Origin of the sequence: Pseudomonas agarici (assembly GCF_900109755.1) — a bacterium.
Lineage (GTDB): Bacteria > Pseudomonadota > Gammaproteobacteria > Pseudomonadales > Pseudomonadaceae > Aquipseudomonas > Aquipseudomonas agarici.
Map to the genome: position 1 here is coordinate 57,044 of NZ_FOAR01000012.1, position 55,512 is coordinate 112,555.

51 protein-coding genes and 2 pseudogenes (2 of these 53 only partly in view) are annotated in these 55,512 nt (G+C 61.0%); 30 read left to right on the plus strand and 23 right to left on the minus strand.

Translation table 11 applies throughout. The features are described from left to right. The 3 genes from BMX68_RS13000 to BMX68_RS13010 form a co-directional block, all read right to left on the minus strand. On the minus strand, window positions 1-887 hold the 5' portion of the coding sequence (locus BMX68_RS13000) for a S8 family peptidase (protein ID WP_017130535.1). The gene continues 241 nt to the left of window position 1, outside the view; only the first 887 of its 1,128 coding nucleotides appear in the window; its start codon is at window positions 885-887; the stop codon falls past the left edge of the window. A 188-nt stretch (window positions 888-1,075) separates the two neighbouring features. Beyond that, window positions 1,076-1,609, minus strand: a complete 534-nt coding sequence (locus tag BMX68_RS13005) for a GNAT family N-acetyltransferase (RefSeq protein ID WP_017130534.1) — start codon at window positions 1,607-1,609, stop codon at window positions 1,076-1,078. A 195-nt stretch (window positions 1,610-1,804) separates the two neighbouring features. Further along, the gene (locus BMX68_RS13010; RefSeq protein WP_017130533.1) at window positions 1,805-2,563 is read right to left on the minus strand and encodes a DUF2059 domain-containing protein; all 759 of its coding nucleotides are present in this window, start codon (window positions 2,561-2,563) and stop codon (window positions 1,805-1,807) included. Window positions 2,564-2,671: 108 nt separating this feature from the next. Between BMX68_RS13010 and BMX68_RS13015 the strand changes: the two genes are divergently transcribed. Then, a complete protein-coding gene (locus BMX68_RS13015; RefSeq protein WP_017130532.1) occupies window positions 2,672-3,304 on the plus strand; it encodes a 2OG-Fe(II) oxygenase in 633 nt (210 codons plus the stop codon). Beyond that, window positions 3,304-3,798, plus strand: coding sequence for a 2-thiouracil desulfurase family protein (locus BMX68_RS13020; protein ID WP_017130531.1), 495 nt, complete (start codon window positions 3,304-3,306; stop codon window positions 3,796-3,798). Before BMX68_RS13015 ends, BMX68_RS13020 begins: the two co-directional genes overlap by 1 nt. 7 nt (window positions 3,799-3,805) lie before the next feature. Here the strand turns inward: BMX68_RS13020 and BMX68_RS13025 are convergent, their stop codons facing one another. After that, a complete protein-coding gene (locus BMX68_RS13025; protein WP_017130530.1) occupies window positions 3,806-4,579 on the minus strand; it encodes a transporter substrate-binding domain-containing protein in 774 nt (257 codons plus the stop codon). A gap of 141 nt (window positions 4,580-4,720) precedes the next feature. Between BMX68_RS13025 and BMX68_RS13030 the strand changes: the two genes are divergently transcribed. Continuing rightward, window positions 4,721-5,161 (plus strand): DUF4399 domain-containing protein, encoded by a 441-nt coding sequence (locus BMX68_RS13030; RefSeq protein WP_026013023.1) that lies wholly within the window; start codon window positions 4,721-4,723, stop codon window positions 5,159-5,161. A gap of 59 nt (window positions 5,162-5,220) precedes the next feature. On the opposite strand, the gene serA is transcribed toward BMX68_RS13030, so the two are convergent. Then, window positions 5,221-6,450 (minus strand): phosphoglycerate dehydrogenase, encoded by a 1,230-nt coding sequence (serA, locus tag BMX68_RS13035; RefSeq protein ID WP_017130528.1) that lies wholly within the window; start codon window positions 6,448-6,450, stop codon window positions 5,221-5,223. A 203-nt stretch (window positions 6,451-6,653) separates the two neighbouring features. Between serA and BMX68_RS13045 the strand changes: the two genes are divergently transcribed. The 3 genes from BMX68_RS13045 to BMX68_RS13055 all read left to right on the plus strand — a co-directional run bounded on the left by BMX68_RS13045 (window position 6,654) and on the right by BMX68_RS13055 (window position 9,951). Further along, window positions 6,654-8,048 carry a D-2-hydroxyglutarate dehydrogenase gene (locus BMX68_RS13045; protein WP_017130527.1) on the plus strand — a complete coding sequence of 465 codons (1,395 nt, stop codon included), beginning with the start codon at window positions 6,654-6,656 and terminating at the stop codon, window positions 8,046-8,048. A 40-nt stretch (window positions 8,049-8,088) separates the two neighbouring features. Then, entirely contained in the window at window positions 8,089-8,754 is a 666-nt protein-coding gene (locus BMX68_RS13050) for a fumarylacetoacetate hydrolase family protein (RefSeq protein WP_017130526.1), read from the plus strand. A gap of 267 nt (window positions 8,755-9,021) precedes the next feature. Next, window positions 9,022-9,951: an SdiA-regulated domain-containing protein gene (locus BMX68_RS13055; protein WP_017130525.1), complete on the plus strand. Its 930-nt coding sequence runs from the start codon at window positions 9,022-9,024 to the stop codon at window positions 9,949-9,951. Window positions 9,952-9,993: 42 nt separating this feature from the next. On the opposite strand, the gene rpiA is transcribed toward BMX68_RS13055, so the two are convergent. Further along, a complete protein-coding gene (gene rpiA, locus BMX68_RS13060; protein ID WP_017130524.1) occupies window positions 9,994-10,665 on the minus strand; it encodes a ribose-5-phosphate isomerase RpiA in 672 nt (223 codons plus the stop codon). 156 nt (window positions 10,666-10,821) lie between these two features. On the opposite strand from rpiA, the gene ilvA reads away from it, so the two are divergent. Both ilvA and BMX68_RS13070 read left to right on the plus strand, forming a co-directional pair. Next, window positions 10,822-12,336, plus strand: a complete 1,515-nt coding sequence (ilvA, locus tag BMX68_RS13065) for a threonine ammonia-lyase, biosynthetic (protein WP_017130523.1) — start codon at window positions 10,822-10,824, stop codon at window positions 12,334-12,336. A gap of 45 nt (window positions 12,337-12,381) precedes the next feature. Beyond that, window positions 12,382-12,810, plus strand: coding sequence for a DUF2269 family protein (locus tag BMX68_RS13070; RefSeq protein ID WP_074862249.1), 429 nt, complete (start codon window positions 12,382-12,384; stop codon window positions 12,808-12,810). Between the two features lie 32 nt (window positions 12,811-12,842). Here BMX68_RS13070 and BMX68_RS13075 read toward each other — a convergent pair whose 3' ends face one another. After that, a complete protein-coding gene (locus BMX68_RS13075; protein ID WP_017130522.1) occupies window positions 12,843-13,499 on the minus strand; it encodes a histidinol-phosphatase in 657 nt (218 codons plus the stop codon). Between the two features lie 142 nt (window positions 13,500-13,641). Between BMX68_RS13075 and BMX68_RS13080 the strand changes: the two genes are divergently transcribed. Next, a complete protein-coding gene (locus BMX68_RS13080) occupies window positions 13,642-14,121 on the plus strand; it encodes an RNA pyrophosphohydrolase (protein WP_026013022.1) in 480 nt (159 codons plus the stop codon). A 21-nt stretch (window positions 14,122-14,142) separates the two neighbouring features. Beyond that, window positions 14,143-16,416, plus strand: a complete 2,274-nt coding sequence (gene ptsP, locus BMX68_RS13085) for a phosphoenolpyruvate--protein phosphotransferase (protein ID WP_060782014.1) — start codon at window positions 14,143-14,145, stop codon at window positions 16,414-16,416. Window positions 16,417-16,443: 27 nt separating this feature from the next. Here ptsP and BMX68_RS13090 read toward each other — a convergent pair whose 3' ends face one another. Continuing rightward, on the minus strand, window positions 16,444-17,190 hold the full coding sequence (locus BMX68_RS13090) for an NRDE family protein (RefSeq protein ID WP_017130519.1): 747 nt from the start codon (window positions 17,188-17,190) through the stop codon (window positions 16,444-16,446). Between the two features lie 415 nt (window positions 17,191-17,605). On the opposite strand from BMX68_RS13090, the gene lgt reads away from it, so the two are divergent. Both lgt and BMX68_RS13100 read left to right on the plus strand, forming a co-directional pair. Next, the gene (lgt, locus tag BMX68_RS13095; protein WP_017130518.1) at window positions 17,606-18,427 is read left to right on the plus strand and encodes a prolipoprotein diacylglyceryl transferase; all 822 of its coding nucleotides are present in this window, start codon (window positions 17,606-17,608) and stop codon (window positions 18,425-18,427) included. 47 nt (window positions 18,428-18,474) lie between these two features. Beyond that, window positions 18,475-19,446, plus strand: coding sequence for a thymidylate synthase (locus tag BMX68_RS13100; protein ID WP_017130517.1), 972 nt, complete (start codon window positions 18,475-18,477; stop codon window positions 19,444-19,446). A 54-nt stretch (window positions 19,447-19,500) separates the two neighbouring features. On the opposite strand, the gene cadR is transcribed toward BMX68_RS13100, so the two are convergent. Further along, the gene (gene cadR / locus BMX68_RS13105) at window positions 19,501-19,947 is read right to left on the minus strand and encodes a Cd(II)/Pb(II)-responsive transcriptional regulator (RefSeq protein ID WP_017130516.1); all 447 of its coding nucleotides are present in this window, start codon (window positions 19,945-19,947) and stop codon (window positions 19,501-19,503) included. A gap of 83 nt (window positions 19,948-20,030) precedes the next feature. On the opposite strand from cadR, the gene BMX68_RS13110 reads away from it, so the two are divergent. The 7 genes from BMX68_RS13110 (at window position 20,031) to BMX68_RS13135 (ending at window position 28,956) form a co-directional block, all read left to right on the plus strand. Continuing rightward, the gene (locus BMX68_RS13110) at window positions 20,031-22,295 is read left to right on the plus strand and encodes a heavy metal translocating P-type ATPase (protein WP_017130515.1); all 2,265 of its coding nucleotides are present in this window, start codon (window positions 20,031-20,033) and stop codon (window positions 22,293-22,295) included. A 424-nt stretch (window positions 22,296-22,719) separates the two neighbouring features. After that, on the plus strand, window positions 22,720-23,316 hold the full coding sequence (locus BMX68_RS13115) for a phosphonate degradation HD-domain oxygenase (protein ID WP_017130514.1): 597 nt from the start codon (window positions 22,720-22,722) through the stop codon (window positions 23,314-23,316). A 188-nt stretch (window positions 23,317-23,504) separates the two neighbouring features. Further along, window positions 23,505-23,669 carry a hypothetical protein gene (locus BMX68_RS25935; protein ID WP_017130513.1) on the plus strand — a complete coding sequence of 55 codons (165 nt, stop codon included), beginning with the start codon at window positions 23,505-23,507 and terminating at the stop codon, window positions 23,667-23,669. Window positions 23,670-23,862: 193 nt separating this feature from the next. Then, a complete protein-coding gene (locus tag BMX68_RS13120) occupies window positions 23,863-25,068 on the plus strand; it encodes an HlyD family secretion protein (protein ID WP_017130512.1) in 1,206 nt (401 codons plus the stop codon). Next, window positions 25,065-27,227 (plus strand): peptidase domain-containing ABC transporter, encoded by a 2,163-nt coding sequence (locus BMX68_RS13125; RefSeq protein WP_017130511.1) that lies wholly within the window; start codon window positions 25,065-25,067, stop codon window positions 27,225-27,227. The genes BMX68_RS13120 and BMX68_RS13125 overlap by 4 nt, the downstream gene beginning before the upstream one ends. A 23-nt stretch (window positions 27,228-27,250) precedes the next feature. Next, window positions 27,251-28,228 carry a lysophospholipid acyltransferase family protein gene (locus tag BMX68_RS13130; RefSeq protein ID WP_017130510.1) on the plus strand — a complete coding sequence of 326 codons (978 nt, stop codon included), beginning with the start codon at window positions 27,251-27,253 and terminating at the stop codon, window positions 28,226-28,228. 173 nt (window positions 28,229-28,401) lie between these two features. Further along, window positions 28,402-28,956 (plus strand): hypothetical protein, encoded by a 555-nt coding sequence (locus BMX68_RS13135; protein WP_017130509.1) that lies wholly within the window; start codon window positions 28,402-28,404, stop codon window positions 28,954-28,956. 36 nt (window positions 28,957-28,992) lie between these two features. Here BMX68_RS13135 and BMX68_RS13140 read toward each other — a convergent pair whose 3' ends face one another. Together BMX68_RS13140 and BMX68_RS13145 are read right to left on the minus strand one after the other, a co-directional pair. Then, a complete protein-coding gene (locus BMX68_RS13140; protein ID WP_074862252.1) occupies window positions 28,993-30,366 on the minus strand; it encodes a GTPase/DUF3482 domain-containing protein in 1,374 nt (457 codons plus the stop codon). Further along, window positions 30,359-31,738: a DUF2868 domain-containing protein gene (locus tag BMX68_RS13145; protein WP_017130508.1), complete on the minus strand. Its 1,380-nt coding sequence runs from the start codon at window positions 31,736-31,738 to the stop codon at window positions 30,359-30,361. Before BMX68_RS13145 ends, BMX68_RS13140 begins: the two co-directional genes overlap by 8 nt. 73 nt (window positions 31,739-31,811) lie before the next feature. On the opposite strand from BMX68_RS13145, the gene BMX68_RS13150 reads away from it, so the two are divergent. Next, window positions 31,812-32,324, plus strand: a complete 513-nt coding sequence (locus tag BMX68_RS13150; RefSeq protein WP_017130507.1) for a dihydrofolate reductase — start codon at window positions 31,812-31,814, stop codon at window positions 32,322-32,324. Window positions 32,325-32,590: 266 nt separating this feature from the next. Here the strand turns inward: BMX68_RS13150 and BMX68_RS13155 are convergent, their stop codons facing one another. The 4 genes and pseudogenes from BMX68_RS13155 to BMX68_RS13170 form a co-directional block, all read right to left on the minus strand. Continuing rightward, on the minus strand, window positions 32,591-33,982 hold the full coding sequence (locus BMX68_RS13155) for an L-cystine transporter (protein WP_074862255.1): 1,392 nt from the start codon (window positions 33,980-33,982) through the stop codon (window positions 32,591-32,593). Between the two features lie 292 nt (window positions 33,983-34,274). Further along, window positions 34,275-36,122: a dihydroxy-acid dehydratase gene (ilvD, locus tag BMX68_RS13160; protein ID WP_017130506.1), complete on the minus strand. Its 1,848-nt coding sequence runs from the start codon at window positions 36,120-36,122 to the stop codon at window positions 34,275-34,277. 361 nt (window positions 36,123-36,483) lie between these two features. Beyond that, window positions 36,484-36,657 (minus strand): annotated as a pseudogene (locus tag BMX68_RS26750) (multidrug transporter CflA); the annotation flags it as partial. 156 nt (window positions 36,658-36,813) lie between these two features. Beyond that, window positions 36,814-38,010, minus strand: coding sequence for a class I SAM-dependent rRNA methyltransferase (locus BMX68_RS13170; RefSeq protein ID WP_017130505.1), 1,197 nt, complete (start codon window positions 38,008-38,010; stop codon window positions 36,814-36,816). A gap of 144 nt (window positions 38,011-38,154) precedes the next feature. On the opposite strand from BMX68_RS13170, the gene BMX68_RS13175 reads away from it, so the two are divergent. The 3 genes from BMX68_RS13175 (at window position 38,155) to BMX68_RS13185 (ending at window position 40,272) form a co-directional block, all read left to right on the plus strand. Next, complete coding sequence (locus BMX68_RS13175; RefSeq protein ID WP_017130504.1) at window positions 38,155-39,021, plus strand: HDOD domain-containing protein; 867 nt, start codon at window positions 38,155-38,157, stop codon at window positions 39,019-39,021. A gap of 34 nt (window positions 39,022-39,055) precedes the next feature. Beyond that, window positions 39,056-39,868, plus strand: coding sequence for a bifunctional DNA-formamidopyrimidine glycosylase/DNA-(apurinic or apyrimidinic site) lyase (mutM, locus tag BMX68_RS13180; protein ID WP_017130503.1), 813 nt, complete (start codon window positions 39,056-39,058; stop codon window positions 39,866-39,868). Between the two features lie 65 nt (window positions 39,869-39,933). Continuing rightward, window positions 39,934-40,272, plus strand: coding sequence for a hypothetical protein (locus BMX68_RS13185; protein WP_017130502.1), 339 nt, complete (start codon window positions 39,934-39,936; stop codon window positions 40,270-40,272). 12 nt (window positions 40,273-40,284) lie between these two features. Here BMX68_RS13185 and BMX68_RS13190 read toward each other — a convergent pair whose 3' ends face one another. Together BMX68_RS13190 and coaD are read right to left on the minus strand one after the other, a co-directional pair. Beyond that, window positions 40,285-40,536, minus strand: a complete 252-nt coding sequence (locus tag BMX68_RS13190) for a YfhL family 4Fe-4S dicluster ferredoxin (RefSeq protein WP_017124885.1) — start codon at window positions 40,534-40,536, stop codon at window positions 40,285-40,287. Window positions 40,537-40,682: 146 nt separating this feature from the next. Further along, entirely contained in the window at window positions 40,683-41,162 is a 480-nt protein-coding gene (gene coaD / locus BMX68_RS13195; RefSeq protein WP_017130501.1) for a pantetheine-phosphate adenylyltransferase, read from the minus strand. A 339-nt stretch (window positions 41,163-41,501) separates the two neighbouring features. On the opposite strand from coaD, the pseudogene BMX68_RS13200 reads away from it, so the two are divergent. The 3 genes and pseudogenes from BMX68_RS13200 to BMX68_RS13210 form a co-directional block, all read left to right on the plus strand. After that, window positions 41,502-41,744, plus strand: a pseudogene (locus BMX68_RS13200) (TetR/AcrR family transcriptional regulator); the annotation flags it as partial. Between the two features lie 94 nt (window positions 41,745-41,838). Further along, window positions 41,839-42,693 (plus strand): sulfurtransferase, encoded by an 855-nt coding sequence (locus BMX68_RS13205; RefSeq protein WP_017130499.1) that lies wholly within the window; start codon window positions 41,839-41,841, stop codon window positions 42,691-42,693. A gap of 123 nt (window positions 42,694-42,816) precedes the next feature. Then, complete coding sequence (locus BMX68_RS13210) at window positions 42,817-43,803, plus strand: type 1 periplasmic-binding domain-containing protein (RefSeq protein WP_017130498.1); 987 nt, start codon at window positions 42,817-42,819, stop codon at window positions 43,801-43,803. Between the two features lie 27 nt (window positions 43,804-43,830). On the opposite strand, the gene BMX68_RS13215 is transcribed toward BMX68_RS13210, so the two are convergent. The 6 genes from BMX68_RS13215 to BMX68_RS13240 all read right to left on the minus strand — a co-directional run bounded on the left by BMX68_RS13215 (window position 43,831) and on the right by BMX68_RS13240 (window position 51,326). After that, a complete protein-coding gene (locus BMX68_RS13215; protein ID WP_017130497.1) occupies window positions 43,831-44,844 on the minus strand; it encodes a hydrolase in 1,014 nt (337 codons plus the stop codon). Between the two features lie 91 nt (window positions 44,845-44,935). Further along, a complete protein-coding gene (locus BMX68_RS13220) occupies window positions 44,936-46,411 on the minus strand; it encodes a M16 family metallopeptidase (RefSeq protein ID WP_017130496.1) in 1,476 nt (491 codons plus the stop codon). Next, window positions 46,401-47,747, minus strand: coding sequence for a M16 family metallopeptidase (locus BMX68_RS13225; RefSeq protein ID WP_017130495.1), 1,347 nt, complete (start codon window positions 47,745-47,747; stop codon window positions 46,401-46,403). The genes BMX68_RS13220 and BMX68_RS13225 overlap by 11 nt, the downstream gene beginning before the upstream one ends. A gap of 125 nt (window positions 47,748-47,872) precedes the next feature. Next, window positions 47,873-48,487 carry a 16S rRNA (guanine(966)-N(2))-methyltransferase RsmD gene (gene rsmD, locus BMX68_RS13230; RefSeq protein WP_017130494.1) on the minus strand — a complete coding sequence of 205 codons (615 nt, stop codon included), beginning with the start codon at window positions 48,485-48,487 and terminating at the stop codon, window positions 47,873-47,875. Next, complete coding sequence (locus tag BMX68_RS13235; RefSeq protein ID WP_017130493.1) at window positions 48,487-49,977, minus strand: M16 family metallopeptidase; 1,491 nt, start codon at window positions 49,975-49,977, stop codon at window positions 48,487-48,489. Before BMX68_RS13235 ends, rsmD begins: the two co-directional genes overlap by 1 nt. Continuing rightward, a complete protein-coding gene (locus BMX68_RS13240; protein WP_017130492.1) occupies window positions 49,974-51,326 on the minus strand; it encodes a M16 family metallopeptidase in 1,353 nt (450 codons plus the stop codon). Before BMX68_RS13240 ends, BMX68_RS13235 begins: the two co-directional genes overlap by 4 nt. A 173-nt stretch (window positions 51,327-51,499) precedes the next feature. Between BMX68_RS13240 and ftsY the strand changes: the two genes are divergently transcribed. From ftsY to rpoH, 4 genes are all read left to right on the plus strand, one after another. Next, window positions 51,500-52,876 carry a signal recognition particle-docking protein FtsY gene (gene ftsY, locus BMX68_RS13245; protein WP_017130491.1) on the plus strand — a complete coding sequence of 459 codons (1,377 nt, stop codon included), beginning with the start codon at window positions 51,500-51,502 and terminating at the stop codon, window positions 52,874-52,876. Beyond that, window positions 52,873-53,544 carry a cell division ATP-binding protein FtsE gene (gene ftsE / locus BMX68_RS13250; RefSeq protein ID WP_017130490.1) on the plus strand — a complete coding sequence of 224 codons (672 nt, stop codon included), beginning with the start codon at window positions 52,873-52,875 and terminating at the stop codon, window positions 53,542-53,544. The genes ftsY and ftsE overlap by 4 nt, the downstream gene beginning before the upstream one ends. Continuing rightward, on the plus strand, window positions 53,541-54,560 hold the full coding sequence (ftsX, locus tag BMX68_RS13255) for a permease-like cell division protein FtsX (RefSeq protein ID WP_074862262.1): 1,020 nt from the start codon (window positions 53,541-53,543) through the stop codon (window positions 54,558-54,560). The genes ftsE and ftsX overlap by 4 nt, the downstream gene beginning before the upstream one ends. 129 nt (window positions 54,561-54,689) lie before the next feature. Further along, window positions 54,690-55,512, plus strand: partial view of an RNA polymerase sigma factor RpoH gene (rpoH, locus tag BMX68_RS13260; protein ID WP_017124869.1) — the 5' portion only. The gene runs 32 nt beyond the window's last position; 823 of the gene's 855 nt are visible here — the first part of the coding sequence; the start codon lies at window positions 54,690-54,692; the stop codon falls past the right edge of the window.

A 55,512-nucleotide genomic window follows, 5' to 3' on the forward strand; every position in this document is an offset into this window, starting at 1 on the left:
GTGTAGCCGCCCTTGGCGGTGGTGGTGAGTAAACCTTTGCCGACGCCTCCATCCCCGCCCGGCACCGCGATGCACCAGCGTTCGGCCACGCCACAGTAGTTGGACTTCTGATTGATGACTGTGCCGTCATTGCTTAACGCCACCACAGCGATCCAGCCTCTTTCCAGCTCTGGCAAGGCCAGGGGCAGGCCGGGTTCGGCCAAGGGTTCGCGGCGTAGTTCATTGCCGGTGGGAAAAACAAACACGGCGCCGTCGGCCACCAACTGGCGAGCGATCCGCAAGGAATCGCCCATCACCTGTTTGTAACGTGCCTCGGTGATTTGCGTGGCGGGTATAGCGTTGGCCCACGAGTTACTGAGGATTCGCGCCCCGGCGGCGAAGCTGTCTTTCCAGGCGTGGGCGATCTGCTCGTCAAAAAAGAACGGTTCGTTGTTGTCGCCAATGCGCATGGCGATCAGCTTGGCATCGAAGGCGATGCCGTGCATACCTTGGCCATCGCGGTTGGCGGCGACAATGCCGGCCATCTGGGTACCATGGCCGTGGGGATCGATCAGTTCAGGCAGATTGCGCACATAATCGTGGCCGGATGTGTCCAGGCGGCCCTTGAATTCGGCGAGTTCGGTATTGAGGCCTGAGTCGATGATGGCTACGCTGACGCCTCTACCAGTGCCGCCCAGTGCATAAAGTGTCGACGCCTTGACCCGTGCCAGTGCGCGTTGTGCGTGGTATTCCGGGGTTTCGAAGCGGCTGGCAAGTGACTCGATCTTGGCCGCTTGCGGATTGCGCAAGCTAGAGTCCGGTCCAGGCAGGCAGCCGCTCAGCAGCAGAAGCGTGAGGAGCAGGCCGTGACGGGCCGGTAAAGAGACGCTGCGAGGTACCGTGTTCAAGTGAAACTCCTGTGCAAACGACAGTCGTTGAATAGTCCGTTTCAACGACGCAGTGATCGAGAACTGAGCGTCAGTCATCGAGGGTATTTCGATGTCATCGATAATGTCATGGGCGCCCCTCCCTGGATGTGTATCCGGGTATTGGCCGTTGCCCGCCGTCGCGGGTTGGCTGCCGGAGCCGGCGGCGCTCAGCCTGTCGTTGTTGACGAAATTGAAGGCGAGAGCGCTGTCGCCGGTCCGTCACCGAGCACGGCGTACTCGTCACCTTCCAAGATGAAACCGGCAACTTCGCGCATGCCCAGGCGTTCATGGGCTCGCAGCGAGGCGTCGTTGTCCCGGCGGATGAAAAGAATCGCTTCCCGACCCGGATAATGCTGCTGCAGTTGCGCGTAGAGTCGGGGCAGGAGGCCCTGGCCTCTTTCCGTGGTGGCAATACAGGCGGGGCCATACACGTAGGCGTCGGGCGTGCCCGGCCACGCGCGTAGCATGGCCTGGATCGATGGCGGGGCGGGGTGTATGTCCTTCGCCGCGCTGAACAGCACGCCAACGATTGTGTCGTCGCGGGAGGCAACCACCACGGGGGCGGCGCCAAGGGCCATCTGCCTGACCTTGTCGAGCGGGAACTCCCCGGTCAGCGATCCGCCCTGGGAGGGCGAGTTGGCCTGGAGCAGTTGGGCGATGCCTTCGATGTCCGCAGCGGTAGCGAGGTGGATCCTGTACATAAGTAGTCTCCTGAGGGGAGGTGAGCCTACTGCACGGATGGCGCCCAAGCAGTCATATTACGCCCGGATTGTCGAATGGGATAACTCCAGGCATCGGCGTTTGCCCAATAACTGTCTCAAGCGCCGATTATCCAGGGTCAGCACCGCTAAGTGGGTAGTCGCACAGCTCGCGGATCGTCACGGACTTGCCAAATGTCACTGTGCAGGCTGCGTGGGCGCCGGGTTCTGTCCGACCGCCAGTCCGGCGCGGATTGCCGCCAGGGCGGCCTGATAGTAGGCCCTGCCTTCGGCCGATTCGGCAAAGGTCGAGAACTCTTCCAGTTCCGGGTCGGACAGGTCGCGATAGACATAGAGCAGGGTGTTGTCCAAGTCGTTGCCGATCTGCTGTATCAGGCGCTCGCGCTGGCCATTGAGCAGGCCCTGGGCCGCGCCCGCGCCCAACAGGCCGGGAATCATCGAACTCAGGCTGTCGGCGGCGACGCCCGCGATGGCGAGGCTGACTTCGGCACCGGCTTCGCGGGCCGGCAGGGCATTGGCCAGGTGGTTGATCAGCAGTCGGCGGGTCGCGCTGGCTTCGATATGCGGCAGGCCCTGGGCATTCTTCGCCAGTTGGTCAGGGCGGGTGGCCAACAATTCCGCCGCGACGATCTTGCGTCCCAGTGGTGACTGGAAGAACGTCAGGGCTGGCTGAGGATTGTTCAGGTTCTGGCGCAACCGGGCCTCGGCCCGCTGGTCCATGGCCTGTGGCGCAAAGCGCTGGTTGCTGTTGTTGACCAGTGCCTGATAGACGGCTGGTGGCAAACTGTTGCGATACTTTTGCTGGGCGGCGCCCAGAGCATCGTTGAAATGCGCGCGTTGTTCTGGCCAACCGGCGACCTTGTACAACTGGTCGTGGCTGTCTGCCCAGGCAGGCAAGGTGCAGAGCATCAATAGCGAAAAAAGCAAACGGCGCATAGGGACTCCTGTCTACAGCCGGCTATTGTCCCGACGAGCGCGGGACTTGTCGAGAATTCGTATTGTCCCGCCAGGTGGCTCTGTCGGATTTCCAGGCGTGTCGATACTATGCGCGCCATGCAAATACCCTCTGATCATCCGCTGCTGTTACGTATCGTCGACGACCTGGCCGAACGCGGCTGGTCGCAGCAGACGCTGTTCCTGCCTGCTGATCTGACCCGGGAGTTGGCTGCCGAGTGCCGTAAACGTGCGGCCGAAGGTGAGCTGGCGCCAGCGGCGGTCGGTCGCGGGCCGGCGCAACAGGTGCGCGAAGGCATCCGCGGCGACCATATCCAATGGCTGGAGCCCGGCCAGGCAGAGCCTTGCGATCAGTATCTGGGGATAATGGATTGCCTGCGCGAAGCACTGAATCGGGGGCTGTTCCTCGGCCTTGAGGATTTCGAGAGCCATTTTGCGCTGTACCCGCCCGCCGCTTTCTATCTCAAGCATGTGGATCGCTTTCGCGATGACGACCGGCGGATGGTTTCGGCGGTGATCTATCTGAACGAAGCCTGGCTGCCGGAGCAGGGTGGTCAGTTGCGGATGTACCTGGACGGCGGCGTGGAACATGACGTGGACCCGACCGGCGGCAGCCTGGTGGTCTTCTTGTCCGGGGAAGTGCCCCATGAGGTGCTGCCGGCGACACGCGAGCGTTTGTCGCTGACCGGCTGGTTCCGGCGTCGCGGCGATGAGCCGTTCTGATGCGCCGCAAGATCCTGGTCAGTCGCTGCCTGCTGGGGCATCGGGTCCGCTATGACGGTGGTGCCAGCGGTCCTTACGCGCAATTGGTGGCCTGGCAGGCCGAGGGCCGGGTCGTGGCGGTGTGTCCGGAAGTCGCCGGTGGCCTGCCGACTCCGCGCGCGGCGGCGGAGATTCCGGGTGGGCAGGGCGGGCAGGTGCTGGAAGGGTTGGGCCGGGTCATCACTAGCGGGGGCGAGGATGTCAGCACGGCCTTTCTTGACGGCGCCCGGCAGGCACTGGAGCTGGTACGCCAGCATGGGATCTTGATCGCGGTGCTCAAGGCCAACAGCCCGTCCTGCGGCAATCTACTGACCTACGATGGCACCTTTCGCGGTGTGAAAGTACCGGGAGAGGGCGTCACCGCAGCCTTGCTGAAGCAATCCGGCGTCCAGGTATTCAACGAGGGGGAGCTACCCGAGGCGGTAGCTGCGCTGGCGCTGCTGGACGAGAGCTGATCGCGCATCAGAGCTTCGGCGGCTCGCTCGCGTCCATTCCGAACCATTTTTCCGACAATGCCAGCAATCGGCCATCAGCCTTGATCCGTTGCAAGGCCCGGTCGATACTGGCCTGGAACGCCGAGTTGCCTTTCTGGAACGGGATGGATAGGGTCACGGTCGGCCCCACGGACGGACCTTCCTTGACCGGCAGACGACTGTCGCGAATGGCAAAGGGAATCAGCAAGCGGTCGCTGATTGCCGCGTCGATCTGTTTGTCGGCGAGATCCTCGAGCGGCTGCTGGGCGTTCGGATAACTGCGCAGGTCCAGCCCTTCGACTGTCCGCGCTGCCTCGACGAACTGGCTGCCTTGAGCTACACCCACGGCATGGCCCTTCAACTGCTGCAGTGTGGCCGGTGGTCGTTGTTCTTCCTTGCGCACGATCAACTGGGCGCTGGTGTAGCTATAAGGCTCGCTGAAGTCGAAACGCTCCTTGAGTTCCGGGGTCAGTGCTATGTGGTTGATGGCGATGTCGTACTTGCCACTTTCGACACCTTGCAGCAGGTCGGCGGTGTCGGTGGTGATAAACGACGGATTGACCTCCAGTTCCCTGGCCAGTAGTTCGCCCAGTTCGACTTCGAAGCCGGTCAGGCGACCGTCTTCGTTGAAGCTGAAGGGACGCATGTCACCTTCCAGGGCAATGCGCAGCTCGCCTCGGTCGTTGACGTCATCGATCAGCTCAGCTTGGGCGAAAGAGCTTGCCAGGGGCAGTAACAGCAACAGGCCAGGCAAAAAACGCATGGTCACTCCTAAATAGTTTCGAGCGGGCAATGCGCAACCGCTGCTCGTTTTGCTTTATGTTGATTGGCAAATTTGGACAACGATTTGTCCCGAAGTTGTCATAACCACCACGAAATTTTGTGGAAAAAACCGGAGAAGTGAATGAAAACTTTAGTGTCTCGCGTCGCTTTAGCCACTGTTTTGTCGAGTGCTAGCCTGCTCGCCGTCGCCGCCGACGGTATTGCGCGCACCGCCGCCCCGGAGGGGGCCAAAGTCTTTATCGTGTCGCCGAAGGACGGGGCCACCGTCGACAAGACTTTCACGGTGAAATTCGGCATGGAAGGCCTCAAGCTGGCCCCGGCCACCGACCAGACCCCAGGCACCGGCCATCATCATCTTCTGGTCGACCAAAAAGAGCTGCCAGACGCCCGCGTGCCAGTGCCCACCACCGACACGGTGATCCACTATGGCAAGGCCCAGACCGAAACCCAATTGACCCTCACTCCGGGCAAGCACACCTTGCAATTGGTGGCAGGGGACAAGCTGCACATGCAGTTCAACCCGACTGTAGCCTCGAAAGTCATCACGGTTAACGTCAAGTAAGATTTGTTCAGATAAAAAAGGAGACCCGAGGGTCTCCTTTTTTATGAGCGCTTGAGCATTTAGAACAATACGCGGGACCGGATGGTGCCGTTGATGTGTTGCAGCTTCTGTTGCGCCAGGTCCGAGTACTCGGCATCGACGTCGATCACCACGTAACCGACCTTCTCGTTGGTCTGCAGGAACTGGCCGGAAATGTTGATGCCGTTTTCCGCGAAGACCTTGTTGATCTCGCTCATCACTCCCGGAATGTTCTCGTGGATGTGCAACAGGCGATGCTTGCCAGGGTGAGCCGGCAGCGCCACTTCCGGGAAGTTCACGGACGATATCGAGGTACCGTTGTCGCTGTACTTGACCAGCTTTTCCGCCACTTCCAGACCGATATTGGCCTGGGCCTCGGCGGTGGAGCCACCGATGTGCGGCGTCAGGATCACGTTGTCCAGGCCACGCAGCGGGCTTTCGAAGATGTCGTCGTTGGAGCGTGGCTCCACCGGGAAGACGTCGATAGCCGCTCCGATCAGGTGCTGGTCCTTGATCGCGTTCGCCAAGGCGTCCAACTCGACCACGGTACCGCGTGCGGCGTTGATCAGGATGCCGCCCTTCTTGATGGCGCGGATTTCCTTTTCGCCGATCATCCACTGGGTTTCAGCGGTTTCCGGAACGTGTAGCGTGACGATATCGGACATGCCCAGCAGGTCGGTCAGGCTGGCGACCTGGGTCGCGTTGCCCAGCGGCAGCTTGGTCAGGGTGTCGTAGAAGAACACTTGCATGCCCAGGCCTTCGGCCAGGACCGATAGCTGCGTGCCGATCGAGCCGTAACCGATGATCCCCAGCTTCTTGCCGCGGATCTCAAAGGAATTGGCCGCGCTCTTGATCCAGCCACCGCGATGGCAGGAAGCGTTCTTCTCGGGAATGCCGCGCAGCAACAGGATCGCTTCGGCCAGCACCAGCTCGGCAACGGAGCGGGTGTTGGAGTACGGCGCGTTGAACACGGCGATGCCGCGCTCGCGAGCCGCGTCGAGATCGACTTGGTTGGTGCCGATACAGAAGCAGCCCACGGCGACAAGTTTCTTCGCGTGATCGAAGAGCTCCTCGGTCAGTTGGGTGCGCGAGCGAATGCCGATGAAGTGAGCATCGGCGATCTTTTCCTTCAACTCGGCATCCGGCAGGGATTTGGTGTGGTACTCGATATTGACGTACCCGGCGGCCTTGAGGACGTCGACTGCGGATTGGTGGACGCCTTCGAGAAGAAGGAACTTGATCTTGCTCTTATCGAGAGAAGTCTTGCTCATCTGCGTAAACCTGTGTCCCGGAGAAAAAATGGCAGGGAAATGGACAGCTCGAGCTGACCCCACGGCGTAATCGCCGGCACCGCAGATCGGCCTGATAGCACGCTTCTGCGGGGGGCGTATGCTAGCATATGCGACCCGCAAACACTCATTCTGCGACGTGAAGCGTTCTCAGGGTGACCATGAAATGTTCGAGAGTTCTGTCGATGACCAATCCTGCCCTGATTGATGAGCTGAAGACCCTGGTTGAGCCTGGCAAGGTGCTGACCGATGCTGACTCCCTGAATGCTTACGGCAAGGATTGGACCAAGCATTTCGCGCCCGCGCCGACGGCCATTGTGTTTCCGAAGACTATCGAACAAGTCCAGGCCATCGTGCGCTGGGCCAACCGGCACGGTGTCGCACTGGTGCCGTCAGGCGGGCGCACGGGGTTGTCCGCCGCCGCCGTGGCCGCCCATGGCGAAGTGGTCGTGTCGTTCGACTATATGAACCAGATTCTCGACATGAACCTGACCGACCGCACCGCGGTCTGCCAGCCGGGTGTGGTCACCGAACAGTTGCAGAACCAGGCCGAAGAGCACGGCCTGTACTATCCGGTGGACTTCGCCTCGGCGGGCTCCAGCCAGATCGGCGGTAATATCGGTACCAATGCCGGCGGGATCAAGGTGATTCGTTACGGCATGACCCGCAACTGGGTGGCTGGCATGAAGGTCGTCACCGGCAAGGGCGATGTGCTGGAGCTGAACAAGGACCTGATCAAGAACGCTACCGGTTATGATCTGCGCCAACTGTTCATCGGCGCCGAAGGTACCCTGGGTTTCGTGGTCGAGGCGACCATGCGCCTGGACCGTGCGCCGAAGAACTTGACTTGTATGGTCCTCGGCACGCCCGATTTCGATTCGATCATGCCGGTGCTGCACGCTTTCCATAGCAAACTGGATCTGACCGCCTTCGAGTTTTTCTCCGACAAGGCGTTGGCCAAAGTCCTCGCCCGTGGCGATGTGCCGGCGCCGTTCGAAAGCGACTGCCCGTTCTATGCGTTGCTGGAATTCGAAGCGACCAGCGAAGAGGTGGCCAACGATGCCCTGGCGACCTTCGAGCACTGCGTGGAACAGGGCTGGGTAGTCGATGGCGTGATGAGCCAGAGTGAGCAGCAGTTGCACAATCTCTGGAAATTACGCGAATACATCTCCGAAACCATTTCCCACTGGACGCCGTACAAGAACGACATTTCAGTCACCGTGTCGAAAGTGCCGGGATTCCTCAAGGAAATCGAGGCAATTGTCGGCGAACACTATCCGGACTTCGAAATCGTCTGGTTCGGTCACATCGGCGATGGCAATCTGCACCTGAACATCCTCAAGCCGGAAAACCTGAGTAAGGATGAGTTCTTCGCCAAGTGCGCCACCGTCAACAAATGGGTATTCGAAACCGTCGAGAAGTACAATGGCTCGATTTCCGCCGAGCACGGCGTGGGCATGACCAAGCGCGATTACCTGACCTACAGCCGTTCGCCGGCCGAAATCGAATACATGAAGGCGATCAAGGCGGTGTTCGATCCGAACGGAATCATGAATCCGGGTAAGATTTTCGCGGTTTGAACCTCACGTCACGACAATCAAGCAGATCAGGAGTCGGTCAATGAGCTATCAACACCAATATGTCGACGGTACCCGCATTCACTTTCCTCTCGGCAAGGTGGTCTGCATCGGTCGTAACTACGCCGAACACGCCAAGGAACTGGATAATCCGGTGCCTAGCGAGCCGCTGCTGTTCATCAAACCGGGCAGTTGTGTGGTGCCGATCGAGGGCGGTTTCAGCATTCCCGCCGATCGTGGGTCGGTGCACTATGAGGCAGAAATTGCCGTCCTGATCGGCAAGCCGCTGTCGACCCAGCCGAGCGAGGAAGAAGTGCTCGACGCGATTTCCGGTTTTGCCCCGGCGTTGGACCTGACCCTGCGTGACAAACAGGCGGAGCTGAAGTCCAAGGGCCTGCCGTGGGAAATCGCCAAGTCGTTCGACGGCGCCTGCGTGCTCTCGCCTTTCGTGGTCGGCAGCACTTTTGCTGATCTGACCGAGATCGGTATTCGCCTGACCATCAATGGTCAGGTTCGCCAGGACGGGATCAGCAGCGATATGCTCAACCCGATCGTGCCGATGATTCAGCACATGGCTGCGTGCTTCTCGTTGCAGGCCGGTGACGTGATCCTGACGGGCACGCCGGTGGGTGTCGGTGCGCTCCATGTCGGTGATGAACTGGTACTGGAACTGCCGGACGTCAGCAGCTTCAGCAGCAGCGTCCGCTAAACAACGGTACACGCGAGCTTTAGTGTGGGCGCAGACTTCCTGAGTAGTGTTCCCCACAGAGCTGTCAGCGGCTTCGACGCCTTTTTGCTGACAAGCCGAACTCCCGCAGAGGTCTTGATCGTTCCCACGTTCTGCGTGTGACCTGATCTCTCATTTTCTGTCTTTTGCCGTTTTTTTCACATCCAGTCTGGATAATTTCCCGGATGGTCGTTGCGTCTTGCCTACCGCGTGTTATCCAAACGTCAAAGAACAGGAAAAAGCCCTTACATGGCCCCCCCATCGTCTCCCGCCTCGTCTTCCGCCATTCGGTCCCGTTTTGCGTTGCGTTGGTATTACTGGCTGTTGTTGGTGGTCGTGATCGGGGCAGGCGTGGCGGTGCCGATGCACTGGGACGATCGCGGCGTGCTGTGGGTCAAGGAGCGCTTCGAAGCCCCTGCCGAGCGCAGGGACAGTATCTGGCTGCCGGGCTATCACGCGGTGATCGATGCCAAGCTGCTGCCGGGCATGGAGGATGACGAAGCTTCCGATGTCAGCTACAACCCGCGTACTCGGACACTGTTCTCGGTCATGGGCAAGCATCCTTTCCTGGTCGAATTGACCCTGCAAGGCGATGTCCTGCGCAAAATTCCGCTGGTCGGTTGGAACAATCCCGAAGCCGTGACGGTGCTCGAAGGTGAGCGCCTGGCGATCGTTGACGAGCGCATGCATACCCTGACTATTGTCACGGTGGAGGCCAACACCCGTGAACTGAACATCAAGGATTTCCAACCCTACGATCTGGGCCCGTCGAAGAACCAGAACAAGGCCTTCGAGGCGGTGGTCTGGGACTCCCATAACCAGCGGATACTGTTGGGCGAGGAGCGTCCGCCGGCCTTGTTCAGCCTGAAAAGCGACGGCACCCAGGTGTTTGGCGAGAAGCAGAAGCTGACGAGCGATCAACTGGACATGCGCAATCTTTCCGCATTGGCAATCGACCCGCGTACCGGCCATATGCTGGCGTTATCGGCGGATTCGCATCTGCTGTTGGAGCTGGACGAGAAGGGCGAGCAAGTTAGTTTCATGACCTTGCTCGGCGGTTTCAACGGTTTGAAAAACACCATCCCGCGTGCCGAGGGCGTGACCATGGACGAGGACGGGACCTTGTACATGGTCAGCGAGCCGAACCTGTTCTACGTCTTCAAGCGCACGCCGCAGTAAGCTCCCACTGCGCGCCGAGACGCCGGACCACGGCTAAGGTTTTCAGGCCTTCAGGGTTTTCACCCCTTCGTGGGTGCCCAGCAGCAACAGGTCCGCTGGGCGCGCGGCGAACAGACCGTTGGTGACCACGCCGACAATGGCATTGATCTGCGCCTCCAGTTCCACCGGGTGGGTGATCTGCAGGTTGTGTACATCGAGAATGATGTTGCCGTTGTCGGTCAGCACCCCTTCGCGGTACACCGGATCGCCGCCCAGCTTCACCAGTTGGCGGGCCACGTGGCTGCGGGCCATCGGAATCACCTCCACCGGCAACGCGAAGGCGCCGAGCACGGGCACCAGTTTGCTGGCGTCGGCGATGCAGATAAAAGTCTTGGCCACGGCCGCGACGATCTTTTCGCGGGTCAGGGCCGCGCCGCCGCCCTTGATCAGGTTCAAGTGCTCGTCGCTTTCGTCGGCACCGTCGACGTAGAACTCCAAATCGCTGACGGTATTGAGTTCGTACACCGCAATCCCGTGGCTCTTGAGGCGCACGGCGGTAGCTTCGGAGCTGGCGACTGCGCCATCGAAGGCGCCTTTATGCTGGGCCAGGGCGTCGATAAAACAGTTGGCGGTGGAGCCGGTGCCCACGCCGACGATGCTTTTGTCGTCCAGCTTGGGAAGGATGAGGTCGACAGCAGCTTGGGCCACGGCCTGTTTGAGTTGATCCTGGGTCATGCGGGCTCCGAAAACGGGCAGGGTAGGCGAAAGGCCGGCATTATAAGCCTGGGCCTCGCAAAGGGGTGATCAAAACCGTGGGAACTCTGTGGTCGTTGTCGCAAGCGCTGAGTTAGACTCCTCGGTCCCTGCTCAACCCGTCAGCGAAGCTTTCCGATGCTCGAACAGTACGTCAAGAAGATCCTCACCACGCGCGTTTACGACGTTGCCGTGGAAACCCCGTTGCAGACCGCCCGCCAGCTCTCCGAACGGCTGGGCAACCAGGTCTGGCTCAAGCGCGAAGACCTGCAGCCGGTGTTCTCTTTCAAGATTCGCGGGGCCTACAACAAGCTGACCCAGCTCAGTGACCAGGAGCGCGCGCGCGGCGTGGTCACCGCCTCAGCCGGTAATCATGCCCAGGGCCTGGCCCTGGCGGCCAAAGTATTGGGGGTCAAGGCGACGATTGTGATGCCCAAGACCACGCCGGAAATCAAGGTCGAAGGCGTGCGTTCCCGAGGCGCCAAGGTGGTGCTGCACGGTGACTCCTTCCCGGAAGCGCTGGCCTATTCGCTGAAGCTGGTCGAGGAAAAGGGCTACGTTTACATCCACCCTTACGATGATCCGCACACCATTGCTGGGCAGGGAACCGTGGCGATGGAAATCTTGCGCCAGCATCCGGGGCCGCTGGACGCGATCTTCGTTCCGGTCGGCGGCGGCGGTTTGATTGCCGGCATCGCGGCCTATGTGAAGTACCTGCGCCCACAGATCAAGATCATCGGTGTCGAACCGGACGACTCCAATTGCCTGCAACAGGCCATGGCCGCCGGTGAGCGGGTGGTGCTGCCGTCGGTGGGGATTTTTGCCGACGGCGTGGCAGTGGCGCAGATCGGCCAGCACACCTTCGATATTTGCAAGGATTACGTCGACGAAGTGATCACCGTCAACACCGACGAAATCTGCGCGGCGATCAAGGACATCTACGACGACACCCGCTCGATCACCGAGCCGGCCGGGGCCCTGGGCGTGGCCGGGATCAAGAAATACGTCGAGCTGCGCAAGGTGAGCGGGCAGACGCTGGTCGCCATCGACTCCGGGGCCAACGTCAACTTCGACCGACTGCGCCATGTTGCCGAGCGCGCCGAGCTGGGCGAAGGCCGGGAAGCGATCATCGCCGTGACCATCCCCGAGCAGCCGGGCAGTTTCAAGGCTTTCTGCGAAGCCATCGGCAAGCGCCAGATCACCGAATTCAACTACCGCTATCACACCGGGCGCGAAGCGCATATTTTTGTCGGCGTGCAGACTCACCCGGATAACGATCCGCGCAGCGCCCTGATCGAGAGCCTGAGCGGACAGGGCTTCCCCGTACTCGATCTGACCGACAACGAGCTGGCCAAGCTGCATATCCGCCATATGGTCGGCGGCCATGCGATGCGGGTCAGCGATGAAATCGTCCTGCGCTTCGAATTTCCGGAGCGTCCGGGTGCGCTGTTCAACTTCCTCAACAAGCTGGGCGGGCGCTGGAACATCTCGATGTTCCACTACCGTAACCACGGCGCCGCCGATGGGCGGGTGGTCGCGGGCTTGCAGGTGCCGACCGAAGAGCGCCATCTGGTGCCAGCCGCCCTGGCGGAAATCGGCTATCCATACTGGGATGAAAGTGATAATCCGGCCTACCAGTTGTTTCTCGGCTGAAACCCGATGCTACGCTGATGGGCAACGCTTTAAGGAAAAGATGAAATGGAAACCTTCATGGCCCTGAAACTGCTTCACAGTGTGGTCACGGTATTGCTGCTGGGCAGTGCCCTGTTCGTGGCCATCGGGCTATGGCGTGGGCGCCGGACCGGGGATGCGACGATCCTGGGCCGGCAGTTGAGAATGCCCTGGGTCCTGGCATGGGGGTTGATGGCGCTGTGCCTGGTGGTACAGCCGATCAGCGGCTGGTGGTTGGTACACTGGGGAGGCATTCCACTGAGCCAGGCCTGGCTGCTGGGTTCCAGTGTGCTCTACACCGTCGGTTGCCTGGCCTGGGCATGGCTGGTGGTGCGGCTCAACCGCCTGCGTCGGGGCGAGGTGGGCGTCAACGCGACGTTCACCCTGGCGCTGGCGATCTTCAGTGCGCTGTGTTTTGTCGCGATTGCGGCGCTGATGGGCGCCAAACCGATCTGATCGCGGAACACGGCACCGCCGCGAAGCGGCCTTCAGCCGCGCAGACTGATGACCGGCCAGCCGCGCCGCTCGGCTTCGGCCCGCAAGTTCGGATCAGGATCCACCGCCACCGGATGGCTCACCTGCTCCAGCAGCGGCAGGTCATTCATCGAGTCACTGTAGAAGTAACTGTCGCGTAGGTTGTGCCCGGTTTCTTCCAGCCAGCGGTTCAGGCGCGTTACCTTGCCTTCGCGAAAGCATGGTACATCGGTGCTGCGGCCAGTATAACGACCGTCGATCATCTCGCATTCGGTGGCGATCAAGGTCTCGACGGCCAGGCGTGCGGCAATCGGTGCGGTCAGGAAACGGTTGGTTGCGGTGATAATGACCAGCTTGTCACCGGCATCGCGATGCCGGGCCAGCAGCTCCAGGGCCTTGGGCAGCACGATGGGTTCAATGCAGTCGCGCATATAGTCGCGATGCCATTCGTCCAGTTGGGCCATCTCGGTGCGGCCGAGGATTTCCAGGCAGAAGTTCAGATACTCGGCGTTGTCCAGCGTGCCGACCAGGTAATCCTGATAGAACTGGTCGTTGCGTGCCTTGTAGGCCACCGGGTCGAGAATCCCCCGTTCGCACAGGTAATCGCCCCAAGCGTGGTCGCTGTCGCCGCCCAAAAGTGTGTTGTCCAAGTCGAATAAAGCCAGACGCATTGCGGTTACTCGCTGAAAAGCCCGTAAAAGGCCACCAGAATACGGTCTTTTCACAAGAGTGCACATAACGTAGGAAGGCTCGTTGCTGCTTTCACAACCTTTGTGGAACAATGCGACGACATGCGTTTGCGAGGTGGTTGCCGTGATCGACCCCGATGGTTTCCGTCCTAATGTCGGGATAATTCTGACGAATGATGCCGGCCAGGTCCTGTGGGCACGCCGGATCAATCAAGAGGCATGGCAGTTTCCGCAAGGCGGGATCAATCCGGATGAAACGCCTGAAGACGCTTTGTATCGCGAATTGAACGAAGAAGTCGGCCTGGAACGTGAGGATGTGCAAATTCTGGCCTGTACCCGGGGCTGGTTGCGTTATCGTTTGCCGCAACGCCTGGTGCGTACCCACAGCCAACCGCTGTGCATCGGCCAGAAACAGAAATGGTTTCTCCTGCGCCTGCTCTCCAACGAGCAGCGAGTGCGGATGGATTTGACCGGTAAACCGGAGTTCGATGGCTGGCGTTGGGTCAGCTATTGGTACCCGTTGGGCCAGGTGGTGACATTCAAGCGCGAAGTTTATCGTCGCGCGCTCAAAGAGCTTGCCCCGCGCCTTTTAGCGCGCGACTGACACGGAGTTCGACCCCGAGCCATGCTCAATACGCTGCGCAAGATCGTCCAGGAAGTTAACTCCGCCAAGGATCTCAAGGCGGCGTTGGGGATTATTGTATTGCGCGTCAAAGAGGCCATGGGCAGCCAAGTCTGTTCGGTCTACCTGCTGGACCCCGAGACCAATCGCTTTGTGCTGATGGCCACCGAAGGCTTGAACAAGCGCTCGATCGGCAAGGTCAGCATGGCGCCCAACGAGGGCCTGGTCGGTCTGGTCGGGACGCGCGAAGAACCCCTGAACCTGGAAAACGCCGCGGGCCACCCGCGCTACCGCTACTTCGCCGAAACCGGCGAGGAACGCTACGCTTCTTTCCTCGGCGCGCCGATCATTCACCACCGTCGCGTCGTGGGCGTGCTGGTCATCCAGCAGAAAGAGCGTCGCCAGTTCGACGAAGGTGAAGAAGCCTTCCTGGTGACGATGAGCGCTCAACTGGCCGGGGTGATCGCCCATGCCGAGGCCACAGGCTCGATCCGTGGTCTGGGACGCGAAGGCAAGGGCATCCAGGAAGCCAAGTTCATCGGTGTGCCAGGTTCGCCGGGCGCCGCGGTGGGTACGGCGGTGGTCATGCTGCCCCCGGCGGACCTGGATGTGGTGCCGGATAAGGCTATCAGCGATATCGACGCCGAATTGGCGCTGTTCAAGACTGCCATCGAAGGCGTGCGCAGTGACATGCGTACCTTGTCGGCCAAGCTAGCGACCCAGTTACGTCCGGAAGAGCGTGCGTTATTCGATGTTTACCTGATGATGCTTGACGATGCCTCCTTGGGCAGTGAAGTCACCAACATCATCAAGACCGGCCAGTGGGCCCAAGGCGCGTTGCGTCAAGTAGTCACCGACCACGTCAACCGTTTCGAGTTGATGGACGACGCCTACCTGCGCGAGCGAGCTTCGGACGTCAAGGACCTTGGCCGCCGGCTGTTGGCCTACCTACAGTCGGAACGCCAGCAGGCATTGGTTTATCCGGACAACACCATCATGGTCAGCGAAGAACTGACGGCGGCCATGCTGGGTGAGGTGCCGGAAGGCAAGCTCAAGGGCCTGGTGTCGGTTCTCGGTTCTGGCAACTCCCATGTCGCGATCCTGGCCCGAGCCATGGGCATCCCGACGGTGATGGGCTTGGTGGACCTGCCGTATTCCAAGGTCGACGGTATCGAAATGATCGTCGATGGCGCACGCGGCGAGGTGTTTACCAACCCGAGCGAGCTGCTACGCAAGCAGTACGCCAGCGTCGTGGAAGAAGAACGCCAGCTTTCCCGCGGCCTCGACGCCCTGCGCGAACTGCCTTGCGTGACCCTTGATGGTCACCGCATGCCATTGTGGGTCAACACCGGCCTGTTGGCGGACGTGGCCCGTGCGCAACAACGTGGTGCTGAAGGTGTAGGGCTGTACCGCACCGAAGTGCCGTTCATGATCAACCAGCGCTTCCCGAGCGAAAAGGAACAGTTGGCGATCTATCGTGAACAGCTCTCGGCGTTCCATCCCCAGCCGGTGACCATGCGCAGCCTGGACATCGGTGGCGACAAGTCGCTGTCGTATTTCCCGATTGTCGAAGACAACCCGTTCCTTGGCTGGCGCGGTATCCGCGTGACCCTCGACCACCCGGAAATCTTCCTGGTGCAGACCCGGGCGATGCTCAAGGCCAGCGAAGGCCTGAACAACCTGCGGATCCTGCTGCCGATGATTTCCGGCACCCATGAAGTGGAAGAGGCGTTGCACTTGATCCATCGGGCCTGGGGCGAAGTCCGCGATGAAGGCACCGATGTACCGATGCCGCCGGTGGGGGTGATGGTCGAGATTCCGGCGGCGGTGTACCAGACCCGTGAACTGGCCCGGCAGGTCGATTTCCTCTCGGTCGGCTCCAACGACCTGACCCAGTACCTGCTGGCCGTTGACCGTAACAACCCTCGGGTTGCCGATCTGTATGACTATATGCACCCGGCGGTGCTGCAGGCTTTGCAGAACGTGGTGCGTGATGCCCATGCCGAAGGCAAGCCGGTGAGCATTTGCGGCGAAATGGCCGGTGATCCGGCGGCGGCGGTGCTGTTGATGGCGATGGGCTTCGACAGCTTGTCGATGAACGCCACCAACTTGCCGAAAGTGAAGTGGATGCTGCGCCAGATCAGCCTGAGCAAGTCGCAAGAGTTGCTGGCCCAGGTAATGACCATCGACAACCCGCAAGTTATCCACAGTACCTTGCAACTGGCGCTGAAGAACCTCGGCCTGGCGCGGATGGCCAATCCGGTGGTCAAACACTGAGCGTCGTGGGAGCGGCACCGCTCCCATTCAGATCTTCAGTTCCACCTCTCCCAGATGCCCGCCATAGGGCCCGAAACTGCGCTCCAGCAGATGCCGCGTGCCATCGGCATTGACGATCAGCGCGGTACTGGCCCGAGTGCCATAGCTCGGACTGGCGATAAACACACTCGACAGTAGACTCTCTGTCACCACCCCGACGCCGGTGTCCGGCAGTTCGGCAAAGGGCGCTGGTGCCGGATCGCTCAGTAAGGCGAGCAGGTTCTCTGGCCGGGGATCGTGCAAGGTCTGCGACAGCGCCGCCCTGGCTTTGAGCAACTTTGGCCATGGGGTATCGAGCCCCGCATTGGACAAGCCGTAAACGCCTTCAGTCAGTTGGCGTGGCTCAGCCTCATGGGAGTTGAAATGCCACAATTGGTCAGTTGTGCCTAACAACAGGTTAAAACCGGCATACTCCGGCGATTGTGCGGAAATTTCAGCGAGATAATCCTCAGCCGCCGTTTCCTCCATCAAGAACCGAGCCACCAGTTCGCCCCGAGAGCGGTGGGCCGGCGATTGATGGGGATTGCGGATATTGGTCAGCGCGGCAAAGCGCTGGCCGACGCCTACGCCGAGCCACGTACCGCCAGCCTCCAGGTCGCGCCCGGCGTGAACCTGCGGTGCTTGCGGCCATTGCGCCAGCGCCAGGCTGGGGCGGGCATAGAATTCGTCACGGTTGGCGGCGACAATCAGCGGTTGGGCATGGCCTGGGCGCCAGGCGAAGACAATCAGGCACATCAGGTGGTTCCTCGGCATTTTTGCCCACTCTACGCAGAGTGTCGGTCGTCATCCAGTAGAGAGGAGCGGCATGCTTCCGTTACCATGGCGGTCTTGTTTTGGGGCACTGGTGGAGTTTCTGCTCTATCGGGTATTGGGCGCATGCTGGCCGGCCTTGTTTGGCATTGCCCTGAGCCGTATGTTGTTTGTTTGCTTCGGCGTGCAACTGGCCACAAGTCGTTGCCGTGGTTGCTCAAACGGTTGTTTGGCGGGCTATTGTTCTGTGTCGGGATAAAATTCCTGACCCGAGTCTCAGGCTCGGTTCAGTCTTTCGGGCGCAATATTGGCTTAACACGCGAGCCGCAACATGGCACGCCGATCCGGGTGCCGATAAACCGCAAGGACCCTGAATTTTCTACTCTATCGAGGAGTCGCAATGCTGCCTTACCCGCAGATTGACCCGGTGGCCCTGGCCATCGGCCCGCTGAAAATCCACTGGTATGGCCTGATGTACCTGGTCGGTATCGGCGGGGCCTGGCTGCTGGCCTCCCGACGCATGAACCGTTTCGACCCGACCTGGACCAAGGAGAAACTCTCCGACATGGTGTTTTGGTTGGCCATGGGGGTGATCGTCGGTGGGCGCCTGGGTTATGTGCTGTTCTACGATCTGTCGGCTTATATCGCCAACCCCACGTTGATCTTCGAGGTCTGGAAGGGGGGCATGGCCTTCCATGGTGGCTTTATCGGCGTGATGCTGGCCGCCTGGTGGTTCGGTCGACGCAATGGCAAGTCGTTCTTCGAGTTGATGGACTTTGTCGCGCCGATGGTGCCGATTGGCCTGGGGGCCGGGCGTATCGGCAACTTCATCAATGCCGAACTGTGGGGCAAGCCCAGCGATGTGCCGTGGGCGATGGTCTTCCCGCCGTTCAGCGACCCGGCGCAACTGCCACGCCATCCGTCGCAGTTGTACCAGTTCGCCCTTGAAGGCGTGGCGCTGTTCGTGATCCTCTGGCTGTTCTCGCGCAAGCCACGGCCAACCATGGCAGTGTCCGGCATGTTCGCGTTGTTCTATGGGGTCTTCCGTTTTATCGTCGAGTTCGTCCGGGTGCCGGATGCGCAGCTTGGCTATCTGGCGTTCGGCTGGGTGACCATGGGGCAGGTTCTCAGTCTACCGATGATCCTCGGTGGCCTGGCGCTGTTGTGGTTCGCCTATCACCGCCAGCCGAGCACGCCGACCACGAAAGACGCCGCGCTTTAAATTCGGATCGGGGCCTGCGGGCCCTGTATTCAAGGATGCAATAATTCATGAAGCAATATCTCGATCTGGTTGCCCACGTCATCAACAACGGCACCAAACAGGCCAACCGCACCGGCGTGAACACCATCAGCTTGCCGGGGGCGATGCTGCGTTATGACTTGCAGGATGGTTTTCCGGCGATCACCACGCGCAAGATGGCCTTCAAATCCGCCATCGGCGAAATGTGTGGCTTCCTGCGTGGTGTCAACAATGCCGCCGGGTTCCGCGAGCTGGGCTGCAAGGTCTGGGACCAGAACGCCAACGAAAACGCCCAATGGCTGGCCAACCCGTTTCGCCGGGGTGACGATGACCTGGGCGAAATTTATGGCGTGCAATGGCGCCAGTGGCCGGCGTACAAGCAGATTGCGCTGAGCAATCGCGCGGCCATTGAGCAGACCTTGAACCAGGGCTACCGGCAGATTGCCGAAGGCGAAGAAAACGGCCAGGCCTATGTGGTGCTGTACAAGGCTATCGATCAGGTGCGCCAGTGCCTCGACACCATCATCAACGATCCTGGCAGTCGACGCATCCTGTTCCACGGCTGGAACTGCGCGCAACTGGATGAAATGGCCTTGCCGCCGTGCCACCTGCTGTATCAGTTCCACCCGAATGTGCAGACGCGAGAAATCTCCCTGACCCTCTATATCCGTTCCAACGATTTGGGCCTGGGCACACCGTTCAACCTGACCGAAGGCGCGGCGTTGCTGAGCCTGATCGGTCGCCTGAGCGGTTATACACCGCGCTGGTTCACCTACTTTATCGGCGATGCCCATGTGTATGAAAATCACCTGGACATGCTCAACGAACAACTCACCCGCGAGCCGTTCCCCATGCCGAAACTGGTCATTGCCGAGCGCGTGCCGGAGTTTGCCAAGACCGGCGTGTACCAACCGCAGTGGCTGGAGCTGGTGGAGCCGGGGGACTTCTCCCTGGAAGGCTACCAGCACCATGCGCCGATGACGGCACCGATGGCGGTTTAAGCCGGGCCGAGGGAGCCATTTGGCGGGTTGGCGGCTTTATCCACTCGCCACGGCTCAGTGTCCGTGACTCCTCGCGACATGCGAATGCTCTTCAGCCGGCAGCACGCTGCCGCTGACTTCCAAACGTCGCAAAATCCCGCACTGGTCGACATTCGGTCCTTCGCCGCAGCGCTGGCGCAGGTCGAGCAGTTGCGCTTGCAACGCCAACAACCCATCGATGCGCGCCTTGACGTGATGGATGTGCTCGTCGATTAGCGCATTGACGTTTTCGCATTGGTCCTGCGGGCTGTCGCGCAGGCTCAGCAAGCTGCGGATTTCCTCCAGCGTCATGTCGAGGCTGCGGCAGTTGCGGATAAAAGTCAGGCGCTCCACATGCGCCTGGGTATACAGGCGATAGTTGCCCTCGCTACGTGCCGGTTCCGGCAGCAGGCTTTCTTTCTCGTAATAGCGGATGGTTTCCACCGGGCAGTCGGTGAGTTTCGCCAGCTCGCCAATTTTCATCGTTCGATCTCCCAGCAGGGTGCTTGACCCTATAGTGACTACAGGGTGTTCACTTGGCAACAAGCACCTTCAGGGAGGTCCCCATGAACGACTCCATTCATAGCCATCGCAAGATCAACGCCGATCACGATCACTCTTGTTGTGACGGTCATGCCCATTCGTCGGTGAAGATGCCGCCTCAACAGGCCTCTTGTTGCTCGGGTGCCGCCGCGCCAACGCTGATCAAGCTCGGCACCGCCACCAGCGCCACGGCGCGCCTCAGTCGTTTCCGTATCGAAGCAATGGACTGCCCGACCGAGCAGACGTTGATCCAGGACAAGCTCGACAAGTTGGCAGGGGTGCAGCAACTGGAGTTCAACCTGATCAACCGCATCCTCGGCGTGACCCATGATTTGGCCTCGACCGCACCGATTGTCGAGGTTATCAAGTCACTGGGGATGCAGGCCGAGCCGCTGGAGAGCGGCAGCGAAACCACGGACGTGTCCGCGGCCAAAAAATCCTGGTGGCCGCTGGCGGTTTCCGGGCTGGGCGCGCTGGGCGCCGAAGTGATTCACTTCACCGATGCCGCGCCGACCTGGGTGGTGGCGAGCATCGCCTTGGTGTCGATCCTCAGCGGCGGGCTGGGCACCTACAAGAAGGGCTGGATTGCCCTGAAGAACCGCAACCTGAATATCAACGCACTGATGAGCATCGCCGTCACCGGAGCCGTGTTGATCGGCCAGTGGCCGGAAGCGGCCATGGTGATGTTCCTGTTCACCCTGGCCGAATTGATCGAAGCGCGGTCGCTGGATCGGGCGCGCAACGCCATCGGCAGTCTGATGCAGATGGCCCCGGAGCAAGCCACCGTGCGCCAGGAAGATGGTAGTTGGCTTGAGCGCGAGGTTAAAAGTATCGAGCTGGGCGCCCTGGTGCGAGTGCGTCCGGGCGAGCGCATCGGCCTGGATGGCGAGGTGGTCGATGGCAGCTCCAGCGTCGATCAGGCGCCGATCACGGGTGAAAGCTTGCCTATCGAGAAGCACCCTGGCGATAAGGTCTTCGCTGGTACCATCAATCAGTCCGGTTCCCTGGACTATCGGGTCACGGCGGTCTCGGGTCATTCGACCCTGGCGCGGATTATCCATGCGGTCGAGCAAGCCCAGGGCGCCCGCGCGCCAACTCAACGTTTCGTCGATAGCTTCTCGAAGATCTACACCCCGGCGGTGTTCGCCTTCGCCCTGGTTGTGGCGGTGATTGCGCCGCTGTTTCTGGGTGGCCTGTGGTTTGACTGGATCTATCGGGCTTTGGTGTTGCTGGTGGTCGCTTGTCCTTGTGCATTGGTGATCTCGACGCCGGTAACGATTGTCAGCGGCCTGGCGGCGGCGGCGCGCCAAGGTATCCTGGTCAAAGGTGGGGTGTACCTGGAAGGCGGTCACAAGCTCGATTACCTGGCGCTGGACAAGACCGGCACTATCACCCATGGCAAGCCAGTACTGACCGACTTCCTGGCGCTGGAGCCACTGCTGAACGAGTCGGCCCCTGCCATTGCCGCCAGTTTGGCGGCCCGTTCCGATCACCCGGTGTCCCAGGCGATTGCCCAGGATGCGCGGGAGAAACAGCTTGCATTGCGGGAAGTCGAGGCCTTTGCCGCTCTGGCCGGGCGCGGCGTGCGCGGTGAAGTCGGCGGTCGGCTTTATCATCTGGGCAACCACCGCCTGGTGGAGGATCTGGGCCTGTGCTCGCCGGCACTGGAAGACAAACTCTTCGCCCTGGAGAGGCAGGGCAAGACTGTCGTGCTGCTGCTCGATAGTTCCGGCCCGCTGGCGTTGTTCGCCGTGGCCGATACGGTCAAGGCTTCCAGTCGCGAAGCCATCCTCCAGTTGCATGAGATGGGTATCAAGACCCTGATGTTGACCGGCGACAACCTGCACACCGCCAACGCGATTGCGGTCCAGGTGGGTATCGATGAGGCGCGTGGCGACCTGCTGCCGACCGACAAACTACAGGCTATCGAAGCGTTGTACGCCAAGGGGCATCGGGTCGGCATGGTTGGCGACGGTATCAACGATGCGCCGGCCCTGGCCCGCGCCGAGATCGGCTTTGCCATGGCGGCGGCCGGCACCGATACCGCCATCGAAACCGCCGATGTCGCCTTGATGGACGACGATTTGCGCAAAATTCCGGCTTTTATTGGCCTGTCACGACAGACCGCGGCTATCCTCAAACAGAATATCGTGCTGGCCTTGGTCATCAAGGCGATCTTTCTGGCGGTAACCTTCCAGGGCCTGGCGACCATGTGGATGGCGGTGTTCGCCGATATGGGCGTTAGCCTGCTGGTGGTATTCAACGGCCTGCGCCTATTGCGCAAATAGCCGATGAGAGGCTGATGTGTCGAATGCCGAGCGACAGGCTGGTCTAACCGGGCGGCATCACCCAGGCGACAAGAAATTTCGGCCTCAGCCAGCCCGCTCATCGCGGGCTCGGCTCGCCAACCGATTGGTTGGCTGAGGCTTATCAAGCCCTATCGCTCATTGGCAGCTTTTGTGCCTTGTTGTCACATGGCCTACGCATTCGCCCCCTAACATGAGCCTCATCCATTTGATGAGGTCCGTCCATGGACCACTCGATCACCGCCGCCTCGGCCAATCCAAGCACGCCGACGAGGGCGCGCGGTGTATTGCCGTGCCGCAGGGTTGGCTTCGAGTGCCGGGACGATGGCGGGCTGTGCCTCGGCAACCGCTGTCGTTGAGCCGCTTAGGTCGAGATGAATAGCGTTACTGTGTTGGGAGAGCGTTGATGAGCGGTATCGAACACGTGCTGGACGAAGTCTTTGACCTGTACCAGCGGTTTGGCAGCACCGATTATATTGGCGAACCGGTTTCGCAGTTGGAACACATGTCCCAGGCCGCGCAACTGGCGATGGCCGAAGGCTTCGACGATGAAGTGGTGTTGGCGGCCTTCTTCCACGATATCGGGCATATCTGCCCGTCCGTCGGGCAGCCGGTGAGGAATATGGGGGGGTATGGCGTCGTCGGTCATGAACGCCTGGGCGCGAATTATCTGCGTCGGGCCGGTTTCAGCGAACGGCTGGCTCAACTGGTCGAGTATCACGTGCAGGCCAAGCGTTATCTGACATTAACCGATCCCGGGTACTACGAGCGTTTGAGCGAGGCGAGTCGCCGTACATTGGAATACCAGGGCGGCGTGATGACGCTGCAAGAAGCCCAAGCTTTCGAGCTTGACCCTTTGTTCGGCGTGAGTCTGCGGATGCGCCAGTGGGACGAACAGGCCAAGCAGCTACGGGTTCCGGTGATTGATTTGCAGGTCTTGAGAGACAAGGCGCAACACTTGCTGAGCGAGACTGTGATTCATACTACAACGCACGACGCATAGTGCTGGCTGGCGTAGTGATTATTCGGGCGTGGGATGTTCGGTGGGTCTTATAGTTGCTTTCCTTGCTGGTTGAGAGAATGGCCGCGCACTCCGGCAATGCCTTCGGGCCTGCGGGGTGCGATGAAATTCAAGTCGGATAGCGTGTTCGGCCTGATGTGTTTTCATAACTCGATCAGTGAGGTATCCCGATGGACGATATTAAGCAACAAGACAATGCCCCTCAGGAAATGACCCTTGAGGAAACCATGGATATCCGCGGAGCCGGTTGGTTCTCCGATGCGGGGGCGTGGATGGACGGTGCGGTCGAGACGGCCAACAAATTTTTCAAGATGATTGGTTCGGCAGTCAGCTGATAGCGATTACCGATACGCTACGGGTTGACGTAGTGGCACTGGACGGGGCAGGCCGATGGCCTTGCCCCGTTTGCTCGATGCCTGGTCAATGGCGAACCTCCCCTGTACGGATTTACTTATGCTCGAGTGGGGGACGGTGTCCCCGAGGTCAGCGACCCGGCCGCTGATTTTCGGTGGAGTAACGGGTGTCTTTTTGATCGCGGTACTGGTGCTGTTGTTGGCCGGCAACTATGTGAGAAAGGAAGAAGTGCAAGGGCGGGTGATGACCCGCGATGTGGTTCGTATCGCCAGTGAGAGGGCGGCTCATGTCGACGAGATGCTGGTCGGTTCCGGCGAGTCGGTCAAGCGTGGCCAGCCGCTGATTCGCCTGCGCACGGTGGCTCCGGAAAACTTCGAGGCCGACGGCGATCAAGCCCTCTCGGTCAGCAATATCGAACGCTTGCACAAGCTGCTCGATGAGCTGGTGGCGGAGGAAAACCTGGCCCGATCCGCTCACGCCGCCCAGCAAGACCTTCTGCAACGTCAGCTTCGTCAACTGGATCAGGACCTGGCGCTCAACAGCCGGATCGGGCAATCGATCCAGCGCCGGGTCGGCGTTGCCTTGGATGAACGACAGCGCCATGCACAATTGGCCGGCCAGGGCGCGGTTTCCGGCTCTGCCTTGGATCAGGCGGTGGTGGCGCATGAGTCTGCCCTGGAAGACCAGGCCAGCAACGAGCTGGCGCGGGCCAGCACCCAGCAGCGCAGCCTGGAGTTGCAGCAGCGTGTCAGCCAGGCGGAGCAGGACCTGGCGGCGCGCCTGGGGCAGTTCGCCCGCCAGCGCAATGAGTGGCTGGAACGTCTGGAGTTGCTGGAACAGAACCAGGGACATGTATTGCTTTCTCCCGTGGCGGGTGTCGTGGATACGGTGGCGGTATTTGCTGGCGACAGGGTCGAGGTTGGGCAGCCAATGATGCTGTTGCGTGTGGTTCAGCCTCGCCATCCTCCGCTTCGGGTCATGCTCGACGTCAACTCGTCGGCCATTGGTTTCGCCACACCCGGTACCGAGGTGATCTTGCGTTTCGATGCTTTTCCATATGAGCGTTACGGCGTTGTCAAAGGCGCTATCGTTCATCGTTCTGCCAGCACCTACAAAGCAGCGGTTCCCGACGCGGCCCATGATGATTCGCGCGAAGTGCCCACGTATCTGGTGGAGGTAAAACCGGATTTCAGTGCCACCCACACCCGTATCCGCGAGGACTGGCTCAAGGATGGCATGACCCTCAGGGGCTCGTTGAGTCTGGAGCGCACGAGCCTGATGGAGTGGTTGTTTCTGCCCCTGCGCAAGGGGCTTGAGCGCAATCCTGGCTTTTGGCGATCCGAGCGCGCCGGAGCACCGATCACGGACGAGTCGACATGAGCCACTTCAAGTCACTATTGCGCGATGCCATGGCACGTTCCGGACAGTGGCTGCGCAAGCGTGTGCCGGTGATCTTGCAGGATGAAATATCCGAGTGTGGCCTGGCCTCCATTGCCATGGTCGCCGGCTACCACGGCAAGCACTTGGCCTTGCGTCAACTGCGACGTGATTACAGCGTGGCACGGGACGGGATGTCGCTGTTCCAGGTCATCAAGGTATCCGACGAGTTGGGTTTTACCTGTCGCCCCTTGAAAACCTTGCTCGATGGGCTCAAACAGTTGCGCACACCGTCGATCCTGTTCTGGAACAATCGGCATTTCGTGGTGTTGGAAGCGGTGGGGAGAAAAGGCCTGCACCTGGTCGACCCAGCCGTGGGGCGGCGTTTCTACACCTGGGAAGAAGCGCTACCGATGTTCAGCGGGGTCGCCCTGGAAATGCTGCCGGGCCTGACCTTCACCCTTCAAGCCGGTGTCAAGGCGCCGGCATCGCTGGGTTGTGCCAGCTTACTGGGCAAGAACCCCTGGCTCTTGCGCTATTTGATTCCCATGGGGTTGCTGTCGGTGGTGGGCTATATCGGCGGTATTGCCGCACCGAAGCTGTTTTCCTTGACGATCGATGAGGTGGTCGCCAAAAACGATGAGGATTTCCTATACCTGATCCTATACGTCTTCGGCGGGATTTTTCTGTTCAAGACCGTTGCCGCCTGGCTGCGGGCGGTGCTGGACGCCCAGCTCCGGGTCGCATTGACACAGGATCTGTCGACCGGTGTCGTGGCCTGGTTACTGCGCCTGCCCTTGGGCTATTTCGAGCGTCGTGCCCCAGGCGACATCCTGCGGCGCACCCAGGCTGCGGACAAGGTGTTTCTCCCTTTCACCTCGGGATGGATGGACTTGGGCATCGATAGCCTGTTTGGCCTGGTCTTCCTGATACTGATGGCGCTGATCAATCTCAAGCTGGCGGGTCTGTCCCTGGCGTTGTGCCTGCTGTTTTTTCTCTTTCGTGGTTTGACCTTGCCGTTGATGGAAATGCGCCACAAGGCCTCCATCGAGGCCGAGACGCGGCGCAATGTCACGCTGTTGGGTGTGCTCGGTGGTATCGAGTCGATGAAGCTCTATCGCTACGAAGCGGTGAAGTTGGCGTCTTGGAGCAATCGGCAGGCGGACACTGAAACGGCCCGCGCCGGGGTCCAGCGCATGCAGGCGATGAACCAGGTGGTGCATGACGGCTTGTCCCACGGTCATTCCTTGCTGGTCAGCGCGCTGGGCGCCCTGGCGGTGTTGAACGGCGAGAACAGCATCGGCGACCTGTTTGCCTTTGTGTTGTACAAGGACATGTTCATGGCGTGTTCCTTCAAGCTGGTGGATGGCTACATGAACCTGCGGCTGGTGAAGGTTGAGCTCGGACGGCTGGATGACATCGTCGACGAGCGCCCGGAACCGTTCGAGTCCTGTGCCTACAGCAGCAGCCCGCTTGGGCAGCGCGAGGCCATCACCTCCATTCGTATGCAGAACGCACAATTCTGCTACAGCTCGTTCGAGCGCCCGACCTTCGACAAGGTGGATTTCACCCTTGAGGGGCAAGGGGCGAAGATCGCCATTCTCGGCCCCTCGGGCTGCGGCAAGAGCACCTTCCTGAAAGTCCTGGCCGGCTTCTATCCGCTGAGTGACGGGTCGTTGCGCATCAACGGCCAGGCCATGCGCCATTTCGGCCTGCGCCGCTATCGCCAGGGCGTGGCGTATGTCATGGCCCAGGGCGAGATTGTCGACGGCAGCCTGGTTGACAATATCGTGATGGACGATGAACTCGACGGCCCCTGGTTGCAGGCGTGTGTCGAGCAAGTGGGCCTGCTCCAGTGTGTATTGCAGCTGAGCAATGGTTTCAACACGCAACTGGGTTCGGTGGGCATTCAACTGTCGTCCGGGCAGCGGCAACGCTTGCTGATTGCCCGGGCCTTGTATCGACGGCCACAGTTGCTACTGCTCGACGAACCGACGGCCCATCTGGACCGAGTGTCGCGCGATGTGCTGATCGAGACGATTCGCAACTTGCCTTTGTCCTGTGTCGTGGTGACTCATGACCGGGAGGTAGCGGCTGCCTGTGCGACGATCCTGCAGATGGCCGAGGGCCGCCTGATACCGCTGGCGATAGTGGACGCATGATGGCTCGGGGCTTGAGTGGCCAGATGAAGCGCTGGTTGTTCTGGGCGCTGCTCAAGGCCAGGCTGCGCCGCCACGGGCTGATCGTCCTGGCCCAGCTCTTTCGGGTCAATGCACTGCGGGGAGTACTGGCGCGGGTGCCCGCCGTGCTGATGAGGCTACCCCGTCGCTGGCGGGGCGTGGGCTACAGTCGCAGCTATCAGAATCTGCAACTCTTTGATTTGTGTGCCGAGCGTTGCCGCATCCTGGCCTGCCAGCACAGCGCGATCCAGCTTCAACGTGGGCTTTACCAGCACCTTTATCAGAGTCATAAACCGGCACATTTGCGAGCCTGGATCAGGTCCATCGCGTGGTCCGATCCTGGCGATCACTGGCAACGCAGCCTCAGGCGGCGGACGATCATCGCCTTGCCCCATTGTGGCGAGTACTGGATGGCCGTGGCCGGCGTGGTCGAGCGACGGACTTCGCCGACGCGTTTCATTATCCCGATCTGGAACTTCAGGGACCCGTTTACCCATGGCTCGATCAAGCATCTCGAAGGCCTTGGGCACGTGATCGAGGTTCTCGACAGCAATGATCCGAGGACGGCGCTGGCCATTGCCCGAGGCGTGAAGCGGGGCGATCAGGTGATCATTTTCTGCGATTTGCCGGTCAGTCTCGGCGGCACCCGTTTTGGCGAGCCGATGGTGGGACGGTTTTTCGGGCGCGATGCGCAGTTTGTCAAAGGCCCGCTGTTCCTGGCCTCGAAACTGGGCTGCGACCTCCTGTTGGTGGGGCATCGCGTGCGCTTGGGGCAACGGGGCGAGTTGCGGGTGGTAGCGCGGATCGACCACGGCCCTCTGGACCAGATGCTGCCGCGTTGGGTCGAAGCGCTGGAAGGTTTCCTTCGCGAAGCTCCACAGGACTGGTTGTACCTGCCTGAGATGGAGGCTTTTTATCAGCGCCAAGCGTCCTCGAGCGAGCAGCGGCAGACGGATCTATCCACAGCCATTCGCCGCCATTAAGCGGTGCCGGGCAAGTGGGCGACGAACGTTTGGCTCCGGTGGGTTTCAAGCTGGCGTATGGCGCCGGCTCTCGCGATGTGCCTGGGTTTCCCACGAAGTTACGGGAGTTGTCGGCTGGAGCCCTGGTTGGCAATGGCCTTAGGCTGAAGAAACATTCATCGACAGGAGTCGTTATGCGTTACTTGAAAGCCATTGCCCAGGACCTTGGTCAAACCGGAAAGGCCAATACCGTATTGCTCAAATTCTACAAGGACATGCTCTGCCATCCGGACCAACAGTTGGGTATTGCCGTTGCGGTCGATCAGACGGGTGATGCCCGTGTCGATTTCGCCATGGCTGGCGACATTGACCAGGACGGCCGGTTTTCCTTGCGCGATCAGCATCTGTTCCGCGCATTCGCGGATGTTTTCCTGCAACTGAACTGGTTCAACCGGGGCGGCAATGAACAGCGTTACCTCAAGGTATTTGCCGAAAACTATCACAATGACGGCTCGCCGAATGTCGTCCAACTGGAGTTTTATAGGGATTGCGCCGCTTCGGGGGAGCAGACGCTGGTTTACCGGGCCGCCGGCTATGACGGTGATAACGACGGCGTCTTTGAATCCTTTACCAACGGTGACATCGATGGAAACGGTATTGCCAATAAAGCCGACAAAGAACTGATCCGGGCGCTGATCAAGAGTTTTCTGGCGTTTGAGGCTTGGAGTTCTCGCTCTCGCCGCGCATAGCAGATGCAGGCGCAGATCTAACCCCGGCGCGTCTGTTTATCCTTCATCGAGCTTTCGGAGAAGCTTTTCAAGCTGCTCCTGGCGTTCGGCCTGGCTCAGCTTCGGCTGTGGATTGAGCGACGACCACTGCGAATGCGCCCGGGCTTTATACAGGGCCTCGGGCAACTTGCCTTCGCGCCAATGAGTATCGGCGGGCAAGCTCACCTGGATGCTATCCATCGCCGCATGCCCGCGCGCTTCCAGGGCTTGCAGCAGTTGTCGTTGGCGCAAGGCCAGCAGGCGCAGCACACTGTCGTCGACAGTCAGTTGCCGTTGGCCCTTGAGCTTGCCCAGCAGGCGGCTGCCATAGCCGCGAGCGGTTTGCAGGGCGCCGCCGGCGAGGGCTCCGGCCAGAGCGGCGGCACCGAGGGTCAGCCCGCCCACCAGCAGGTCGATGCCGGCACCCGCCGCCGCGCCAGCGGCAATCCCGCCACCGACTTTCACGCCTAGTTGCTTGAGGGTTTCGGGGTTGAACAGATCGTCGCCCCAACGCCCATCGAGCAGCGGCAGATCCGTTGCCGCCGCATCACTGGCACGAAAGGCGTAGAGCTTGAGCAGGGCCTCGACACAACGCTGTTCGCGCTGGCGGATGGCCTGGTGTAAATCGGCGATGGCGCGGTTTTCGGCATCGGCTTCGCCGGCCACCTGGCGCCGACAGGCGGCGCAGTCGATCAGCAGCTCGGCGATCAGCCTGTTGGCGCTCTGCCGGCGGGCTTGGCGCTGGGCCTGCTGGTCGAAAATCAGCCGCTCCAGTTGCGCACGGGAGCCTTCCAGCAACAGGGCGAGGCTTTCATAGAGGCGGCGCTCGCCATCCTCTGGCGGTGCGACGCTGTCGAAGCGCACCAGGGCATGCAGCCCCAGGCGGGCCAGGGCTTCACGCCAGTCGGGCTCGCGTTGGGCGGCGCTGCTGACGAAGTTGAGCACCGGCAGCAGCGGTTTGCCGCAACGGGCGAGCACCGACAGCTCGTCGCGGTATTTGGCCAGAACCGGTTCGCGGGCATCGATCACATACAGCCCGGCATCCGACGCCAACAACTGGCGCAACACCTTGGCCTCCTGTTCGAAGCGTTGTCGGGCTTCGCTGCTGGCCAGGAAGCGGGCCACCCGCGCCGGACCGTCCAAGCGCTCACCGGGGCGGTCCAGGCGTTCGAGATAGTCGAGCAGGGCGATGGCATCTTCCAGGCCGGGCGTGTCGTACAGCTCCAGCAGGGCATCGCCGTCCACCGACAGGCGCGCACCCTCTACATGGCGGGTGGTGCTGGGACGATGGGAGACCTCGCCGAATCCCACGTCGCGGGTCAGGGTGCGCAGCAGCGAGGTCTTGCCGACATTGGTGTGGCCGACCACGGCCAGTTTCAGCGGCTTAGTCATGGCCGGTCTCCAACCAGGTGAGCGGAGCGCAGTCGGCGAAGGCCAGGTCGAGTTGGCGCAGAGCGCTGTGCCAGTCGCCGAGGCGGTCGGCATCTAGCGCTTGACCAAGCGGTGCCTGCAACAGCCAAATGCGCGTTTCAGTGGCGCTACGGGCCAGCTCGGCGATCAGCCCGAGGCTGCCGCGGTCTGGCGAGCGGCGCGGATCGCAGGCAATCGCCAAGCGGGCCGGCGGGAAGCGAGTCAGTTGTTCCAGGAGTTTTTGCCGCGACTCGCGACTGTCGAGAATACCGGCGTCCCGCACGCCCTTGGGCAGTAAGGGTGGCCAGGCGTGTTGATCGTCCAGCTCGATGGCTACCAGCAAGGCCCCGTCGCTGTCGAGCGCAGTGACCCCAGTGGTGGCGTTGTGCAATTGTTCGGGAGCGGCATCGCTGACGCCGAGGCGTTCGCTGCTGGGCATCAAGCGTTCGCGCAGGTGGGCGTAGCCGGGCAGGTTCGGATCCAGTCGCAGCGTGCGGCTGCCACTGTTCCAGCGCCACAGGCAAAATAGTCCCAGCAGCAGGCGCGGTAGCACGCCGTAGACCACCAACACCCCAACCAGCCAGCCGGCCCAGGCCTGGCGGGCGCCTTCAAGGTCGAGGGCGCCGTTGCCGCTGGCGCGAATCATCGCTTCGTTGGGCATGTCGAAGCCCAGCAGGGTCGGCAGAGCGCCGAGACCCTGGGTCAGGCTGACGAAGGTATCGCTGCCGAGGAGGGTGGTCTCCCAGACAAACCCGTAGCGGCGGGTCGCCATCAGCATCAACAGGATCACCAGTGCGCAGAGCAGGGCCAGTAGCCACAGGCCATGGACGAGCATGCCGATGGCCCAGCGATTCAGGCGTTGGCGTTGCAGCAGCAGCGCCAGTGCCGGCACCAGTTGTACTGCCTGGGCGTCACGGGCGAGCTTTTCGCTGAGCCAGAGCCACAGCCGCCCCAGGCCAGCACCGTGTCCGCCTGCCAGCCACAGCCCCGCGAGCCAACTCGCCAACAGCAGCAGGTTCAAGCCGAGCAGGCTGCCCAAGGCCCAGAACACATTGACCGGGGCTTGCCCGTTACCCAGCGCGGCGAAGGCCAGGCCGCCGCCGCTGAACATCACCGCCACGGCGAGTACCCACAGGGCCAGGCGCGCCCCTTGCAGCCAGTGCCGCAGGGCGCGGAGCTGGCCGTCCCGTTCGGCGAGCCAGAGGGCGCGGTGTTGGATACGGGTCGCCAGGTCACCGCCGGCCATCCGGGCGCGGCGGTTGGCCTCCAGATCTTCCAGGGGGCCGGCCTGCTCTTCGCGCAGGCGCACAGTCTCGGTCAGCCAGAGACGTTGCAGGGGAGTCGGTTCAGTCACGCGCCATCCTGTTGCGGGGTTGAGCCTGAAGCATACTAGTGCCTGCCCCAGGCTGTCAGGTATCCTCGTCGCCATGAAAAATACACTCCCCCTCAGCTTGATCGCGGCTCTCGCTGAAAACCGCGTGATCGGCGTCGACAACGGCATGCCCTGGCATTTGCCGGCAGATTTCAAGTATTTCAAGGCCACTACCCTGGGCAAGCCGATCATCATGGGGCGCAAGACCTGGGACTCGCTTGGCCGGCCATTGCCGGGTCGGCTGAACCTGGTGGTCAGTCGCCAGGAGGGCCTGCAACTGGACGGCGCGGAGGTTTTTCCGTCGCTGGCAGAGGCCGTGACGCGGGCCGAGGAGTGGGCCCTGGAACGGGGCGCCGGCGAGCTGATGCTGATTGGCGGGGCGCAACTGTACAGCCAGGGCCTGGAACAGGCGGACCGCTTGTACCTGACCCGAGTAGGGCTGAGCCCCGCAGGCGATGCGTGGTTCCCGGCATTCGATCCGGATCAGTGGAGGCTGGTGTCGAACGAGCCGCACCCGGCGCTGGACGACAAGCCGGCGTTCAGCTTCGAGGTCTGGGAAAGAGTTTGAGTCCGACGGGACATGAGCGAAATTCTACGGCGATAGAGCACCTGAAGAGCGTTTCCAAAACGCCCTTCAGGATTTGTGGATGGGGCCTAGTGGCCTGTGTGGTGAGTTCTATTAGTCAATTTCGGCGCCAGAAGTCCCTGGCCGGCGTTGCTGTTCCTCGCCATAGCTGGGCTATGACTCGTCACAGCGCCTTGGCCATGAACTTCTGGCATCCGAACTTGAGCTAACGAACTTACCGTACAGGCCACTAGTTGCTGGGGCGCTGATCAGGCCTGCGCCAACTCCGCGTGCTCGTCGGCATCCAGCAGGGTCTTGTCGGTCTGCTGCATGATCTGGCTGGTGATGGTGCCGGCGACCATCGAGCCGTTGACGTTCAGTGCCGTGCGGCCCATGTCGATCAGCGGCTCCACCGAAATCAGCAACGCCACCAGGGCCACCGGCAAACCCATGGCCGGTAGTACGATCAGCGCGGCAAAGGTCGCGCCCCCGCCGACGCCGGCCACGCCGACCGAACTCAAGGTCACGATGGCCACCAGGGTCGCGATCCACAAGGGGTCCAGCGGGTTGATACCCACGGTTGGCGCAACCATCACCGCCAGCATGGCCGGGTAGAGCCCCGCGCAGCCATTCTGGCCGATGGTCGCGCCGAACGAAGCGGCAAAGCTGGCGATCGACTGAGGAGTTCCCAGGCGGCGGGTCTGCGCCTCGATGCTCAGGGGAATGCTCGCCGCGCTGGAGCGACTGGTGAAGGCAAAGGTCAGCACCGGCCAGACCTTGCGAAAGAAACGCAGCGGGTTGATTCCGGCCAGCGATACCAGCAGGCCATGGACCACGAACATCAGGCCCAGGCCGATATAGGACACCACGACGAAGCTGCCCAGCTTGATGATGTCGTGCAGGTTGGAACCGGCCACCACCTTGGTCATCAGCGCCAGCACGCCATAAGGCGTCAGCTTCATCACCAGACGCACCAGGCGCATCACCCAGGCTTGCAGGGTGTCGATGGCATTCACCACTTTCTGGCCTGTTTCGGCATCGTCCTTGAGCAGTTGCAGCGCGGCGATGCCCATGAAGGCGGCGAAGATCACCACACTGATGATCGAGGTCGGCTTGGCGCGGGCCAGGTCGGCGAACGGATTCTGTGGAATGAACGACAGCAGCAGTTGCGGGATATTCAGGTTGGCGACCTGGCCCGCGTAGTCGGTCTGGATGGCCTGCAGGCGGGTCAGTTCCTGGGTGCCGGCGACCAGACCTTCGGCGGTCAGGCCAAACAGGTTGGTCAGGCTGATACCGATCAACGCGGCGATGGCGGTGGTGAACAGCAATGTGCCGATAGTCAGAAAGCTGATTTTGCCCAGGGAAGAGGCATTGTGCAGGCGGGCCACGGCGCTGAGGATCGAGGCGAACACCAGCGGGATCACGATCATCTGCAGCAAATGTACATAGCCGTTGCCCACCAGATCGAACCAACTGATGGATGCGTTGACTACTGGGTTGCCGTCACCATAGATGGCATGCAGGCTTGCGCCGAAAACCGCCCCCAGCAGCAGGGCCAGCAGGACCTTTTTCGCCAGGCTCCAGGTGGTGTGGCGGGTTTGCGCCAGGCCTAGCAATAGGGCGAGGAACACCAGCAGATTGAGGATCAACGGCAGGTTCATTGAGACTCCGAAAATAAATAGATGCCCATTACTTTTGGGTGGTAAGCCGCTAAGCCTAACCGTTTTATATATATGAATTTAATATCAAAATTGAATTTAATATATATTATTTGGAATAAGTTGATCACGCCGAGGCGAATGCCGGTGACGTGATCAGGGGACAAGCGGCGGCGCTGGGATGAAGCTTGTGGCGCTCAGACAAGCCCGTTCGCCACAAGACTGCGCACAGCGCCAAACGCCTTGAGTGAGCAGCATTGCGGCATTGAGCGGGACTCGATTGGGTGAGGACCGCTTATGGCACCAGCTTGTCCAGCATCGCCTTGTCGCGTACCGCGCCCTTGTCGGCGCTGGTGGCGAGCAGGGCGTAAGCTTTCAACGCGGTGGTTACCTTGCGTGGACGGGCTTCCACCGGTTTCCAGCCTTTGTTGTCCTGCTCGGCACGGCGGGTGGCCATTTCCTCGTCGCTGATCAACAGGTTGATCGAGCGGTTCGGAATATCAATCAGTACCTTGTCGCCGTTCTGTACCAGGCCAATGGCGCCGCCTGCCGCGGCTTCCGGAGAGGCGTGGCCGATGGACAGGCCCGACGTCCCGCCGGAGAAACGACCGTCGGTCAGCAAGGCGCAGGCCTTGCCCAGGCCCTTGGATTTCAAGTAGGAAGTCGGATAGAGCATTTCCTGCATGCCCGGACCGCCTTTCGGACCTTCGTAACGAATGATCACGATATCGCCGGCCTGCACTTCGTCGGCGAGGATGCCACGCACGGCGCTGTCCTGGCTTTCGAAGATCTTCGCGTTGCCTTCGAACACATGGATCGACTCGTCGACGCCGGCGGTTTTCACCACGCAGCCGTCCAGGGCGATGTTGCCGTACAGCACGGCCAAGCCGCCTTCTTGCGAGTAGGCGTGCTCGACACTGCGAATGCAGCCGTTTTCACGGTCGTCGTCGAGTGTCTCCCAACGGGTCGACTGGCTGAAGGCGACCTGGGTCGGGATGCCGGCTGGGCCAGCCTTGAAGAAGGTGTGTACCGCTTCGTCGGCGGTCTGGGTGATGTCCCACTTGGCGATGCCCTCGGCCAGGGTCTTGCTGTGCACAGTCGGCAGGTCGGTGTGCAGCAGGCCACCACGGGCCAGCTCGCCAAGGATGCTGAAGATCCCGCCGGCGCGATGCACGTCTTCCATGTGGTACTTCTGGATATTCGGCGCGACTTTGCACAGTTGCGGCACGTGACGGGACAGGCGGTCGATATCGCGCAGGTCGAAATCGATCTCGGCTTCCTGGGCGGCGGCCAGCAGGTGCAGGATGGTGTTGGTGGAACCGCCCATGGCGATGTCCAGGGTCATGGCGTTTTCGAACGCCTTGAAGTTGGCGATATTGCGCGGCAGGACCGAGTCGTCGTTGTCACCATAGTAACGCTGGCACAGCTCGACGATGGTCCGACCGGCCTGTAGGAACAACTGCTCGCGGTCGGCGTGGGTCGCCAGGGCCGAGCCGTTACCTGGCAGGGCCAGGCCCAAGGCTTCGGTGAGGCAGTTCATCGAGTTGGCGGTGAACATGCCGGAGCACGAACCGCAGGTCGGGCAGGCGCTGCGCTCGTACTCGGCGACCTTCTCGTCGGACGCACTGGAGTCGGCGGCGATGACCATGGCGTCCACCAGGTCCAGGCCATGGGCGGCGAGCTTGGTCTTGCCGGCTTCCATCGGGCCACCGGAGACGAAGATCACCGGGATGTTCAGGCGCAGGGCGGCCATCAGCATGCCGGGGGTGATCTTGTCGCAGTTGGAAATGCAGACGATGGCGTCGGCGCAGTGGGCGTTGACCATGTATTCGACGGAGTCGGCGATGATCTCGCGGCTCGGCAGCGAATAGAGCATGCCATCGTGACCCATGGCGATGCCGTCATCCACGGCGATGGTGTTGAATTCCTTGGCGACGCCACCGGCGCGTTCGATCTCGCGGGCGACCAATTGGCCCATGTCCTTGAGGTGGACATGGCCGGGTACGAACTGGGTGAACGAGTTGGCGACGGCGATGATCGGCTTCTTGAAGTCGGCGTCTTTCATCCCCGTGGCGCGCCACAGGGCACGGGCACCGGCCATGTTGCGGCCATGGGTGGATGTTTTCGAGCGGTAATCAGGCATGGAACACTCCGGGCGGCTAATCAGGTACACAAGGGGAAGTGAGCTTCTATGGGCTTCTGGTGCACACCGAAAAATAGCCGGGTGCCCGAAAACTGCCGTTGGCTTCGCGGGATCGCCGCGTGCCTGGGCTTGAGCTCATAAACCCGCCGGGGGATGACTGGCGATGAATAGCGTGATTCTACACCGCTGGCGCCCGGAAGGAACGGGCGTGGCGGTTGAAGCGCTCATGACCCGTGTGGAGGGTGGTCGGCAGGGCGCGCCAATGTAATGCCAGTGGTACAGCGAACCATCGCGAGTAATAGGCTTCGAGCGTCCAGCGCGAGCCGATGGGGCACAGTCAGCAGGCATATCTGAGTGTCGGCGCTGAATTCGACAGAGGGGTTTGAAACTGCGCGGACAGGGCGGGGAAAGACGCAAGCACTACGTCCAGAGGAAATACGCCGAGCAGGGTAATAGTCATCAGCAGAAGTATCACAAAGAACTTTTTGTGAGTTCGATGCGCATTGATAGTCGAGGTATCTTGACTGCTTGCCATGAAACGGGCCTGCGTTGGGTAAGTGCTGAATAGTAGTTTTTGCCAGAGCCCAAGCAAGCGGTATGAACGTAGGTGTATTCCTGTATGACTGTGAGATAACTCTAAAGGTGAGGGAGAGAGCGGAAGTGAGGATACTTCCGCTCTCTCTCAACGATCTTAGCTATTAGGCAACAACCGGCAAGTAATGCTCTTGATATAGCGTGTTTCCGGGATCGCCGGGTGTACCGGGTGATCCGGACCCTGGCCGCCGCGTTCCAGCAGTTGGATATTGCGGTCCAGGTGGCGGGCGCTGGTCAGCAGGATGTTCTGCAGATCATCTTCGGGCAAATGCATCGAGCACGAGGCGCTGACCAGGATGCCGTCCTTGCTGAGCAGGCGCATGGCCTGTTCGTTCAGGCGGCGGTAGGCGCCTTCGCCGTTTTTCAGGTCTTTCTTGCGCTTGATGAATGCCGGCGGGTCGGCGACGATCACGTCGAATCGCTCTTCGGCGGACTTCAGCTCCTTCAGCGCTTCGAAGACATCACCCTCGATGCAGGTCAGCTTCTCGGCAAAGCCGTTCAACGCGCCATTGCGCTCTACGCCGTCGAGGGCGAAGGCCGAGGCGTCGACGCAGAACACTTCGCTGGCGCCGAACGCCGCGGCCTGCACGCCCCAACCGCCGATATAGCTGAACAGGTCGAGCACCCGCTTGCCCTTGGCATACGGCGCCAGGCGCGCACGATTCATGCGGTGATCGTAGAACCAGCCGGTCTTCTGGCCCGCCATCACCGGTGCTTCGAATTTCACGCCGTTCTCCTCCAGCGCCACCCATTCCGGCACCAGGCCGAATACGGTCTCGACATAGCGCTCCAGGCCTTCGGCGTCACGGGCCGCCGAATCGTTCTTGAACAGGATGCCGCTCGGTTTCAGGACCTGGACCAGTGCCGCGATGACCTCATCCTTGTGTTGTTCCATGGTCGCCGAAGCGAGCTGGACCACCAGGATGTCACCGAAACGATCCACCACCAGGCCTGGCAGCAGGTCGGCATCGCCATAGACCAGACGGTAGAACGGCTTGTCGAACAGCCGTTCGCGCAAGGACAGAGCGACGTTCAGGCGGTGTACCAGCAGCGATTTGTCCAGCGCCAGCTTGGCATCGCGCGACAGCAGGCGTGCGCAGATCAGGTTGTTCGGGCTCAGAGCGACAATGCCCAGGGCCTTGCCGCCAGCGGCTTCGAGAATGGCCTGGTCGCCGGCCTTGAAGCCGTGGAGTGGAGTCGCCGCCACGTCGATTTCGTTGCTGTAGACCCACAGGTGACCGGCGCGCAGGCGGCGGTCGGCGTTGGCTTTAAGGCGTAGGCTAGGCAGGGACATGACGTCGCTCCGGGAAAAAGAGCGGAATTATAGCGGGAGTTGCCGGTCGCCGGGTTGGCATGTTTCAGGTGATTACACTGTACGTGTCATCCATTGAGTCGAACTTTTCGGCTAGAATCGCTCACTTGTCCAGGGTGTGTATTCATGTCCCAAGAACTCTCAGCCGAACAGATCCAACAGGCCTTGCAAGGCATCAGCGTACCGCCTCAACCGCAAATCATGGTGGATTTGCAGATGGAGCAGTACATGCCCGACCCGGACCTGGAGGTGATTGCCCGGTTGATCAGCCAGGACCCCGGTCTTTCCGGCGCGTTACTGAAAATCGTCAACTCGCCTTATTATGGCTTGGCCAACAAGATCGCCTCGATCCAGCGGGCGGTGAACCTGCTGGGCAGTCGTTCGGTTATCAACCTGATCAACGCACAATCGATCAAGGGCGAAATGGCCGATGAAACCATCGTCACCCTGAACCGTTTCTGGGACACCGCCCAGGATGTGGCGATGACCAGCCTGACGCTGGCCAAACGCACCGGTTCCCAGGCCATCGACGAGGCCTATGCCCTGGGCCTGTTCCACGATTGCGGGATTGCGTTGATGCTCAAGCGGTTTCCCGACTACATGACGGTGCTGGAGCAGGCCTATGCCGAGGCCGGCCCGGAACAGCGGGTGGTGGACACGGAAAACCGGGTGTTCAACACCAACCATGCGGTGGTTGGCTACTACACCGCCAAGGCCTGGCGCCTGCCGGAGCATGTGAGCAGCGCGATCGCCAACCACCACAACGCCCTGGCGATCTTCAGCGACGAGTCCAGCCATAACAGCCAGTTGAAGAATCTGCTGGCGATCCTGAAAATGGCCGAGCACATCTGTGCCTCCCACCGAGTGTTGGGCAACCAGACCGAGGACCACGAATGGCATGCCATTGGCCACCTGGTGCTCGATTATGTTGGTCTGTCCGATTACGATTTCGAGACGCTCAGGGAAAATATCCGTGAGTTGGGTGCTCCTTAGTTTCGAGCACGCTATGTCCTGACCTGGAATCACCATGCCTGAATTACCCGAAGTCGAAACCACCCGGCGCGGTATCGCGCCCCACCTGGAAGGGCAGCGCGTCAGTCGCGTGATTGTCCGCGACCGGCGCCTGCGCTGGCCGATCCCGGAAGATCTCGATGTGCGTCTGGCCGGGCAGCGCATCGTGCAGGTCGAGCGGCGGGCCAAGTATCTGTTGATCAACGCCGAGGTCGGCACGCTGATCAGCCATCTGGGGATGTCGGGCAACCTGCGCCTGGTGGAAGTCGGCATGCCGGCCGCTAAGCATGAGCATGTGGATATCGAGTTGGAGTCTGGTCTGGCCTTGCGCTATACCGATCCACGCCGCTTCGGGGCGATGCTCTGGAGTCTCGATCCGTTCAATCACCCGTTGCTGATTCATCTGGGGCCCGAACCACTGACCGAGCTGTTCGATGGTGAGCGGTTGTTCCAACAGTCACGTGGGCGTTCGATGGCGGTTAAGCCGTTCATTATGGATAACGCGGTGGTGGTGGGCGTGGGTAATATCTACGCGAGCGAGGCGTTGTTCGCCGCCGGGATCGATCCGCGTCGCGAGGCCGGGGGGATTTCGCGGGCGCGCTACCTCAAGCTGGCCACTGAGATCAAACGGATCCTGGCCCATGCCATCGAGCGCGGCGGTACCACGTTGCGCGACTTTATCGGTGGCGATGGTCAGCCCGGCTACTTCCAGCAGGAACTGTTCGTGTACGGGCGTGGCCGGGAGCACTGCAAGGTCTGTGGCAATGGCTTGCGCGAGATCAAGCTTGGCCAGCGAGCCAGTGTCTATTGCCCGAAATGTCAGAGCTGACCTGAGTTGTACGCAGACGCTATAGTAAGTCTTTGCCCTGCGTTGCCTAGCCAAAGGATAGAGCCATGACTCCGTTTCGCACCCTGGCCTTGTTGCTGGCTCTGAGTTCCGTCTTGCAGGCGCTACCGGCGTTGGCTGATGACGGGACCAGCAGCGATCCCACCTATCGAATCCAGAACCCGCCGGCCTACGCGATGATCGGCGACCTGCTGGTGGCGCGCCCGCTGCTGGTAGGCGCGACGCTGGTGGGGGCGGCGGCGTTTGTCGTGTCGCTGCCGTTTACTGTGTTCGGTGGTGTCGAGGGTGTGGGCAGGGCCGGCAAGGCGCTGGTGGTCGATCCAGGCAAGGCAGCGTTTGCCCGCTGCCTGGGCTGCACGGCGCAAGGATTTGACGATAACCACTGAGCGACGGCTGATTCAGGCCTTGCCGGTGATCTTCCGGTACTTGGCCATCAATTCGTCTTCGGTTTCCGGATGGGCTTCATCCAGCGGGATGCAATCTACCGGGCAGACCTGTTGGCACTGTGGTTCGTCGTAGTGGCCGACGCATTGGGTGCAAAGGTTCGGGTCGATGACGTAAATTTCTTCGCCCTGGGAGATGGCGGCGTTTGGGCACTCGGGTTCGCAGACGTCGCAATTGATGCAATCGTCGGTGATGATCAGGGACATGGACACTCCGGCCAGGGCGACAAGCCCGGGCAACGTAAAAACTGATGGGCCAATTGTGCCGCATCGGCGCGCGCAGTGCACGCGGACACGACAAAGCCGGCGTCAGGTTCGCCGTGGATGGCGGCTGCGCGGAGCTGCCGCCGGGGTTACTTCTTGAAGCGCAGGTTCAGGGCGTCGGCTACCGCCGGGTGGACGAACTTGGTGATATCTCCGCCCAAAGCGGCGATTTCCCGTACCAGCGTCGATGAAATGAACGAGTAACGTTCCGACGGCGTGAGGAACAAGCTCTCAACTTCCGGCGCCAACTGGCGGTTCATGTTCGCTAATTGGAATTCGTACTCGAAATCCGACACCGCACGCAGCCCGCGCAGAAAAACATTGGCGTTCTGTTCCTTGGCAAAGTGCGCCAGCAACGTGGAAAACCCCACCACTTCAACGTTGGGCAGGTGTTTGGTGACCTCGCGAGCCAGTTCTACACGCTGTTCCAGCGGGAAAAGCGGGTTTTTCTTCGGGCTGGCGGCCACGGCAATGATGACGTGGTCGAACAGGCGCGCGGCGCGTTCGACCAGATCGCCATGGCCCTTGGTAATCGGGTCGAAGGTACCTGGGTACAACACTCGGTTCATCGCGTCGTCCTGGCGGGAGTCCGTTGGGGAATCGGATGGTATCGCAGCCTATCTTGTCGGCCAAGTCAGGCGGTGCGAAAGAGAGCCCTGTAGACACCGTGAATAATCCTCTTTCTCCCGGGTTTTTCAAGCGCTCGATCAAGGCCGTGGCCGACCGGGTGAATGGGCGAGGCCCTTGCCGGGGACGCTCAAGACTTCATCTGGCACAGGGTCCTGTCGTCACTGATGTTCAGGACCAGATAGGTAGCCCATGCGACCGTATCTCATGCCGACCGTTTATCCGCTGCCGGATAGGCCGTAAAATGCCTGGCACCGCACTCTTGAAGTCAAGCTCAAATCATGGTCCCACGAATAAAAACCGGTGAGCGCATCGTCCGGAACAGCCTGGACCTGTTCAATCGGCAGGGCGAGCGCAGTGCCGGCACCGATCACATCGCGGCGCCCATGGCTATTTCGCCGGGTAATCTCTATGACCCGTTCCCCAAGGAGCAGGCGATCATCGCCATGCTGTTCGCCGAATACGAGGCACAGGTGGACAGCTTCCTGCGCCCGCTCCATGGCCGGGCAACGCTGGATAAACGGCGCCATGAGTTTTAAGTGCCGCAGGTCCAGACACCGGAGGGTGTGTATGAGCGATCATGAAAATTGTTCTTTATCCGCTGACGAGAAATGACTGATGCCTCTTGCACAATTGATCAGCGCGCAGCAACTGGCCGAGCGCCAGGCTCGCTCAGGGAGGGTGATCCTGGATTGTCGCTTCGCCCTGGAAGACCCGGACTACGGACAGCGCAGTTATGCCCAGGGGCATATCGAAGGCGCGCACTACGCCGATCTGGAGCGCGATCTCAGCGGTCCTGTGATCAAGGGCCTGACCGGTCGCCATCCATTGCCCGAGCCGGCAGCGCTGGTGCGCCGTTTGCAAGCCTGGGGCATCGACCCCGATAGCGAGATCGTGCTGTATGACGAGGGGCCCGGTATGTACGCGGCGCGCGCCTGGTGGCTGCTGGTCTGGCTGGGCAAGCGCGATGGGCTGTTCATGCTCGATGGCGGCCTGAAAGCCTGGCAGGGTGCGGGGCAGCCGTTGAGCCTGAGCCCGCCGCCAGTCGCGCGCGGAAGCTTCAGCGGCATGGCGGATCCATCCTTGCTGATCAGTGCGCAGCAACTGCAGGAGCGTCTCGGCCAAGCGTCCCTGACCTTGCTCGATGCCCGTGCCCGGCCCCGGTTTCTTGGCGAGGTCGAGCTGATCGACCCGGTAGCCGGACATATCCCCGGCGCCCAATGTGCGGCGTTCAGCGACAATCTCGGCGCCGATGGGCGGTTTCTGTCGCCCGACCAGCTCAAGCAGCGATTTGCTGGACAGTTGGCTGATCGTTCGCCCCAGGAACTAGTGGCGTACTGCGGTTCCGGGGTGGCGGCGTGCCATAACCTGTTCGCGCTGAGCCTGGCAGGTTATCCGTTGGGGACGTTATATGTTGGGTCGTGGAGCGAATGGATCACCGATCCGCAACGGGCGGTGGCGACAGGCGACTGATTACCGGAGCGGTCGATACTTATCTATATACACGCCGGACTCCCTGACGGGTCTAATCTGCGCGAGCGTGGGGAGACTTACGTCGTAAGAGCCTCTCTGATAACGCGAATACAGGAGATTTTTATGGGACAGGCCGTGTTGAATAATAAGCTCGATCCGGGATCGGTAGGGCTGGTGGGTGAAGTGGCAGGGACGCCAACCCCGACCGAACCACGATACAGCGGGCAGATGGAATCTTTGGCGAAGCACTTTGAAGCCCTGGCGAACAATAGCTATCACCAGATGCTCGCGCTGGGTCGTAGTGTGTTGCTGGACAAAAGCGTCGAGACTTGTAATGCGTTCGAGGCGCGGGCGCTCGAACTGTATCAGGCCTCCATTCAGCTTATTCAGGACGCGCTGCACCCAACCTCAATTATTTCGACTCAGGCGGAGCTTATCTTCCGTCATTTCGATGCCGGTGCGATCGATCAACTGGCCGATGAACAATTAGGGCGCTTTTCAGACAGCATTGACCAGCTGTTTAGCCTGGTCGCAGGCAGCACCTCTTTGAATATCCGTGAGTTGGGCCTGCGCCTGGTTCGCGAGGGAGGGATGAGCGATTTCGAGGGTTTTCTGGAGACGGCCGAGAAGGAGGTCGTCGAATCATTGGTCTCATTCAGCGGCGATGATGGGCCGCTGACCGATGTGCTGGATCATATCTATGCCAGGGACATAGATCTGGGCCTGGATCTGGACATAGGCGTCGCTTTGGATATGAAGACCTGGACATTGCAAGGCCCGGAGTTCAAAGAGTTGGCCGGCAGCGCCAGGGAAACCGTTGGGCCGCAGGTTGGATTGACCGATAGGCTCGATCCGGAACCGGAATGGGTCTGGCTCGATGCTGAGGATAACGAGGTATTGGTAGAAGTCCTGAGGCCCAATGACGCGCCCTTGCAAGACCGTGAGATTGAAATGCTGGAAGACTGGCGAGTGGATGCGGATCTCGAAGCGGAGGTTTTTGCCTGGACATATGATCAGCCGGATGGCTATTGGAGCGGGCAAGTAGCCGTGCCACTATTGAATGATATTGTCACGCCGGTTGGTTTTGTTAGTTACCATGAATTTGCCTGATCGATAGAAAGACACCGCGCGCTCCGCTCAACCTTGCTGATCTGCCAGCCACTGCGGGATCCGGCGCTCCAGGTAATAGCCCGGTTTGCGCAGGGTTCCGTCGACAAACCCGACATGCCCCCCTTTGCGCTGTAATTCGAACTCGGTGCCCGGTGCCAGCTCGCCGGGTTCCGGCAGGCTGTGGGGAAACACGAAGGGATCGTCCGCCGCTTGGATGATCAGGGTCGGCGTGCGGATTGCGCCGAGAAAGTATCGACTGGACGCGCGGCGGTAATAGTCTTCGGCATCCAGATAGCCATGCAGCGGTGCGGTCACCCGGCCGTCGAAATCCCAGAAAGTACGCATTCCCGCCAACTGCCCGAGGTTCCTCAAGGCCGCCAGGCCGTCGACTCGCCCGTCATGCTGGAACTGGCGCTGTTTGTTCTTGATATAAGCAAGCATCTCGCGCATGAAGTGCGCTTGGTAGACCTTGGAAAAGCCCTGGCCGATGCGGTCTGCACACTGATCGAGACGAAACGGCACCGAGACCGCAACTGCCGCCCGCAGGCCGCTGTGGCCGGCGCTTTCCCCCAGATGCTTGAGCAGCACGTTGGCGCCCAGCGAGTAGCCTACGGCGTACAGCGTCGCCAGCGGTCGCTTGGCCTTCAGGTGGGCGATGGTCGCGGCGAGGTCTTCACTGGCGCCGGAGTGATAGCTGCGAGCCAACAGGTTCGGCTCTCCCGAGCAGCCGCGCCAGTTCAGCGCCACGCTGGTCCAGCCCTGGTTGGCCAGGGCCTGTTGCAAGCCGACGATATACGGTGAGTGGGATGAGCCGGTGAGCCCGTGCAGGAGTAGCACCAGGGGCGTCTTCGCCTCATGAGGACCGAACCAGTCAAGGTCGAGAAAATCGCCATCGTCCAGCCAGAACCGCTCGCGTTGGCGGTCGATAACGGCCTTCTTGCGCCAGAGCGGGCCCCACAGGGTTTGCAGGTGTGGGTTGCCCAGGCCTGGGGCCGGAGTGAAGTCCTGAACGTGCGGGGGGCAGGGAAATGACGGCGACACAGGGAACTCGGAATGAAGAGGTCAGGCAGTGCCGTGAGCAAGCCGTCACGGCAACTGCACTACAAAATGCGATACTCCTAAGTTGCCACAGTCATCTGGGTTGTTGCAGCTTTTTATCCGCGGGCAACGGGGTGGGCTGGCAACTTGTCTGCGCTGGCCGGGCCGCAGGCAGCGGCTGCTGGGGAACTGTCGGGCCGGAAGTCGTCACCACCCAACCGTTAGCGTCGAAGTGGCTATTCAAGGCGGCCTTGATTCTTTCGCGTGTCAAGCGCTGCGCCTGTTCGGCGAAGTCCGTCAGGCTCAGCGGCAGGCCATGGCGGCCAATCAGAATCAGCTCCTGTAGGATGTCCGCGTTGCTTGTTCCGCTCAATACCATGTTTCCACGCATGCTCTGCTTGATGCTTTGCAGTTCCTGTTCAGTCGGGCCATCCCTGAGAAAAGCCGCGAACATTTGTTTGACCCGTTGGAGCACCGCGTCGCTGTATTGCGGTGGGATCGCAAGGTTGATGTGGAAGGGGCCATGGGCTTGCCAGTCGGTCAGTTGGGACGATACCGCGTAGGTAATACCATGCTGTTCGCGCAGCGCCTGCATCAGTCGATTATCGAAGCCACCGCCGAAGATCAGACTGGCGACATGGAGGGCAACATAGTCGGGGTGCTGGCGGGGCGGGGCGATCTGGGCGAGATCCAGTTGAAGCAGGGTGGTGGGGCGTTCCAGATGGGTTGCACCGATGATGCTGTCGCGCCGGTCGGCGTTGGCCTGTTGTGGCAACGCCGGGCCCTTGGGCAGGGCGTCGGAAATCTTCACACTGATGACTTGCGCTTGCTCCTCCGAGAGATCGCCGACCAGCAGGATAATGGCATTGCCTGCGCTGTAAGCCTTTTGATGAAAGGCCCGTAACTGCTCGGCGGTGATCTGTGCGATGCTTTCCCGAGTGCCATAGAGGGGTTGGCTATAGGGGTGTCGTGGGTAGAGCGAGGGGGCAAACCGGTGGCTGATCCCGCTGCTCAAGGCCTCATCTTGGCGCATTTGCTGGTCGATGAGCTCGCTCTTTACCCGGCGAATGGCATCTGCGGTGAAGCTGGGCTTGCTCAGGATCTCGGCCAATAGCTGCAGGGCCGGGGTGCGCACGGCGGCGTCGCTGAGGCTACGCAAGGTAAAAAAAGCATGGTCCCGATCGACGCCATTGGTGATCGTCGCTCCCAGGCTGTCGAACGCGGTCATAATCGTACTGACGTCCTTGCCTTGCGAACCTTCGTTGAGCAGGCTCAAGGTCATGGCCGCGAGGCCGTGGCGATCACCGTCGTGCCGGCTGCCCGCGGCAAAGCTGACGGCCACGTCGATCAATGGCAGGCCATGGGTTTGAACAAAGAGCACCTTGGTGCCGTTGAGGGTTTTCCAGCCACGGACCGGGAGTGAGTAGGGTGTTGGCGTTTGATGATCGAGATCGCCCAGCGATTGTAAGGGAGCGACAGTTGTTGCGTGCACCTGCGTGGCGAGAAGTGAAAGGCCGACCAGTAGAGCCAGCACCGCGTTCAACAAAGCACGATAATATTTACTCATCATGACTTTCTCCTGGGATGGCCAGGGCGACGCTGAGTCGCTCAGGAACAAAGTAGGTTTGTGCGGCTTTTTGAATATCCAGGGGCGTGACAGCCTTCAGCAGATCCTGCTCTTGCTCCTGTTGTCTCCATGACAGACCGACGCTTTCCAGGGTGCCAAGTTTCTGCGCCTGGGCTTCCACCGAATCGCGGGCGAAAACCTCTTTTGCCAGCACTCGAGTGCGCGCGCGGTCAAGTTCCAGAGCGCTGACGGGAGTTTTCTTCAGCGCTTCGAGCAGTGCCCACAGACGAGCCTGGATATCGTCCAGGCTTGGGTTGCTCTGGATGTCCAGATCGACGGCAATCGTCAACAAACCATCCCCTCGATTGAACGCCTCATAGGTGGAACGGGCCCGAGTGATCCGCTCTTCCTGGAATTTCAACTGGCTAAAGATTCGCGAGCTGGGACCGACGCCCAGCAACTCGTTGAGCAGGCGCAAGGTGTAGGCCGTATGCGGGTTGGTCGCGGTTGTCAGGCTGGGGACGTTGAAGGCCATGACCAGGCTGGGAAACTCATTGCGGGTCCGTAGCGTGATCCGCCGTTCTCCCGGCGCGTTCAACTCCAGCGGTTGGCGGGTTTCGGGAAGCTCTCGGCTTGGCACGCCGGCGAAGTAGCGACGGGCCAGCGTTTCGACCTCAGTGGATGTCACATCGCCGACCACCACCAGGGTCGCGTTATTCGGTACATACCAAGTGGCGTACCAGTCTTGTAGTTGCCGGACGCTCATACGTTCCAGGTCGTGTTGCCAGCCGACGACCGAGGTGCGATAGCCACTGGTAGTAAAGGCAATACTGCGCATCTTCTCGTCGAGCAGTTCGGCGGGGGTATCGTCGACGTTCTGCGATCGTTCGTTCTTGATAACTTCGATTTCACGCTTGAAGGCGACCGGCGACAGGTGAGCGGTACTCATCTGGTCGGCCATGATTTCCAGCGCGACACCCAGGGCATGCCGCGGCATGAGGTATTCGTAGGTGGTCGTGTCGTGGTTGGTGAAGGCGTTGATCCTGGCACCGAGGCGCTCCATGATCGGGAAGGCCTGGCCGGGGCAGACTTTGCTGCTGCCCTGGAACAGCATGTGCTCCAGCGCGTGGGAAAGACCGGAATCACCCGGCGATTCGTAGCTGGAGCCGACTTTGTACCAAAGCTGGGCAGCCACAATGGGGGCTCGATGATCTTCGCGCACAACGATTTTCAGGCCGTTGTCCAATCTGAGTTCATGGGTATCGGGTATAGGGGCGGCGAGCGCAACGGTCGGCAGCAGGAGCAGGCCGAGCGCGAGATGGCGGGTGAGTTGTTGCATCGGTAGGGGATCCTTGTGTCCTGGCGATTTTCGAAGGAACACAGTGATCCGGCTGGCGGGTGCGATGGCGGTACAGGAATAGTGATGACGGCGCGCAGATCAACGGGCCGTCATCAAGGATCGAGCTACAGGTCGGCGACGCCGCGTTGCCACAGCGCATAGTAGACCCGCCCCGACTTCTGCTCGCGGTGCAGGCGCCAGGTGCCCGGCAGGCCAAGGGTCGAAGGCGCGGTTTCGCTTTCGGTATAGATCCAGGCGTCAGCGGCCAGCCATTGGCGCTGCTCCAGCAGGGCACAGACGCCCGGTAGCAGGTTCTGGTTGAACGGCGGATCAAGGAACACCAGATCGAACGCCGTGGGCGCCTGGGTTTCCAGGTAGCGCAGGGCGTCGGCGGTGTGTACCTGGCCGACGCTGCAGCGCAGGGTGCCCAGATGCTCGCGCAGGCTCGACACCGCCACGTGACTGGCGTCCAATGCCTGGCCCATGGCGGCGCCACGGGACAGGGCCTCGAGGAACAAGGCGCCGCTGCCGGCGAACGGGTCGAGCACCTTGGCCCCGGCAACATAGGGTGCCAGCCAATTGAACAGGGTTTCGCGCACGCGGTCGGGGGTCGGACGCAGGCCAAGGACATCGGGGAAACTCAGGCGTCGGCTACGCCATTGGCCACCGATGATACGTAACTGGTTCACACCGTTATGGGGGTGCGCGGGTTTCTTGCTGGGACGTGATGAATGGGCCATTAATGCTCCGGGACCCCGAGTGGCTGTTCGACGGGTTTGTCGGTCGGCGGCGGTAGCGGCTTCTGCGGTACCGTGGGACCGGCGGTGACGACGATCATCTTGTCGACACCCAAGTGTCTGTTCAGGGCCGCCTTGACCTGCTCGACGGTCAGCGCCTGGGTCTGCTGCATGAAGTCTTCCAGGTAGTTCAGCGGCAGGTCATAGAAGCCCATGGAGCCCAGTTGGCCGACGATATCGCTGTTACTGGCGTTGGACAGCGGGAAGCTGCCGGCCATTTCACGCTTGGCGTCGTCGAGCTCCTTCTGGGTCGGACCGGACTTCAGGTAATCGGCCAGCACCTCTTCGACCAGCTTACGCGTGCCTTCGCTCATCTCGGCGCGGGTCTGCAGGTTGATCATGAAGGGACCGCGAGCCTGCATCGGGCTGAACCCGGAGTAAATCCCATAGGTCAGGCCGCGTTTTTCCCGCACCTCACTCATCAGGCGCGTGCCGAAGCCACCGCCGCCAAGGATCTGGTTGCCCAGAGACAGGGCTGGAAAGTCCGGATCGGCACGGTCGATACCCATCTGTGCGAGCAGGATGGTGGTCTGCTTGGACGGGAACTCGATATGCCCGGTGCTGGGTTGCGGGTCATGGGCCGGGGCAATTTTCGCCAGAGCCGGGCCTTTCGGCAGGGCGGCCGAGACTTGGGCGGTCAAGGCTTGGGCTTCACTGCGCGAGAGGTCGCCGACCAGGGCGATCACCACGTTGCCGGCGGCATAGGCCTTGGCATGGAACGCTCGCAGTTGCGCAAGGGTGATCGGCGGAATGCTTTTGGCCGTGCCGTCGCTGGCATGGCTATAAGGGTGATCGCCATACAGGCGCCTGGACAGGTCCTGGCTCGCCAGCTTGCCGGGGTTCTGCTTTTGGAACTCGAAGCCGGCCAGCAACTGGTTCTTGATCCGCGCCAGGGAGGTGGCTGGGAAGGTCGGCTTGCCGACGACTTCGGCGAACAGTTTCAGCGCCGGTTCGCGTTTGTCGGCGGCACTGAGGCTGCGCAGCGAGGCGACCGCCATGTCTTTGTAGGCACCGTTGCCGAAATCTGCGCCGAGCCCCTCGAAGCCTTGGGCGATGGCTCCGACGTCTTTGCCGGCCACACCTTCATTGAGCATGGCGTTGGTCAGCAGGGCCAGGCCGGGGATCTTGCCATCCTGGCTGCTGCCGGCGCCGAAGGTCAGGCGCAGATTGAACATCGGCAGCTCATGGGCCTCGACGAACAGCACCTTGGCGCCTTCGGCGGTATTCCAGGTCTGGACGTTCAAGGAACGGCGCGCCGGGGCCTTGTCGTCGAGTTCGGCGAGCGATTGCAGCTTATGGCTCGCTTTGGCTTCTTCCAGCACCTCGCTGGCCCTGGCGTCGCAGGGCGCGAGCAGGGACAGGGCCAAGCCGCCTGCGGACATGATCAGGGTCAGGCCGAGCAGGGTGAAACGAGAACCCTTGGGCTTATTCATGGGCGAGGCTCCTCGGGCAATACATGGGCGACGCTGAGGCGTTCGCGGATGAAGTAGGCGCGGGCGGCCTTTTGGATATCTTCCGGCGTCACGCTTTGCAGTTCGGCCAACTCGTCGTCCATCAGTTTCCAGGACAGGCCGACGGTTTCCAACTGGCCGATGGCGGTGGCCTGGCTGGTGATCGAATCACGCTCGTAGACCAGTCCGGCGATGACCTGGGCACGCACGCGTTCGAGTTCCTCGGCGGTGGGCGGCTGGGTCTTTAATTGATTCAGCAGGCGCCAGAGGCCGGCTTCGGTATCGGCCAGGGTTTTCTTCTTCTGCGTGTTCGGCGTTGCCGACAGGGTCAACAGGCTGTCGCCACGGCTGTAGGCGTCGTAGCTGGCCGAACCGCCGGAGATCAGTTCTTCGCCGCGTTCCAACTGGGAGGACAGACGGGCACTGTAGCCGCCGTCGAGCAGGGCGGCGATCAGCCGCAGGGCGTTGACCGCGCGCGGGTCCTTGGCGGTGGCGATGCTCGGTACGTTGAACCCGAATATCAGGCTCGGCAGTTGGGTCTTCACGTGTAGGGTAATCAGCCGTTCGCCGGGTTCGTCCAGCTCACGCGGGATCTTCGTCGGCGGCGTGTCACGCCGCGGGATCGCGCCGAAGTAGCGTTGGGCCAGCTTGCGTACCTCATCCAGGCTTACGTCGCCGACCACCACCAGGGTGGCGTTGTTCGGAACGTACCAGGACTGATACCAGTGGCGCAGTTCCTCGACCTTCATGCGGTCGAGGTCGGCCATCCAGCCAATGGTCGGCGTGTGGTAGCCGCTGGCCGGGTAGGCCATGGCCTTGAAGCGTTCATAGGCCCTGCCCATCGGCTGGTCGTCGGTGCGCAGACGGCGTTCTTCCTTGATCACTTCGATCTCGCGGCTGAACTCGTCGGCCGGCAGACGCAGGCTGGCCATGCGATCGGCTTCCAGTTCGAAGGCGACACCCAGGCGGTCACGGGCCAGGACTTGGTAATAGGCCGTGTAGTCGTCGCTGGTGAAGGCGTTCTCCTCGGCTCCCAGGTCGCGCAGGATCAACGAGGCTTCGCCGGGGCCGACTTTCTCGCTGCCCTTGAACATCATGTGCTCCAGGGCATGGGAAAGACCGGTCTGGCCTGGCGTCTCGTAGCTCGAGCCGACCTTGTACCAGATCTGCGAAACCACCACCGGGGCGCGGTGATCCTCACGGACGACGACCTTCAGGCCATTGTCGAGGGTGAATTCATGGGTCAATTGTGGGTCGGCGGCCATAGCCGCAAGCGGCAGACAAAGCGTGCCGAGCAACAGGCCAGCGGCGCGGCGTGCTAGAGCATTCATTCGTTTTTAAACCTGTAGGGCTGCCCGCTTGGTCTTAGCGTCGGCGGGCTAGGAGGTGCTAGGATACTGTGTTGCGCGCGAACAATCTGATCAAAAAGCAGTCTGTTACGCATCAGAATATTATTTGCCGAAGCGCCCCTTGGCGCGTCGCTACCTTGAGATAGCCGTCCTCCATGTTTGGTTCCAACGACGACAAGAAGACCCCAGCTGCGGCTGGCGAGAAAAAAAGCCTGTTCGGATGGCTGCGCAAAAAGCCGCAGGAAGCCGTCGTCGAACAGCCATCAGCGCTGCCTGAAGCCGCGTCGGCACCGTTGCCGACGGTTGCATCGCGGGCCGAACAACCGTCGGTCGAAACCGCCACGGCGACCGAGCCATGGCTGAGCCTGCCAGTGGCCGAAGAGCCGGTAGCACTGGTTGAAAATATACAAGCCGAGCAGGTGGTGCCGCCGATTCCACCGGTGGCTGTCGCCGAAGTCGGCGCACCCACGCCGTTTGTCGCAAAACCGGAGCCGGCGCTCGCCCCCGTGGTACAGCCGGTCGTTGTCGAGGCCCCCGCGTCGGTGGCGGTTTCCGAACCCGTGGCGGTGGAAGCGGCTAAGCTCGCTGCCGAGGACAGCAAGGTCGGTTTCTTTGCCCGGCTCAAGCAGGGCCTGTCGAAGACCAGTGCCAGCCTTGGCGAAGGCATGGCCAGCCTGTTCCTCGGTAAGAAGGCTATCGACGATGAGCTGCTCGAAGAGCTCGAAACCCGGCTGCTGACTGCCGATGTCGGCGTCGAAGCCACCGGTGTGATCATCCAGAGCCTGACTCAGAAGGTCGCGCGCAAGCAGTTGACCGACAGCGATGCACTCTACAAGTCGTTGCAGGCCGAACTGGTGACGATGCTCCAGCCCGTCGAGCAGCCGCTGCAGATCGGCGCCCAACACAAGCCCTTCGTGATCCTGGTAGTCGGTGTCAATGGCGCGGGCAAGACCACCACTATCGGCAAGTTGGCCAAGAAGCTCCAACTGGAAGGCAAGAAGGTCATGCTGGCGGCGGGCGATACTTTCCGCGCCGCTGCGGTGGAACAATTGCAAGTCTGGGGCGAGCGCAACAATATCCCGGTGATCGCCCAGCACACTGGCGCCGATTCGGCGTCGGTGATCTTCGATGCGGTCCAGGCGGCCAAGGCCCGTGGCATCGATGTGCTGATCGCCGATACCGCCGGTCGCCTGCACACCAAAGACAATCTGATGGAAGAGCTGAAGAAGGTGCGTCGGGTGATCGGCAAGCTGGATGCCGACGCGCCTCATGAAGTGTTGTTGGTACTCGATGCCGGCACCGGCCAGAACGCCATCAACCAGGCCAAGCAATTCAACCAGACGGTCCAGTTGAGCGGCCTGGCATTGACTAAGCTCGATGGTACCGCCAAGGGCGGAGTGATCTTTGCCCTGGCCAAGCAGTTTGGCTTGCCGATCCGCTATGTCGGCGTCGGTGAAGGCATCGACGATTTGCGCACCTTTGAGGCCGAGCCCTTTGTCCAAGCCCTTTTCGCCGAGCGGGAGCGTTCATGATTCGTTTCGAACAGGTCGGTAAACGCTATCCGAACGGTCACGTCGGCTTGCATGAGCTGAGCTTTCGGGTGCGTCGTGGTGAATTTCTGTTCGTGACCGGGCACTCCGGCGCGGGTAAAAGTACCTTGCTGCGCCTGCTGCTGGCGATGGAGCGTCCGACCACCGGCAAATTGCTGCTGGCTGGCCAGGACCTGGGCCAGATCAGCAATGCGCAGATTCCGTTCCTGCGTCGGCAGATCGGCGTGGTGTTCCAGAATCATCAGTTGCTGTTCGACCGCACGGTATTCAATAACGTCGCCTTGCCGCTGCAGATCCTTGGGTTGTCCAAGGCCGAAGTCGTCAAACGCGTGGATTCGGCCCTCGAACGCGTGGCATTGTCAGACAAGACCGACTTGTACCCCGGCGACCTGTCCACCGGTCAACAACAGCGCGTCGGCATTGCCCGGGCCATTGTGCACCGGCCGGCATTGCTGCTGGCAGACGAACCGACCGGTAATCTCGACCCGCGTCTGGCGGCGGAAATCATGGGGGTGTTCGAGGATATCAATCGCCTCGGCACTAGCGTGCTGATTGCCAGTCACGACCTGGCGCTGATTGCGCGCATGCGTCACCGCATGTTGACCCTGCAGCGTGGCCGCTTGATCGGCGACGGGGAGGCAGCCGTATGAGTGCAACCCGCAGTCCGAAAGTAGCCGAACGCGTGGCGCCGAAAGCCTCCGACCGACCGCCGAAGAAGAAGCGCGAAGAAGACGACGGCCCGGATTTCAGCACCCTGCTGCACGCCTGGATCGAAAGCCATCGGGCCAGCCTGCTGGACAGCCTGCGCCGCCTGGGCAAGCAGCCGATCGGTAGCTTTTTTACCTGCCTGGTAATGGCAGTGGCCCTGAGCCTGCCAATGGGCCTGTCGCTGCTGCTGAGTAATGTCGAGCGCCTGGGCGGCTCGTGGCAGCGTGCGGCACAAATTTCACTGTACTTGCAATTGGATGCCAGCCCGACGGAAGGCGAAAGCCTGAGCGAGCAGATCAAGGCCATGCCGGGTGTGGCGGATGCCGAGTTCATCAGCAAGGAAAAGGCCCTGGATGAGTTTCAGCAGCAGTCCGGGCTGGGCGAGGCACTCAAGGAACTGCCACACAATCCATTGCCGGGCGTGGTCCTGGTGACGCCGGACGAGGTTGACAAGGCGACACTGGAAGCCTTGCGCCAGCGCCTGGCCGAGTTGCCCAAGGTGCAGCAGGCACAACTGGACCTGGTCTGGGTCGAGCGGTTGGCGGCGATTCTCAAGCTGGGCGACCGCTTTGTCTTCGGCCTGACCGTGCTGCTGGTTTCTGCATTACTTTTGGTGATAGGCAATACCATTCGTCTTCATATTGAAAACCGCCGCACCGAAATCGAAGTGATTAAACTGGTTGGTGGTACGGACAGCTACGTGCGTAGGCCGTTTCTGTACATGGGCGCGCTTTATGGCTTCGGTGCGGGAATTTTTTCCTGGGGTGTCCTGGCCTTCGGCCTCAGCTGGTTGAACGAGGCGGTGGTCGGGCTTGCCGGTCTGTACGGCAGCGATTTCGCCCTGGCGGGGGTGCCGTCCGCCGATGGTCTGTCGCTCTTGCTTGGTGCCGTGCTGTTGGGGTATATCGGTGCTTGGATTGCGGTCGCACGGCATCTTCGCGAGCTGGCGCCCAAGTAATTAACGTCAAATTAATGTGTTTTTGTTGGTATTGACCGTAGTCGTGGTTCAGGGAACTTGTCTTGTGGTCCCCGGTCAATTTTCGCAGTGCTTCACTGCACGAGTCATGTGAGTCGGAGGTTTTTTCGTATGACCACTTCTTTGCAACCTGCCTATGCGCTGGTCCCAGGTGCGAACCTGGAGGCTTACGTCAATACGGTGAACAGCATTCCACTGCTGACGCCGGAGCAGGAGCGTGAACTGGCCGAGAGTCTCTATTATGAGCAGGATCTGGGGGCGGCTCGGCAGATGGTGCTCGCCCACCTGCGTTTTGTCGTGCATATCGCCCGTAGCTATTCCGGCTACGGTCTGGCCCAGGCTGATCTGATCCAGGAAGGTAACGTTGGCTTGATGAAAGCGGTGAAACGTTTCAATCCGGAAATGGGTGTGCGTCTGGTGTCGTTTGCCGTGCACTGGATCAAGGCAGAAATCCACGAATTCATCTTGCGCAACTGGCGGATCGTCAAAGTGGCGACCACCAAGGCCCAGCGCAAGTTGTTCTTCAACCTGCGCAGCCAGAAGAAGCGCCTGGCCTGGTTGAACAACGAGGAAGTTCATCGCGTGGCCGAAAGCCTTGGGGTCGAGCCGCGTGAAGTGCGCGAGATGGAAAGCCGGCTGACCGGTCAGGACATGGCGTTCGATCCGGCGGCGGAAGCCGACGATGACAGCGCGTTCCAGTCTCCGGCCAACTATCTGGAAGATCATCGCTACGATCCGGCTCGTCAGCTGGAGGATGCCGACTGGAGCGAAAACTCCAATAGCAACCTGCACGAGGCCCTGGAAGTCCTGGACGAACGCAGTCGCGACATTCTCTACCAACGCTGGTTGGCGGAAGATAAAGCCACGTTGCACGACCTGGCGCAAAAGTACAACGTCTCAGCCGAGCGTATCCGCCAGTTGGAAAAGAGCGCGA

Excerpts from the sequence above, each read along its gene's own strand:
- BMX68_RS13005 (WP_017130534.1), bottom strand. The coding sequence starts at position 1,609 with ATGTACAGGATCCACCTCGCTACCGCTGCGGACATCGAAGGCATCGCC.
- BMX68_RS13010 (WP_017130533.1), bottom strand. The coding sequence starts at position 2,563 with ATGCGCCGTTTGCTTTTTTCGCTATTGATGCTCTGCACCTTGCCTGCC.
- BMX68_RS13015 (WP_017130532.1), top strand. The coding sequence starts at position 2,672 with ATGCGCGCCATGCAAATACCCTCTGATCATCCGCTGCTGTTACGTATC.
- BMX68_RS13020 (WP_017130531.1), top strand. The coding sequence starts at position 3,304 with ATGCGCCGCAAGATCCTGGTCAGTCGCTGCCTGCTGGGGCATCGGGTC.
- BMX68_RS13025 (WP_017130530.1), bottom strand. The coding sequence starts at position 4,579 with ATGCGTTTTTTGCCTGGCCTGTTGCTGTTACTGCCCCTGGCAAGCTCT.
- BMX68_RS13030 (WP_026013023.1), top strand. The coding sequence starts at position 4,721 with ATGAAAACTTTAGTGTCTCGCGTCGCTTTAGCCACTGTTTTGTCGAGT.
- serA (WP_017130528.1), bottom strand. The coding sequence starts at position 6,450 with ATGAGCAAGACTTCTCTCGATAAGAGCAAGATCAAGTTCCTTCTTCTC.
- BMX68_RS13045 (WP_017130527.1), top strand. The coding sequence starts at position 6,654 with ATGACCAATCCTGCCCTGATTGATGAGCTGAAGACCCTGGTTGAGCCT.
- BMX68_RS13050 (WP_017130526.1), top strand. The coding sequence starts at position 8,089 with ATGAGCTATCAACACCAATATGTCGACGGTACCCGCATTCACTTTCCT.
- BMX68_RS13055 (WP_017130525.1), top strand. The coding sequence starts at position 9,022 with ATGGCCCCCCCATCGTCTCCCGCCTCGTCTTCCGCCATTCGGTCCCGT.
- rpiA (WP_017130524.1), bottom strand. The coding sequence starts at position 10,665 with ATGACCCAGGATCAACTCAAACAGGCCGTGGCCCAAGCTGCTGTCGAC.
- ilvA (WP_017130523.1), top strand. The coding sequence starts at position 10,822 with ATGCTCGAACAGTACGTCAAGAAGATCCTCACCACGCGCGTTTACGAC.
- BMX68_RS13070 (WP_074862249.1), top strand. The coding sequence starts at position 12,382 with ATGGAAACCTTCATGGCCCTGAAACTGCTTCACAGTGTGGTCACGGTA.
- BMX68_RS13075 (WP_017130522.1), bottom strand. The coding sequence starts at position 13,499 with ATGCGTCTGGCTTTATTCGACTTGGACAACACACTTTTGGGCGGCGAC.
- ptsP (WP_060782014.1), top strand. The coding sequence starts at position 14,143 with ATGCTCAATACGCTGCGCAAGATCGTCCAGGAAGTTAACTCCGCCAAG.
- BMX68_RS13090 (WP_017130519.1), bottom strand. The coding sequence starts at position 17,190 with ATGTGCCTGATTGTCTTCGCCTGGCGCCCAGGCCATGCCCAACCGCTG.
- lgt (WP_017130518.1), top strand. The coding sequence starts at position 17,606 with ATGCTGCCTTACCCGCAGATTGACCCGGTGGCCCTGGCCATCGGCCCG.
- BMX68_RS13100 (WP_017130517.1), top strand. The coding sequence starts at position 18,475 with ATGAAGCAATATCTCGATCTGGTTGCCCACGTCATCAACAACGGCACC.
- cadR (WP_017130516.1), bottom strand. The coding sequence starts at position 19,947 with ATGAAAATTGGCGAGCTGGCGAAACTCACCGACTGCCCGGTGGAAACC.
- BMX68_RS13110 (WP_017130515.1), top strand. The coding sequence starts at position 20,031 with ATGAACGACTCCATTCATAGCCATCGCAAGATCAACGCCGATCACGAT.
- BMX68_RS13115 (WP_017130514.1), top strand. The coding sequence starts at position 22,720 with ATGAGCGGTATCGAACACGTGCTGGACGAAGTCTTTGACCTGTACCAG.
- BMX68_RS25935 (WP_017130513.1), top strand. The coding sequence starts at position 23,505 with ATGGACGATATTAAGCAACAAGACAATGCCCCTCAGGAAATGACCCTT.
- BMX68_RS13125 (WP_017130511.1), top strand. The coding sequence starts at position 25,065 with ATGAGCCACTTCAAGTCACTATTGCGCGATGCCATGGCACGTTCCGGA.
- BMX68_RS13130 (WP_017130510.1), top strand. The coding sequence starts at position 27,251 with ATGAAGCGCTGGTTGTTCTGGGCGCTGCTCAAGGCCAGGCTGCGCCGC.
- BMX68_RS13135 (WP_017130509.1), top strand. The coding sequence starts at position 28,402 with ATGCGTTACTTGAAAGCCATTGCCCAGGACCTTGGTCAAACCGGAAAG.
- BMX68_RS13140 (WP_074862252.1), bottom strand. The coding sequence starts at position 30,366 with ATGACTAAGCCGCTGAAACTGGCCGTGGTCGGCCACACCAATGTCGGC.
- BMX68_RS13150 (WP_017130507.1), top strand. The coding sequence starts at position 31,812 with ATGAAAAATACACTCCCCCTCAGCTTGATCGCGGCTCTCGCTGAAAAC.
- BMX68_RS13155 (WP_074862255.1), bottom strand. The coding sequence starts at position 33,982 with ATGAACCTGCCGTTGATCCTCAATCTGCTGGTGTTCCTCGCCCTATTG.
- ilvD (WP_017130506.1), bottom strand. The coding sequence starts at position 36,122 with ATGCCTGATTACCGCTCGAAAACATCCACCCATGGCCGCAACATGGCC.
- BMX68_RS13170 (WP_017130505.1), bottom strand. The coding sequence starts at position 38,010 with ATGTCCCTGCCTAGCCTACGCCTTAAAGCCAACGCCGACCGCCGCCTG.
- BMX68_RS13175 (WP_017130504.1), top strand. The coding sequence starts at position 38,155 with ATGTCCCAAGAACTCTCAGCCGAACAGATCCAACAGGCCTTGCAAGGC.
- mutM (WP_017130503.1), top strand. The coding sequence starts at position 39,056 with ATGCCTGAATTACCCGAAGTCGAAACCACCCGGCGCGGTATCGCGCCC.
- BMX68_RS13185 (WP_017130502.1), top strand. The coding sequence starts at position 39,934 with ATGACTCCGTTTCGCACCCTGGCCTTGTTGCTGGCTCTGAGTTCCGTC.
- BMX68_RS13190 (WP_017124885.1), bottom strand. The coding sequence starts at position 40,536 with ATGTCCCTGATCATCACCGACGATTGCATCAATTGCGACGTCTGCGAA.
- coaD (WP_017130501.1), bottom strand. The coding sequence starts at position 41,162 with ATGAACCGAGTGTTGTACCCAGGTACCTTCGACCCGATTACCAAGGGC.
- BMX68_RS13205 (WP_017130499.1), top strand. The coding sequence starts at position 41,839 with ATGCCTCTTGCACAATTGATCAGCGCGCAGCAACTGGCCGAGCGCCAG.
- BMX68_RS13210 (WP_017130498.1), top strand. The coding sequence starts at position 42,817 with ATGGGACAGGCCGTGTTGAATAATAAGCTCGATCCGGGATCGGTAGGG.
- BMX68_RS13220 (WP_017130496.1), bottom strand. The coding sequence starts at position 46,411 with ATGATGAGTAAATATTATCGTGCTTTGTTGAACGCGGTGCTGGCTCTA.
- BMX68_RS13225 (WP_017130495.1), bottom strand. The coding sequence starts at position 47,747 with ATGCAACAACTCACCCGCCATCTCGCGCTCGGCCTGCTCCTGCTGCCG.
- rsmD (WP_017130494.1), bottom strand. The coding sequence starts at position 48,487 with ATGGCCCATTCATCACGTCCCAGCAAGAAACCCGCGCACCCCCATAAC.
- BMX68_RS13235 (WP_017130493.1), bottom strand. The coding sequence starts at position 49,977 with ATGAATAAGCCCAAGGGTTCTCGTTTCACCCTGCTCGGCCTGACCCTG.
- BMX68_RS13240 (WP_017130492.1), bottom strand. The coding sequence starts at position 51,326 with ATGAATGCTCTAGCACGCCGCGCCGCTGGCCTGTTGCTCGGCACGCTT.
- ftsY (WP_017130491.1), top strand. The coding sequence starts at position 51,500 with ATGTTTGGTTCCAACGACGACAAGAAGACCCCAGCTGCGGCTGGCGAG.
- ftsE (WP_017130490.1), top strand. The coding sequence starts at position 52,873 with ATGATTCGTTTCGAACAGGTCGGTAAACGCTATCCGAACGGTCACGTC.
- ftsX (WP_074862262.1), top strand. The coding sequence starts at position 53,541 with ATGAGTGCAACCCGCAGTCCGAAAGTAGCCGAACGCGTGGCGCCGAAA.